The 55,276-nt window shown below is 74.0% G+C and carries 16 protein-coding genes and 1 pseudogene; 2 read left to right on the top strand and 15 right to left on the bottom strand.

Going from position 1 to position 55,276, the window contains the following annotated elements; all coding sequences use genetic code 11:
• The 7 genes from ACZ7DL_RS36920 to ACZ7DL_RS36950 all read right to left on the bottom strand — a co-directional run.
• A partial coding sequence (locus ACZ7DL_RS36920; protein ID WP_470781150.1) for a beta-ketoacyl synthase N-terminal-like domain-containing protein occupies positions 1–2,045 on the bottom strand: 2,045 nt, incomplete at its 3' end.
• 3 nt (positions 2,046–2,048) lie between these two features.
• A complete protein-coding gene (locus ACZ7DL_RS36925) occupies positions 2,049–7,877 on the bottom strand; it encodes an SDR family NAD(P)-dependent oxidoreductase (RefSeq protein WP_470781151.1) in 5,829 nt (1,942 codons plus the stop codon).
• 21 nt (positions 7,878–7,898) lie between these two features.
• Positions 7,899–8,723 carry a class I SAM-dependent methyltransferase gene (locus ACZ7DL_RS36930; RefSeq protein WP_470781153.1) on the bottom strand — a complete coding sequence of 275 codons (825 nt, stop codon included), beginning with the start codon at positions 8,721–8,723 and terminating at the stop codon, positions 7,899–7,901.
• A complete protein-coding gene (locus tag ACZ7DL_RS36935) occupies positions 8,720–9,517 on the bottom strand; it encodes an alpha/beta hydrolase (RefSeq protein WP_470781155.1) in 798 nt (265 codons plus the stop codon). Before ACZ7DL_RS36935 ends, ACZ7DL_RS36930 begins: the two co-directional genes overlap by 4 nt.
• A gap of 62 nt (positions 9,518–9,579) precedes the next feature.
• On the bottom strand, positions 9,580–13,080 hold the full coding sequence (gene fabD / locus ACZ7DL_RS36940) for an ACP S-malonyltransferase (protein ID WP_470781156.1): 3,501 nt from the start codon (positions 13,078–13,080) through the stop codon (positions 9,580–9,582).
• The gene (locus ACZ7DL_RS36945) at positions 13,077–16,682 is read right to left on the bottom strand and encodes a type I polyketide synthase (protein ID WP_470781158.1); all 3,606 of its coding nucleotides are present in this window, start codon (positions 16,680–16,682) and stop codon (positions 13,077–13,079) included. The genes fabD and ACZ7DL_RS36945 overlap by 4 nt, the downstream gene beginning before the upstream one ends.
• A gap of 52 nt (positions 16,683–16,734) precedes the next feature.
• Positions 16,735–21,063: a type I polyketide synthase gene (locus tag ACZ7DL_RS36950; RefSeq protein ID WP_470781174.1), complete on the bottom strand. Its 4,329-nt coding sequence runs from the start codon at positions 21,061–21,063 to the stop codon at positions 16,735–16,737.
• On the opposite strand from ACZ7DL_RS36950, the gene ACZ7DL_RS36955 reads away from it, so the two are divergent.
• Positions 21,017–21,277, top strand: coding sequence for a pentapeptide repeat-containing protein (locus ACZ7DL_RS36955; protein ID WP_470781176.1), 261 nt, complete (start codon positions 21,017–21,019; stop codon positions 21,275–21,277). The genes ACZ7DL_RS36950 and ACZ7DL_RS36955 overlap by 47 nt on opposite strands.
• Positions 21,278–21,387: 110 nt before the next feature.
• On the opposite strand, the pseudogene ACZ7DL_RS36960 reads toward ACZ7DL_RS36955, so the two are convergent.
• From ACZ7DL_RS36960 to ACZ7DL_RS36995, 8 genes and pseudogenes are all read right to left on the bottom strand, one after another.
• A pseudogene (locus tag ACZ7DL_RS36960) lies at positions 21,388–22,074 on the bottom strand (methyltransferase); the annotation flags it as partial.
• A gap of 380 nt (positions 22,075–22,454) precedes the next feature.
• Complete coding sequence (locus tag ACZ7DL_RS36965) at positions 22,455–22,850, bottom strand: VOC family protein (RefSeq protein WP_470781160.1); 396 nt, start codon at positions 22,848–22,850, stop codon at positions 22,455–22,457.
• 51 nt (positions 22,851–22,901) lie between these two features.
• Positions 22,902–23,744: an ABC transporter permease gene (locus ACZ7DL_RS36970; protein ID WP_470781162.1), complete on the bottom strand. Its 843-nt coding sequence runs from the start codon at positions 23,742–23,744 to the stop codon at positions 22,902–22,904.
• Positions 23,741–24,793: an ABC transporter ATP-binding protein gene (locus ACZ7DL_RS36975; RefSeq protein WP_470781164.1), complete on the bottom strand. Its 1,053-nt coding sequence runs from the start codon at positions 24,791–24,793 to the stop codon at positions 23,741–23,743. The genes ACZ7DL_RS36970 and ACZ7DL_RS36975 overlap by 4 nt, the downstream gene beginning before the upstream one ends.
• A gap of 79 nt (positions 24,794–24,872) precedes the next feature.
• Entirely contained in the window at positions 24,873–25,457 is a 585-nt protein-coding gene (locus ACZ7DL_RS36980) for a hypothetical protein (RefSeq protein ID WP_470781166.1), read from the bottom strand.
• An 83-nt stretch (positions 25,458–25,540) separates the two neighbouring features.
• Complete coding sequence (locus ACZ7DL_RS36985; RefSeq protein ID WP_470781167.1) at positions 25,541–33,862, bottom strand: SDR family NAD(P)-dependent oxidoreductase; 8,322 nt, start codon at positions 33,860–33,862, stop codon at positions 25,541–25,543.
• A gap of 41 nt (positions 33,863–33,903) precedes the next feature.
• Entirely contained in the window at positions 33,904–42,849 is an 8,946-nt protein-coding gene (locus ACZ7DL_RS36990; protein ID WP_470781169.1) for an SDR family NAD(P)-dependent oxidoreductase, read from the bottom strand.
• Complete coding sequence (locus ACZ7DL_RS36995; RefSeq protein WP_470781171.1) at positions 42,836–55,063, bottom strand: SDR family NAD(P)-dependent oxidoreductase; 12,228 nt, start codon at positions 55,061–55,063, stop codon at positions 42,836–42,838. Before ACZ7DL_RS36995 ends, ACZ7DL_RS36990 begins: the two co-directional genes overlap by 14 nt.
• 33 nt (positions 55,064–55,096) lie before the next feature.
• Here ACZ7DL_RS36995 and ACZ7DL_RS37000 point away from each other — a divergent pair.
• On the top strand, positions 55,097–55,276 hold a 180-nt coding region (locus ACZ7DL_RS37000), incomplete at its 3' end, for a hypothetical protein (protein ID WP_470781173.1).

Consider the following 55,276-nt stretch of genomic DNA (forward strand, 5'->3'; position numbering starts at 1 on the left):
GCCACCAACGAACTCGAACACGCCGTGTCCACCGTCACCGCCGGACCCCGCAGATCCAGCAGATACGCAATCCGCGCCGACAGAATCGAACCGGCCTGCCCCATCATCGCCTGGGGGAAGGACTCCTCCGTCCGGTACAGCGTGTGGTAGTCGCCGCCGGTGAAGCCCGCGTAGACGCCGCAGCGGCTGCCGCGGATTCCTGTCCCCGCGTAACCGGCGTTCTCCAGAGCGCTCCAGCTCTCCTCCAGGAAGACCCGCTGCTGCGGGTCCATGAACTCCGCCTCCAGCCCCGACACACCGAAGAACAACGGATCGAACTCGTCGTGTCCGTCGAGGAAGGCGCCGCGGGTGCAGAAGTCCGGGTTCCGGCGCTTGAGGCGGGAGAGGTCCCAGCGGGTCACGTCACCGACGAGGTCGGTGCCCGCGACCAGGTGCTCCCACAGCTCGTCCACGTTCCGGGAACCGGCGAACCGGCCGCTCAGACCGACGATCGCAATGGCCTCCAAGTCGCCGTCCGTGCCGTCGGCCGGGCCCACGGGGGCCGAGGCGACGGAGGTCGAGGCAACAGGGGTCGAGGCCGCGGGGGCCACGACCACCGGCGCCGGAGCGGCGGGTTCGGCCGGCACGGGAGCAGTGGGTTCGGCCGCTGTCGTGAGGACCGACGACGTGAGGACGGACGACGTGAGGACCGACGAGTCGATGAACGCCGTCAGTCGGTCGAGCGTGCCGTGCTCGAACAGCACCGTCGTCTCCAGCTCGGTGCCCAGCACGGTGTTCACCCGCTGCACGAACTGGATGCCCAGGATCGAGTCCAGGCCGTAGTCACGGAACGCACGGTCGCCGGCTATGCCCGTCTCCGGCATCTGGAGCGCCGCGGCCAACTCGGCGAGCAGCGCCGCCCGGTGGCTCGCGGGAGGCTCGGCGGCGGCGGAGGCCGGCTCGGCGGCGGAGGCCGGGGAGGTGGTCGCGGCCGGACGCGGTGCGGTGGCGTCCGGCAGGATGCCGTCGCTCTCCGCGATCACGATCTGGCCCTCCACCCCGGGGACCTCGGCCACCGGGAAGAACACCGACCGGAACCCGGCCTCGGTGAGCACCATTTCCCAGGAGGCCGAGGGCAGTGCCGGGCTGGCGGGCATGCGCAGCTCCGGGTCCTCGTGCAGCCACCAGCCCTCGAGCAGGCCGAAGGCGATGTGCGAGAGCATCGAGCTGTCGTTCATCTCGTTGAGCACGAGCAGGCCGCCGGGCCTGAGCAGCGACTTGGCGTGTGCCACGGCGTCGCGTATCCGCCGGGTGGCGTGCAGCACGTTGGTCGCGAGCACGATGTCGTACGCGGCGGTGTCGACGCCCTGCTCGGCCGGCGGTCGCTCGATGTCGAGGATGCCGGTCACCAGGTACGGCGCGTCGGCGCGGAAGGCCGCCTCGGCCTGCTGGAGGAACGCGCGGGAGAGGTCGGTGAAGCGGTACTCCTCGATCGCGTCCCGGTCGCCGTCGAGTGCCCGGAAGACGTCCTGGCTGGTGGAGCCGGTGCCGGCGCCGATCTCCAGGAGGCGCAGCCGGGCGGAGGGGTTCTCGGCGCGGTGGTGCCGGACGTAACCGACGACGGTCTCGGCGACGATCTCGTTGAGGAAGTCGGCCATGGGGTTGCCCCGGTAGACGGGACGCACCAGGTCGGACGAGCCGCCGGGGAAGAGCACGTCGGTGACCGGCTTGTCACCGGCCAGCAGTCGCGGCAGGGCGTGCAGCATCGCCTCGGCGATGACCAGCCGCGGCCGGATGTTCGCGTCGGCGAGCAGCTCGGCCTTGCGGCGTTCCCACTCCGCCCAGGCCTCGGCCGGGGGTTCGGCGTCCAGGGCGAGCCACAGGTCGCCCACGCGGCGCACCAGGCCCTGCTCCCGCAGCCGGTCCATGCTCGCCGCGAACCAACGGGCCACGTGCTGGGGCGCGCCGTGGCGGGCCGTCACCTCGGGCACGTCGGTCACGTCGTCGCCGCACCAGCCGGCGGCACGCAACTGCGCCCAGAGCAGCCTGCCCAGAAGCTCGTCCATTGCTCAACGCTCCGTTTCGTTCGTTCCGGCGAGCGGTGCGAAGGACCGCTGCCGCACCACTCCCCGCAGGTGCCGCTGTACCGCAGGCAGGGCGGAGGGCCCGGCCACCGGTTCGGCGGCCGCGACGGGCTGGTGCCGTGATGCGTGTTCCGGCTGTGCCGGAGTGTGATCGGGCCGTGCCGGGGGCTGGTCCGGCAGTGCCGGTGCCCGGTCCGGCCGGGGCAGGGTGCTGCCGGGCCGCCAGTGGCGTTCCCGGGCGAAGGGGTAGGTCGGCAGACTGAGCCGCTGCGGGGTGCCCCGCGGATGGAGCAGCCGCCAGTCGACGTCCAGTCCCTTGACCCACCACTGGAGCAGCGACGCGAACCGGTCCCGCTCCACCCAGCTCCGGGCGGTGTCCCGCAGGTCGTCGTCCTCGGCGAAGAGGGCCACGACGTCGCGGTGCTCGTCGGTGCGCGCGTGGTGCCAGTCGCCGGGCCGGCCGTCGAGGAACCGTTCCAGCTGGTCGCCGAGTTCGGCCACCGTCCGGACCGCGACGGCGAGCCGGCTCTCCATCGCGTCGCGTCCCGCCTGGAGCGTGTACGCGAGTGCGGCGAGGTCCTGCTCCGGGACGTGTCCGGACCGGACGAACCGCAGCAGGTTGCGGGCCTGCTCGTGCAGGCGGTCGTCGGTCCTGGCGGACAGGACGACCAGGGCCGGCCGGTCGGCCGGCTCGGTCTCACGGCGGGCCGGCCGGTACTCCTCCAGGACCACGTGCGCGTTCGAGCCGCCGATGCTGAACGAGCTCACTCCGGCCCGCCGCGGCAGTGGTTCGCCGGCCGGGCCGGTCGGGGCGGGCCACGGCTCCGCCTTCTCGACCACGCGGAACGGGCTGCCCGTCAGGTCGATGTAGGGGTTGGCGGGAGTGGCGTACAGGCTGGGGGCGAGGGTCTCGTGCCGCAGTTGGAGCAGCACCTTGATGACGCCGGCGATGCCCGCGGCCAGTTCGAGGTGGCCGATGTTGGTCTTCACCGATCCGAGGGCGATGCTTGCGGTGGGTGCCTCGCGGTCGTCGCCCTCGGCGTACAGCTCCGCGAAAGCGGTCTTGAGCCCGTTGATCTCGATCGGGTCGCCGAGCCTGGTGCCGGTGCCGTGGGTCTCGATGTAGCCGACCGTCCGCGGATCGAGTCCCGCCTGCCGGTAGACCTTCACCAGCAGGTCCGCCTGGGCACGGGGGTTGGGCGCGGTCAGCGACTGGGCACGGCCGCCGTGGTTCTCCCCGGTCGCGCGGATCAGCCCGTAGATGTGGTCGCCGTCCCGCTCGGCCCGGGACAGCGGCTTGAGGAAGACCATGCCGGCGCCCTCGCCGCGGACGAAGCCGTCGGCGTCCGCGGAGAAGGTGCGGCACCGCCCGCTCGGGGACAGCGCGCCCGACTTGCCGAGGCTGGTGTGCAGGCTGGGCTCGATCAGCAGGTTGACGCCGCCGGCGACGGCCGCCGAACACTCGCCGGAGCGGATGGCGCCGACCGCCCGGTGCAGGGCGACCAGGGAGCTGGAGCAGGCGGTCTCGATCGGCTGGCTCGGACCGCGCAGGTCCAGCAGATAGCTCAGCCGGTTCGGGCCGAGGGAGGGGATGCGTCCGACGGCGGTGTGCCCCTCGACATCGGCGTCCGGGTCCCCGAGCAGGCCGTAGCCGCTGTCGAGGGTGCCGATGAACACGCCGGTGTCGCTGCCGGCCAGGGAGGTCGGCGCATGGCCGGAGTCCTCGATGGCCGCCCACACGGTCTGGAGGAGGAGCCGCTGCTGCGGGTCCATCCGGACGGCTTCGTGCGGCGAGATGCCGAAGAAGGCCGGGTCGAACTCCGCCACGCCGTCGATCAGTCCGGCCCAGGGGAATGCGGCGTCAGCTCGCTCGCCCCAGCGGTCGGGCAGCCCGGCCTCGATGCAGTCGCGGCCGGACAGCAGGTTCTCCCAGAGCGCCCGGACGTCGTGGGCCTTGGGGAAGACACCGCTGATCCCCACGATGGCCACCGGGTCGGGCGCGGTGTCCGGCACCGGCCGTGCGGCGCTCCGCTCGGCAGCGGCCACGGCCGGGAGGCCGGCCGGCACCTGGGGAGCCGGCGCTGCGGGCGGCCCGGCGGGCGCCTGGGGCTCCTTCGCGGACTCGGGGTAGGCCGCGCCGAGGTACTCCGCCAGCCGCCCGAGCGTGCTGTGTTCGAAGAGGACCGGCGGGGTGAGGTCGATGTCGTACCGGGCGTTGATCCGGTTGGCGAACTCGGTCAGGGTGATCGAATCGAAGCCGTAGTCGTGCAGTTCGGTGTCTGCGTCGAGCTCCGCCGGCCGGACCCGGAGCAGGGCGGCGGCGAGGTCCGCCAAGTCCGCCCGCAGCTCCGGCCGGGGGGCGGTGGCCCGCGGTGCGCGCGGACGCTGCGGTGTGGCGTCGGCGGGGGCCGTCAGCAGTGCGCGCAGCCGGCCGGGCTCGCCGGCCACCACGAGCACCTGGCTGTGGCCGGTGCTCAGCGCGCTGTGCAGGGCGCGCAGTCCGGCCCGGGTGCTCATCGGTTCGAGGCCGTGGGAGCGGTTCAGGGCGGCCAGGGTGGCCGCGTCGACGCCCATGCCGCCGTCGGCCCACAGCGGCCAGTCGATCGCGACGGTACGTCCGCTGCGCTCGCCCCGGGCGACCTGCTCGGCCCGCCGGTCGGCGAACCGGGCCAGGAAGCCGTTCGCGGCGGCGTAGTCCGCCTGGCCGACGTTGCCGAGCGCGCCGGTGACCGAGGAGAACAGGACGAAGAAGTCGAGCGGGAGGTCCCGGGTGGCCTCGTCGAGGTTGCGGCTGCCGGCGACCTTGGGCGCCAGGACCGCGGCGGTGTCGGTGGCGGTCCTGGTGGCCAGATAGCCGTCCCGCAGCACGCCCGCCGCGTGCACCAGGCCGTCGATCCGGCCGTGCCGTGCGCGTACCTCGGCCACCAGCCGCGCGGTGGCGTCCCGGTCGGTGACGTCGGCCTGCCGGTACTCCACGTGCACGCCGTCGGCGGCGGGGACGGGCGCCGCGGGCGACCGCCCGGTGAGCACGACCGTGGCCCCGTCCGTGTGTCGCGCGATGTCGGCGACCAGCAGGCGGCCGAGGCCGCCGGCCCCGCCGGTGATCAGGTAGACCCCGCCGGTGCGCCACGGCACCGCCGGCTCCGGCACGGCCTGCTCGGCCCAGCGGGCACCCCGCAGGCCGGTCCGGTCCGCCCGGACCCGGGTGGCGCCGCTCAGCGCCCTCGCCTGGTCGAGGAGTCGGCGGACCTCATGGGCACCGGCGTCGGCCGGGAGCACGACCTCCTGGCCTCGGATGCCCGGATACTCACGGCCGGCCGTGAGCAGCAGGCCGAGCAGACCGGCCGTCAGGGAACCCTCGACGACCGCGAGTTGGACGAACAGCGGGCCGGGGGCGCGCGAGCGGAGCTCGTCCAGCAGCCGGACGGCGTCCTCCTCGTAGACGCCGGTGAGCCGCAGGCACGGCAGGTCCGGTACGGCGGGGACTCGCTCGTCCAGGACCACCAGCCGCTCCGTGTCGTCCGGCGCGGCGTCCTGCGGCCAGTCCTGCCAGGTGGGGGCGAGCAGCAGGACGGAGTCGGAGCCGCCACCGGCGTGTCCGCTCCCTCCCGGTGCGTCGGGGTCGGAGCCGGTCGCCTCGGCATGCCAGTACCGCTCGCCGTGGAACGGGTAGGTGGGCAGGGGCACCCGGCGGTGCGGCTTGCCCTGCCACCAGGACGCCCAGTCGACGTTCTCACCGCTGCGGTAGGCCCGCGCGAGTGTGCCGGCGTCGCCCGCGGTGGTGCCCTCGGCCGGCTCGGCTCCGGCTTCCAGGGCCCTGAGCGCGCTCACGAGTTCGTCCATGCTGCCCGCGACCACGGCGTGCCGGTGCGGCAGGTGGGCCCGGCCGAGGGCCAGCGTCGCGGCGACGTCCTGGAGCCGCAGCTCCCCGGCGTCGCGGGTGAGCCGGTCGGCGAGCCGGGCCACCTGACGGCGCAGCGCCACGGGGGTCTTGGCCGACAGCGGCACCGGGTAGGCGGTTTCCGGCTCGCCGGTCGCCACGGCCCGGGCGGGCGCCTCCGCGACCACGACGTGGCAGTTGGTGCCGCTGAAGCCGAAGGAGCTGACCCCGGCGCGGCGCGGCCGGCCCGTGGGCTCTTCCCAGGCGCGCAGCTCGGTGTTGACGTAGAACGGGCTGTCCGCCAGGTCGAGGTGCCGGTTGAGGCGGCGCACATGCAGCGTGGGCGGGATCTCCCGGTGGCGCAGGGCCAACAGCACCTTGAGGAGTCCGGCCACACCCGCGCTCATGATCGAGTGGCCGAGGTTGCCCTTGTGCGAGCCGAGCGCGCAGTAGCCGGTCCGGTCGGTGTGCTCGCGGAACGCCTCGGTCAGCGCCCGGACCTCGATCGGGTCGCCGAGCTTGGTGCCGGTGCCGTGCGCCTCGACGTAGCCGACGGTGTCCGGGTCCACGCCGGCCGCGGCGTACGCCTCGCGCAGCAGCGCCCGCTGGGAGCGGCTGCTCGGCGCGGTGATGCCCTTGGTGCGGCCGTCCTGGTTCATGGCCGAGCCCTTGATCACACCGTGGATGTGGTCGCCGTCGGCCAGCGCCGCGGCGAGGCTCTTGAGGACCACGACCCCGACGCCTTCGCCGATCACGATGCCGTCGGCGTCGTCGTCGAAGGTCTTGCAGCGGCCGTCCGGCGACAGCATGTTGGTCTTCGAGGACAGGACCTGGAACTCGGGCGAGGTGAGTACGAACACCCCGCCGGCCAGCGCGAGTTCGCTTTCGCCGCGACGGATGCTCTCGCAGGCGAGGTGGACGGCGACGAGCGAGGCGGAGCAGGCGGTGTCGACGGTCAGGCTGGGGCCGGTCAGGTTGAGGGCGTAGGAGATCCGGGCGGCGAGGATGGCCATGTCCGTGCCGAGGAAGACCTGTGCGTTGGCCCCGTCGGCGCGCACCGAGCGGTCCAGGTAGTCCGAGGCGCGGGCGCCCACGTAGACCCCGACGCGGCGCCCGGCCAGGGCGTCGACGGCGATGCCGCCGTCCTCGAACGCGCGGTAGGACTCCTCGAGGAACAACCGCTGCTGCGGGTCCATGTGCTCGGCTTCGGCGGGCGAGATGCCGAAGAAGCGCGGGTCGAACCGGTCGTGGTCGTCGAGCAGTCCGGCCCACTTGCTGATGGAGCGGTCGGGGCGCTGCGGGTCGGGGTCGTAGAAGGAGTCCAGCGGCCAGCCCGGCCGGTCGATCTCGCGGACGGCGGTACGGCCCTCGCGCAGCAGTTCCCACAGCTCGTCGAGGTCGCGGGCGCCGGGGAACCGTCCGGACATGCCGATGACCGCGATGTCGCCGGCGGAGACGTTCTCGGCGCAGACGCCGGCGGCGGAGGGGGCTTCGGCCGCCGGGCCGACGTCCTTCGCTGCGGGATCCGACGATTCGGCGGGTGCCGGAGCGGCGTCCTCGGCGTCGGTGGCGTCCTCGGCGTTCCGGGTGCTCCGGGTGCCGGCGGTGTCCCCGGTGTGCTGCGTGTCCTCGGCGGAGCCGGCGTCGGCGCCGTCCCGGCCGAGCAGGTCACCGAGCCCGTCGCCGTACTCCTCCACGACGAACCGGGCCAGCTCGCGCACGTCCTGGTGGTCGAACATCACCTCGACGCCGAGGTCCAGGCCGAGATCGGCGTTGGCGCGGTCGACCACCTCGACCGACATCACCGAGTTGACACCCAGGTCGACGAAGGCGCCGTTCAGCTGCTCGGCGGTCGCTTCCTCGCCGTCCTCGGCGAGTACGGCGGCGAGGACGGCCTTGAGCCGCCGCTCGACGGCATCGAGGGCACGGTTCATCCCTGCGGGTCCCTTTCGTACTTACTTCTGGCCGGCCGACAGATACATCTGGCGCAGGATCGAGTGCTTCTCGTTCTTCATCAGATCCCGCCAGGCCCGGGCGATCTCGCCCAGCGCCTTGCTGCTCAGGTAGCCGTCCCGGACCAACTTGGTGGGGATGCCGACACCCTCGGAACCGAGGAAGCTCTTGCTGCCCACGATGTCGCTGTGGGCGCTGACCACCGTGAAGGTGACCGCCGAGAGCCCGCCGCCCCGCAGGATGCCGGGCAGTTCGCGGCCGATCGTCGGGTTGCCGCCCTCGTCGGCCCGCGAGCGGCAGTAGGCGCCGTAGAGCTCCGACAGGGCCGGAATGTGCGGGGACGTCATCAGGTGCATCTCGAAGTCGTTGTCGACGAACACCGCCCGGCCGCCCGGCTTGAGGATCCGGGCCACCTCGCGCACCGCCGCCACCGGATCGGGCAGATGCTCCAGGACCAGCCGGGTGAGGGCGAAGTCGTAGGTGTCGGACGGCAGTCCGGTGTCCATGATCGACGCTTCGACGATGTCGAGGCGGTCGCCGAAGGCGCCCGACAGCCGGTCACCGGCGACCTCGACCAGCAGGGGGTCGATCTCGACGGCGGTGACCCGGATCTCCGGGAACAGCGTCAGGATCTTCTCGGTGGTGAAACCCGGGCCGCTGCCCAGCTCGACCATCGAGATGCCGTCGCGCAGCCCGTTCTCGCGGTAGTGCCGGCACTCGTCCGGCCAGAACAGCTCGACCTGGGCGCTCAGCCGCTCGATCTCGCGGTCGGTGCTGCCGGCGATGCTGGTCACGCGGTAGGAGCGCTGCTCCGTCTCATCGGTCACGGACGGGCCCCCTCCGCGCCGGCCACGGTCTTGAGGAACGCGTCGGTACGGTCCGCGACCCGGCGCCACTGCGGGTCGAGCATCGAGACATGGCCGACGCCGTCCAGCAGCACCGGCTCGGTTCCGTAGGTCTTGGCGGTGGCCTGCACCGATCGGGCCGAGACCACCCGGTCGGCGGTGGAGCCCAGCACCAGGACCGGCACCGGCAGGGCCGACGCGCCGCTCAGCACGCGCTTGTTCACCGCGTAGTTGACCTTGTCCGACTCGGGCTGGAGCCGGGCGGCGAGGGTGGTCCGCTCCGCCTCCGGGAGCGCGTCGGAGTAGAACAGTCGGGTCGGGAACTCGCCCGCGCCTCGGTTGAAGGCCCGCAGCGCCCGCAGTTCACGGAAGTGGCGGAACATCAGGCGCAGCGATTCGGGGCCGAGCCCGGCCGGCGGGACGGAGTTCAGCAGCACCAGGCCCGCGATCGACTCCGGGTGGGCGCGGGCCACGAGCTGCGCCACGGCGCCGCCCATGGAGTGGCCGACCAGCACCGGAGTGCCCTCGATCTGCCCGGCCGCCTCGACGACGTCGGCCACGTAGTCGGCCAGGGTCAGTTCGTGCAGCCGGTCACGGCCGGGGCTGTCGCCGTGGCCGCGCAGGCTCACGGCGTGGCAGTCGTGGCCGCGCTCCGCGAAGTACGGCATGAAGTGCTCGTCCCAGCACCACGCACCGTGGTAGGAGCCGTGCACGAAGAGCAGCGGCACCTCGGTGGCCTCGGTGGCGGACGGACGGTGGATGACTTCCAGGGACACGGGTCTTGCTCACAATCTCTTCGGCGGGCGGACGGTCCGGGGCGGCGCGCTGTCCGGGGTGGTCAGCGGACGGCGGGCTCCCGGTCCTGCGGGACGAGGCGATCGGAGTCGAATTCGTCGCTGCGGCCGAACAGATCTGCGAAGCGGCCGTTGATGAGCTCTGCGGTGGCGGACATCAGCCGCAGGCCGATCTCGTCCGCGTGCCGGTTGCGCCAGTTCTCCAGGTCGGTGCCCCTGACCCACTGGTTGAAGCTGCCGAGGGCGGGCCCGCAGTGGATCTGGTAGTCGACCCGGCGGTCCGGGTCGCCCTCCAGGGCGGCCCGCGTCGAGTGCGCGAAGTACCACTTGAACAGCAGCGCCATGCGGTACTTGGGGTTGCGCTCGGCCTTCTGGATCTCGGTGGCCGACTGGTAGGCGCGGACCTCCTCCCAGAGCTGGTCGAAGTCCCGGCGGAAGTACTTGTCCTGGAGCATGCGGAGCGTCTTGTCGTCGATGGCGTCGAGCGACTCGAAATGCTTGTAGAGCTGATACAGGCGGTTGGCCCGGCCGGGGAAGAAGGTGCCCCGCTGGAGCACCTGGACCTGCGCCCCGATCTCGAACATGTCGCCCGCCGGGGCGTAGGCGGTGTCCTGCACACCGGCGTTCTGGAGCATGTCCTTGACCGCCTCGCTGGTCCCGGCCTCCACGGTGCACTGGTTCACGGAGCCGGTGAGCACGAAGGCAGCGCCGAGGACGAAGGCGGCGGCCGCGGCGGCCGGACTGCCGATGCCGCCCGCGGCGCCGACCCGGACCCGCTGCGGGTAGCCGTGGGCCACGGCCAGCTCGTCGCGGAGGGCGATGATGGCCGGGAGCAGTGCGACGAGGACGCCGCGGTCGGTGTGGCCGCCCGAGTCCGCTTCGACGCACAGGTCATCGGCGACCGGGACCTCGCGCAGCAGCTCCGCCTCGTGCGGGGTGAGGGCGCCTGCGGTGACCATGCGGGCGACCAGGTCCTCGGGTGCCGGGGCGAGGAACACCCGCGCGACCTCGGGGCGGGACAACTTGGCGATGATCCGGTTGGCGGCCGTCACCCGGCCGTCCGGGCTGCGGCGCAGCCCCTTGGCGCGGTAGCGGACGAGGGCCGGGGTGATGCCCATGTAGGCCGACGCCTCGACGACGCGCACGCCGTGGCGCAGGAATAGGTCGACCGCCGCCTCTTCCGCCTCCGGGTGGGCGGGGCTGTGAATGAGGTTCATCCCGTACGGCTCGCCGTTGGGCAGCTCGCGCTGGATCCGGCGGATCGCGTCCTCGATGTCGTCCGGGCGGACCATGGCGGTGCCGAAGAAGCCGAGCATGCCCGCCCGGCCCATCCGGACGACGAGGTCCACGGAGGCGATGCCGCGGTACATGGCGCCGGCCAGGTAGGCGTGGGTGAGGCCGTAGTCGCGGCGGAAGTCGGGATCGCCGAGCGAGGCCGCGGTGACGGCCATCGGCCACAGGGGCAGCTCGGCCTCCGGCGGCCGGACCGTCTCGGGCGCCGGCGCGGTCACGGCGGAGGGAACGGCGGCGCCGGCGGCCGGGACGGACGCGGCCCGGGTGGCGGCAGCCGGGGTCGCGGGGGCCTGAGCGGGGGCGGCGGGGGCCGGGATGACGGTGGCCCGGGCGGCCGGGGCCACAGGGGCGGCCGCCGGGGTGACGGGAGCCGGGCTGGCGGGAGCCGGGATGGCGGCGGCCGGCTTCTCCGGTGCCGACGGGCCCGCCTCCTCGCGGATCTTGCCGACCAGCTTGGTGAGCACCGTGCCGGGGCCGACCTCGACGAGGTCGACCTCGCCCAGGCCCAGCAGGTAGCGGATCGAGTCGTTCCACTCGACCACGTGGGTGATCTGCTCGGCGAGGCTGTCGGCGATCTCGCCGTCGCGGTGCGGGCGGGCCGTGACGTTCGACAGGACCGGGATCTCCGGGGTCCGGAAGACGGCCTCGCGCAGCATCGGCGCGAACGCCTCCCGGGTGCCGGCCATCAGCTGGGAGTGGAAGGCTCCGCTCACGTTGAGCGGGACGTAGTGCTGGGCGCCGCCCCGGAGGAAGGCCTCGCGGGCCGCCGGTATGTCGGCCTTGGGGCCGGCGACCACCACTTGGCGGGGCGAGTTGTGGTTGGCGACGTCGATGGCCGTCAGCCCCTCGCGGCGCAGCAGATCGCGCACCTCTTCGACGGTCAGGCCGATCACCGCGGCCATCCCGCCGTCCGCGGCCTCGCTCATCAGCTCGCCGCGCCGCTTGACCAGCCGCAGGCCCGTCTCGAAGTCGAGCGCACCGGCGGCGAACAGCGCGCTGTACTCACCGAGGCTGTGGCCGGCGACGACGTCGGGACGCACCCCGGTGTCGGCGACCCGCTTGAGGTGGCTGAGGGCGTTCACCACGTACAGCGCGGGCTGGGTGAAGCGGGTCTTGCCCAGTTCGCGGCGCGGGTCCTCGACGCAGAGCTCCCGGATCGAGTAGCCGAGGACCCGGTCGGCCGTGGCGGTGAGATCGGGGTACTCCTCGAAGAGCCCGGCGCCCATGCCCTTGAACTGGGAGCCCTGCCCGGGGAACAGAAATACGGTCATGCTGCCTTCTTCGGTCGTCGGGCGGGCTGAGCCGCGCTGCGCAAGGGCGGCGGCGGTGGCGTCGGCGAGCCGCTGCCGGTCCTGCATGAAGGGCGTCAGGACCGAGTGACTCGCCGCCTCGGGGCGGTTGCGGCCCAGGAAGGTGGCGAGGGTGCCCCCGGGGCTGAGGTCGAGGTGGAGCGGGTCGCCCGCGGCCGCGAGGCTGCGGACCGCGGCGGGGAAGTCGATCGGCCGGCGGACGACGTTCCAGAAGTAGCCGGCGTCCGGCCGCTCCGGCCGGCTGCCGTCGACGCCGGAGATCAAGGGGATCCGGGGTGCGGCGGGTCGGAGGCCGCGGAAGAGGTCGCGGAACTCGCCGGCGAACGTGTCGATGTGGGAGGAGTGGAAGGCGTGCGGCACCGGAAGGACCTCGGCGGGGATGTCCCGTGCGGTGAGTTCCGCCCTGAGCTCGGCGATCCGGGTCACGGTGCCGGACACCACGAAGTGCTCGGGGTAGTTGACCGACGCGAGTTCGGTGCCCGCGAAGACCGGGTCGCGGTCGAACGAGGTGACGTCGTTCAGGACGGCGAGCATCCGGCCGGGCGGGCCCGACCGCTCGCAGAGCTGCGCCTGCCGGACGACGGCGGTCAGCACGTCCTCGATCGGCAGCACGCCGGCGACGGCTGCCGCCGCGAACTCGCCGAGGCTGCTTCCCGCCACGTAGTCCGGCTCGACACCGCGTGAGCGCAGCAGCCGGGCCAGCGCGTACTCGACCATGACGATCGCCGGGTGGGTGAGCAGCAGCCGGTCGAACGGCTCCCCGACGCTGCGATCGGCGGCGTAGAGCTGCTCGACGACCGAGAGGCCGGCCGTCTTCCGTACCACGTCGTCCAGTTCGCGCATGGAGTCACGGAAGACCGGCTCGTGGTCGAACAGCGGGCGCCCCATGCCGTGGTACTGGGAGCCCTGGCCGCCGAACAGGAAGGCGATGGGCCGTCTCATCGTGCGCCCTCGATGTACTCGGCCAGCTGCGCCACGGTCGACATCCCGTACAGGTAGTAGAGGTCCAACTCGACCCCGTGCGCCTTGCGTACCTCGGCGGCGAGCTCGACCCCGAGCAGCGAGTGGCCGCCCAGCTCGAAGAAGCTGTCGTCGGCACCGACCTTCTCGACCCCGAGGACTCGGGAGAACAGTTCGGCCAGGGCCAGCTGGGTCGCGCCGCTCGGGGCCGCGTAGGCGGTGTCCAGCTCGGGGCGCGGGTGCGTGCCGGAGATCCGGTGGGTGCTCCGGTCGCTGCGGCCGGTGGAGCCGATCCACTTGCGGTAGCGGGCGGTGAAGTCGGTCGCCGAGATGTCGATCTCGACGGCACCGGTGACCGCGAAGGCCAGCTCGAAGCAGGCAAGGCCCTCCTCCGTGGTGAGCACGGAGGGCTTGACCCGGTCGAACAGGGCGACCGGCAGGTACTGGCTGATGCCGACCCACTCGACGGTCCAGGAGTCCCAGGCCTGCACGGTCCACGCCTGCTCGGTCTGCCGGGCGCGCAGGGTGGCGTACGCCTTGGCGTAGTTGCCGACGGTCGCGATGTGGAAGAAGCCGTCGCCGCCGAGGACCGACCCGAGGGAGTTGGTCATGATCCGGAAGTCCAGCTCGTGGTCGGCGAACATCCGGTCGAGCAGGACGAGGCTCGCGCCGACCGCGGCGAAGTGCCGGCCCCAGTCCTCGACCGTGGCCGCGCGGATGGTGTCGACCCGCTTGGCGTTGGACGAGCCGGGGGCGTGGATCAGGCCGTGCACCGGGCCGTGGCGCTGCTCGACGTCGGCGCGCAGGGCGTCGTTCTCCGCCGGGTCCTCCGCCAGGTTGCCGAGCCAGTGTGCGCCGAGGCCGATCAGCTCGCGTGCCTTGCGCACCCGGGCGGCGATCGGGTCGTCCTCGGGGTGCTCGGCCAGCCAGGCGTCCCACTGGTCCTCGGTGGGGAAGTCGGACTCCTCCAGGAGCAGCAGCCGGCCGCCGCGGTCGCGCACGATGTGCTCGGCGATCAGCGAGCCGATGCCCTCCAGGCCGCCGAAGACCAGGTAGGTGCGGCCCGCGCGCAGCCCGGTCGGCCGGGGGGCGTCCGGTTCGACCCTGACCGGCTCGTAGCCGCGCACGTACCGCTTGCCCGACCGGTGGGCGCTGAACAGGTCGCCGGTGTCGTGGCGGACCTCGGCGAGCAGCTCGGCGATCCGGCGGTCGGTGTCCGTGGCGCCGGACAGGTCGACCACCCGGGAGACGATGTGGCCGTAGGTCTGCTGGAGGACCAGACAGGCGCCGCCGATGGTGGCGGCGTGCACGTCGAGGTCCTCCGTGCCGGTGACGTCGAAGACGTCCTCGGTCACCGCCGTGAAGGTGAGCGGCCGCTCGTGGGAGAGCGCGTCGAGGGCCTGGGCGAACCGCAGGATCGGGAAGAGGATGGACTCCTGCTCGGCGAGCAGCGCCTTGCGGTCGAGCCGGTGCGGCTGCTCGGCGCGGCGGCGCAGCGGCCAGCAGTAGAGGACGCCGTCGGGCAGCTTCTCCTGGGTGCGCAGCTCGGACAGCAGGGCCGTGTAACCCTCCTGGTCGGCGGGGTCCAGCACGAACGAGCCGTCCTCGCGCCGCTCGTAGCGGCTGCCCGCCGTCACCGTCACGACCTCGTGGTCCGCGGCCAGGGCCGCGGCCGCGCCGACTGCGACCCCCTGGTCGTCCGCGAAGACCAGCCATGTGCGGCGCCCGGACGCGGGCACGGTGAAGGGCAGCGGACGCTGCTTGAACACCGGGAGGGAGAACCAGTCGCCCATGTCGGGCAGCTTGGTGAAGTAGGCCTCGTCGTCGAGTCCTGCGGCCTCGGGGACGATCTCCGGCTCGTGCCAGTAGCTGCGGTGCTCGAAGGGGTAGGTGGGCAGCGGCACGCGGAGTGCGGAGCCGGCGGGCCACCGCGACTGCCAGTCCACGTCCTCACCGGCCAGCCATGCGGCCAGCCCGTCCGGCCCGGCGGTGTCGCCCGGGCCGAGCAGGGCCTCCGGGTCGGCCTCGGCGAGGGCGCGGGCGGCGCTGCCGACGGACCGGGCGAGCAGCGCCCGCCGGACCCGGAAGTGCCGGCGCCCGCACTGCAGTGTGTAGGCCACATCCGCCAGGGACAGCTCCGGGTGGGCCGCCAGGTGGCGGGCCAGCGCACCGGTGGCCCGCTCCAGGGCGGCCTCGGAGCGTGCCGAGAGCAGCAGGACCTGCTCGCCGTCGGAAGCGGCGACCGGTGTGGCGGCCGGCGCCTCCTCCAGGACGACATGGCAGTTGGTGCCGCCGATGCCCATCGAACTGACGCCGGCGCGGCGTGGTGCCGGCCCCTCCGGCCAGGGGGTGAGCCGGGTCTGCACGTAGAACGGGCTGGTGGCGAAGTCGATTTCGGGGTTGGGCTCGGTGAAGTTGAGGCTCGGCGGTACCTCGCGGTGGTGCAGGGCGAGCACGGACTTGATGAATCCGGCGATGCCCGCCGCGGCGTTGAGGTGGCCGATGTTGGTCTTCACCGAGCCGATCGGGCAGTAGCCGACCCGGTCGGTCCCGGTACGGAAGGCGTTGGTGAGTGCGGCGAGCTCGATCGGGTCGCCGAGCGCGGTGCCGGTGCCGTGCGCCTCGACGTAGCCGATCTCCTCCGGCAGGACGCCCGCCTCGGCCAGCGCCTCCACGATGACCCGGCTCTGCCCCTCGACGCTGGGCGCGGTGTAACCGACCTTCAGGGAGCCGTCGTTGTTGACGGCCGTGCCCTTGACGACGGCGTAGACGTGGTCGCCGTCGGCGATGGCGGCCGACAGCCGCTTGAGGACGACGACGCCGCAGCCGTCGCCCCACACCGTGCCCTGGGCCTGGGCGTCGAAGGCCCGGCAGTGGCCGTCCGGCGACTGGATGCCGTCCTTGACGTACCGGTAGCCGCGGTCGTTGGGCACCACGATCGACACGCCGCCGACCAGGGCCATGTCGCTCTCGCCGAGCAGCAGGCTCTGCCGGGCCAGGTGGATGGCGACCAGCGAGGTCGAGCAGGCGGTGTTGACGTTGATGCTGGGGCCGGTCAGGTTCAGCTTGTAGGAGACCCGTGAGGGCAGGAAGTCCTTGTCGTTGCCGATCAGCATCTGCTCGAGGCTGGTGGACCGCCAGAACGAGGCGTTGCGGCCCAGCACCTCCAGCACGTACGAGTTCATGCCGAGCCCGGCGAAGACGCCGATGTCGCCGTCGTAGCCGCCGGGGTCGTACCCCGCGTCCTCCAGCGCCGCCCAGGCGCACTCCAGGAACAGGCGGTGCTGCGGGTCGGTGGCCCGGGCCTCGTTCGGGTTGATGCCGAAGAAGTCGGCGTCGAAGCCCGCGATGTCGTCCAGGGTGGACGCGGCCTTGACGTAGTCCGGGTCCCGAAGGTCGGCCGCGGGCACGCCGCGGGCGAGCAACTCCTCGTCGGTGAAGAACTGCACCGAGCAGACGCCGTCGCGCAGGTTGCGCCAGAACTCGGTGACGTTCGCCGCGCCCGGGAAGGCGCCGGACATCCCGATGACGGCGATGTCCAGATCGATCGGGGCGTGCTCTGATGCCGTCGGCTGCACGGTCACGGATGGAGCTCCTGTCGGTCCTGGCGGTCGTGAAGGTGGTGGGCGGGGCAGCTCACGCGGGTGCCGCCAGCCGGGCGATGGCTGCCCGCCGTGCCCGGCCCTTGCGCCGGCTGCGCTCGTACGACGGGCCGGTGGCGGCCGCGGCGAGGTGCCGGGTGAGGGAGTGCACGGTCGGGTGCTGGAAGAGGGCGACGCTCGGCACCTCTCGGCCCAGGGCCTCGCGCAGGCGCAGCGAGAGCTGGACCAGCAGGACGGAGTGGCCCCCCAGGTCGAAGAAGTTGTCGTGCGGGTCGAGGTCCGCGACACCGAGCAGCTCCCGGTAGGCGCTCTCGACCACGTCCCGGACCGCGGCCTCGGCGAGCGGGGCCCCGCCCGCGGCAGGCACCGGCTCCACGGCCACCGGCTCGACGGCCGACGGCTCCACGGCCACCGGCTCGGCTGCTGACGGCTCCCCCACCGGCTCGACGACCGACGGCTCGGCCACTGGCGGCTCCGCGGCCGACTGCTCGGCGGCCGCACCGGCTCGGCCCACCGGCAGGCCGGGGTCCTCGCAGACGGCGGCGAGCAGGCGTGCGTAGCGGTCCGCGACGGACGCGATCGTGTCCTCGTCGAACAGCGCCGGGTTGTGGAGCAGCAGCAGCGTGTAGACACCGTCGGTCTGTACGACCTCCAGCGTCAGGTCGAACATGCCGGCCTGGTGCACGCCGAGCATCGGTTCCAGGGCGAGCGCGGCAGCGTCCGGTGCCGCTGCGGCGGGCAGCTTGAGCCAGTTCTGGAAGACGAACGAGGACTGCACCGTGCCGCCGTCGCGGCCGAGTTCGGAGACCGGGTAGTCGCCGTGCTCGAAGGCCTCGTACACCTCCGTCCGGACCCGGGCCACCAGCTCGGAGAAGGGGTCCGTCCCCGCGACCGAGGTGCGGATCGGCACCTGGTTCACGAAGTATCCGATGGTGTCCTGGAAGCGGGGCTCGGGCCGGCCGTGCAGCGGGGTGCCGACCAGCAGGTCCGGGCGCCCGGTCCACTGGTGCAGCAGGGCGGTGTAGGCGCTGAACATCACCACGAACGGGGAGGCGCCCAGGTCGGCGCCGAGGTCGCGGACCCGGTCGGTGAGCTCGGCGGGCAGGCGCCGTTCGAGGACCGCGCCCTGGAAGCGCGCCGCCTCGGTGCGCGGCCGGTCGAGCGGCAGCCCGAGTTCGGCGGGTGCGCCGGCCAGCCGGTCGCGCCAGTACGTGCGGGCGGCGACGCCCCGGTCGTCCGCCAGGAAGCGGCGCTGCCAGTCCACGAACTGTGCGTAGGAGCCGTCCGGTTGCGGCAGCGCCACAGGTTCGCCGCGGACCTCGCCGGCGTAGAGCGCGGCCAGTTCGCGCAGCAGGACCAGCAGCGACGTGCCGTCGAAGACGATGTGGTGCAGGGTGACCACGAGGACGTGGTCGTCCGGTGCGAGCGAGAGCAGGTGGACCCGCAGCAGCGGCCCCTCGGCGAGGTCGAAGGGTACCCGGCCCCGCTCGGTCACCAGGCTCAGCAGCTCGTCGTCGGTGCGCGGCCCGATCTGCTCGACGGTGCACGACACCGGGGCGGTGGGACGAACGGTCTGGACCGGTGTGTGGCCCGCCACGTCGACCGTGGTGCGCAGCGCGGGATGCCGCTGGACGAGCCGGTGCAGCGCCGCCTCCAGGGCGTCCGGCCGGACCTCGCCGCGGACCCGGAAGGCGTGCGGCAGGTGGTAGGCGGAGTTCCCCGGTGCCAGCCGCTCCAGGGACCAGAGCACCTGCTGCGCCGCGGACAGCGGAAACACGGCCGCGTCGTCCGGCGCGTCCGGCGCGGCCGGCGGTTCGGGCTGTGCGGGCCGCTCGGAGGCGGCGCGGTGTTCCGCGACGACGAGTGCGGCCAGGTCCTCGACCGACCCGCTCTCGAAGACGGCCCGGCTCGCCAGGTCCACGCCGTAGTTCTGGAGGATCGCCGTGCGCAGGGCGACGGCGTTGATGGAGTCGAAGCCGTACCGGATCAGCGACTCACCGGTCTCGATGCGCTCGGCGGGCACCGCGAGGATGCCGGAGAGCCAGGTCACGACCGATTCGGCGACGGCGGCCTCGGTCACCTCCGCCCGGGCCGGCGCCGGGGGCACCGCCATCGGCTCGGGGCGGGCGGGCAGCGCGGGGCCGGCCACCGGGGCGCCCTCACGGGGCTCGGGGACCCAATAGCGCTCGCGCGCGAACGGGTAGGTGGGCAGGGGGACCCGGCGGTAGCCGCCCCCGCGGAACAGCACCTCGTAGTCCAGGTCGTAGCCCTGGGCGTACAGGTCGGCGACCACCTGGAGGTGCTCGGTGACCTCGGCCGCCTCGGCGCCCGTCGCCGCCGTGCGCAGGCTCTGCTCGCCGACCCGGCGCAGCGCGGGCCGCTGGTCGCGGCGGTCCCGCGGAGTGGCGTCGGATACGTGGGCGGCCGGGTGCCGGCCCTGGTCGAGCCATGCGCGCAGCACCTCGGCGAGCTCGGCGGCGTCCCGGACGACACAGGCGAGCCGGTGCCGGTGGTGGCGCCGGCCGGTCAGCAGGGTGAACGCGATGTCGGCGAGCTCCAGGCCGGGGCGGGTGGTGCACGCGGCGAGCAGCCGCTCGGCCTGGAGGCGGACCTGCACGGCGCTCTGCGCGGAGAGCACCACGAGGTGCACCGGGCGGGCCGGCCGCGCCCGGGTCGTGGGGGAAGCCTCCTCGATGACCAGGTGCGCGTTGGTGCCGCTCAGCCCGAACGAGCTGACCGCGGCGGTGCGCGGACCCTGCTCGGGCGCCGTCCACGGCACGGGCCGGGTGTTGAGGTAGAAGGGGCTGTCGTCGAGGTCGATCGCCTGGTTGGCGCGCTCGAAGTTCACCGAGGGCGGGATCGTTTCGTGCCGCAGGGCCAGCAGCACACGGAGCACACCGGCCACACCGGCGGCGGAGGTGGTGTGCCCGATGTTGCTCTTGATCGAGCCGATCGCGCAGTACGACGTGCGGTCGGTGTAGGCGCCGAACGCCCGGGTGAGCGCCTGGAATTCGATGGGGTCGCCGAGCGGCGTGGCGCTGCCGTGCGCCTCCACCATCCCGATGCGCGCCGGGTCGATGCCGAACCGGTCGTAGACCTGGCGTTCCAGTTGTTCCTGCGAGCGGGCGCTGGGGGCGGTGATGCCGTTGGTGGCGCCGTCCTGGTTGGTGCCCCAGCCGCGGATCACGCCGTAGACATGGTCACCGTCGGCGAGGGCGTCCTCGTACCGCTTGAGCACCACGACGCCGACGCCCTCGCCCGGGGCGAAGCCGTTGGCACGGTGGTCGAAGGAGTAGCAGCGTCCGTCCGGGGACAGCATGCCCGCCTGGCTGGCACCGAGCAGGAACCCGGGCGTGGAGGTGACGTACACGCCGCCGGCGAGGGCCATGTCGGTCTCGCCGGTGCTGAGGCTCTGGCAGGCCAGCTGGATGGCGACCAGCGAACTGGAGCAGGCGGTGTCGACGGTCAGCGCCGGCCCTTGCAGGTCGAGCAGGTACGAGATGCGGGCGGAGAGCGCCGACGGCGCGTTTCCCCACATGGCCTGGGCGGGCGGGTTGACACCGCACAGCATCTGGTAGTCGCCGCCGTTGAAGCCCGCGTAGACGCCGCAGGCCCGGCCTTCGACACCCCGCCCGGCGTGACCCGCGTCCTCCAGGGCCGTCCAGCACTCCTCCAGGAACAGCCGCTGCTGCGGATCCATGTACGTGGCCTCGAGGCCGGAGATGCCGAAGAAATGGGGGTCGAAGAGGTCGATGTCGTCGAGCAGGCCGGCGCGGGTCGTGTAGCCGTGCGGGGACTCGGGGAAGCGGGAGTAGAAGTCGGTGAGGTCCCAGCGGGTCACCTCGTCGACGAGGCACTCGCCCGCGAGGAGGTGCTCCCACAGAGCGTCCACATCTGCGGAGCGGGGGAAGCGCCCGCTGATGCCGATCACGGCGATCCCTCCGGCCGGGGCGGCAGTGGGCACGCCGGGCGGCCGGGGCGCCTCGTCGCGTACGGCCGCGGCGGCGGCTGCCGGGGGCGCGGACGGGGCTGCGGCCGCCGGGGCCGCGGGGGCCGTCGAGGGCTCGGCCGGGGCGGGCCGGGGCGGGGCCGGTGTCGCGGTGACCGTCTCGGCCGCGTCGGCCACGATGTGCGCCGTCAGCTTCTCGACGGAGCTGTGGTCGAAGAGCACGGTCGAGTCGAGCGTGGTGCCGAGCTGCTGGTTGATCCGGTGCAGAAGTTCCACGCCGGTCAGGGAGTTGATACCGAAGTCGGCGAACGGCATGTCCAGCTCGACGTGTTCGGGGCGCAGACCGAGCGCGCTGCCGAGGGCGGCGATGACGGTGTCCCGCACGTGCGGTTCGAGCGCGGACGCGGAGTCCACGCGAGGAGCGGCGAGCGTCGCCGCCGGGGCGGACTTGGCCGGGACGGACTTGGCCGGAGCGGACTTGGCCGGAGCGGACTTGGCCGGGGTGGACTTGGCCGGGGTGGAGTCTGTCGGACGGCCTTCCGGCCGGGTGGCGCGGCGGACCAGGCCGTCGCTCTCGGCCACGATGACGTGCCGGTCGGTGTCCGTCGCCGGGCCGGTGGGCAGGTAGACGCCCGGGAAGCCCTCGGTGGCCAGCAGGGCGCGCCACCGGGCCAGGTCCGGGCGCGGACGGCCGGGCGGCAGCCCGTGGACCAGGTGCTCGAACACGGCAGGACGGGCCGGTTCGTCGAGGACCAGCAGGCCGTGCCGCTTCAGGGCGCTCTTGACCGCACGCAGGGCCTCCCGTACGTCGGGCACGGCGCCGAGCACCCCGCGGGCCACGACGACGTCGTAGCCACCGGGCTGCTGCGCGGTGAGGCGGTCCGGCTCCGCTACGACGTACTCGACCGTGTGACGGTGCCGCGCGAGCCGGTCACGCAGTTCGGGCGTGCCGGGCGCCGGCGCGAGCTCCAGGACGCGGACGCCCTGCGGCCCGGGCAGCTCGGCCCGCGCGTCAACATAAGCCTCGACCATGTCGGCCACCACGGCGGCGGTGTGCGGCGACGGGGTGACCGTCGGGCGCGCGGTGTACTCGGGGAGTACGTCGGCGACGGTGAGCCGGCCGGTCAGGAGGTCCGGCAGGGCGCGGAGTACGGCAACGGCCGCGGACAGCCGGGGCAGCTCGGCCGCGTAGCGGTCGTCGGCCGTTGTCCGGGCCAAGATCCGCTCGAAATCGTCGACTTGATCCGACGTCAGGCCGGCGTCGGCGACCAACTGCCGGCTTCCGGCCAGCCAGTCGCGGACGGCCGTCGGGTCGACCGCACCGGTCTCGTCCTCGGGGAGGCGCAGTGTGGACAGGCGCGCGGCCAGCAGCCGCACAAGCGGCCGGTCCGCCTCGTCCGGCAACGATTTCGGAAAAACGGACATCCTGCCAACACCCCCAAGTCAGCTGGTGACGCCCCGCCGTCCATGCCCCGTCCCGGACGGAACATCTCTGAGAATTCGGCGACGCTGAAGCAAAAGAAGGGTGTGACGAACGCCCGTCATCCCCCGTGACGTTGTATGAGCGCGACGCCCCCCAAGGCGTCGCCGACCTGAACCCCCGTCAAAATCCCCCGGTGAAAGGCCGTTGAACGACCCGCCACTCAGCATATACGTAGTCCAGCAGGGGAGCCACTTCCGGCCACTTCGCATTTCAGGCGTGAACGCGTCGGTCACTGAACGCGCTCGGGAAATTGCGCAAGGTGAGGACGGCCGGGCCGCCGCGGGCTCAATCCGCCCGGGAGCCACGGCCGTCCCCGCTCCGGTCAGGCGGCCTCGGGGTCCATCTGCCGGAGTTCGATGAAGTTGTCCTCGGTGTCACGGCAGTAGGCGACCCAGCCCACACCCGGGATCGTGACCTTGGGCGACACCAGGGAGCCGCCGTTGGCGACCACGGCGGCCATGTCGTCGTCGATGGCGCTGGACTCGATACCGCACATGAAGGCGTTCAGCAGCTGGCTGTCGACCTTGGCAGGGCGCTTCATCAGCGTGCCGGGCAGGGCGGGTTCGTCTTCCGTGCCGGTCTCGATGAGGTAGAACTCGTCGCTGCCACCCCACTCACCGCCCCACTTCTCGATGTGCCAGCCGAAAACGTTCCGGTAGAAGTCGGCGGCCCGGAGGACGTCATCCGCCTGAATAGTGAAATAGACGATGCGTGCCATTGCTTGTGTCTCCCTGAATAGCTGTCAGCTGTCGTGGTGTTCCCGGCCGCGTCAGCGGATCGCGCGGCTCTTGAAGGTGCGCAGGCCGAGCGTGAAAAAGAGCCCGGCAAAGCCGATCAGACCGACCAGCACCCATCCGATGGCGAGCGACGGCGTGTGGGCGCCGTTCTCGCCGAGCGGCACCATCGCGTAGCGCAGCCCCTCGGCCGAGTACGTCAGCGGGTTGAACAACGTGACGACCCGGAAGACCGGCAGGGAGTCCAGGGACGCCCAGGGGTACTGGAGGCACCCGGTGAAGAGCATCGGCGTGAACAGCGCGGCGAAGGCCAGGGCGATGTGCTCCGACGGCACGACCGTGCCGAAGACCAGACCCACAGCGGCACCGAGGATCGCGGTGAGCACGATGAGGCCGATCATCAGCGGGATCGATCCCGACTGCACCAGATACTCGTCGCCGAGGATCCAGTACGCCAGCGGGAAAAGGATCGCCGCGCTGATCAGCCCGCGCAGCGTGGCAAAGATGACCTTCTCCAGCACGATCGCGCCGACCGGGGTCGGGGCGAGGAGCCGGTCGTCGATCTCGCGCGTGAAGCCGAGGTCGAGCGAGAGCGGGAGCATGATGCCCTGGACCGCGGCGAGGAACACCGTCAGCGTGACGATGCCCGGCAGCAGCAGGCCGCCGTAACCCGGGGTCGCGATGCCGATCTCGGGCAGCACGACGCCGAAGACGTAGAGGTACAGCAGCGGTTGCATGAACGCCTGGATGAGGAACGCGACGAAGCCGCGTGCCGTGACCAGGATGTCCCGGCGCAGGATCGCCCAGAACGCGGTCATCGCGAGCTTGGTTGTGCCCGCCTGCGGCGGGCGGTTCGTCGTGGTGACGGCGGCGGTCACGGGCGGAGGTTCCTTCCGGTCAGGTGGATGAAGACGTCTTCGAGGCTCGGGGACGACAGCCGCAGGTCGCGGACCTGGGCGCCCTCCTCGGCGACGGCCTGGATGACGGCGGGGACGAGCGCGCCGGCGTCGTCGGAGAACAGCCGGAACCGGGCGATGCCCGAGTCGCCGTCGCCGTCCGCCGCGAGCGGCTCGACCTGCTTGGCGCCGAGGGTGCGCAGGCTGCTCAGCAGGTCGGCGGCCGGCCCCTCGGCCAGGGCACCGTCACCGGCGTCTTCCGCGGCATCGGTGGCGGCGGGAGCGGCGCCTTCGGGCAGGGCCGCGTGCAGCTCCAGCAGACCGCCACCCGGGATGATCTTCTTCAGCTCGTCCGGGGTGTCCAGGACCAGGACCTTGCCGTGGTCGACCACGGCGACGCGGTCACAGAGCTGCTCGGCCTCGTTCATGTCGTGGGTGGTGAGGACGATCGTCACGCCGCGCTCGTTGAGCTCGCGGATGCGGTCCCACAGGAAGTGTCGCGACTGCGGGTCGAGGTTGTTGGTGGGCTCGTCGAGGAAGAGCACCTCCGGGTCGTGCATCAGGGCCCGGGCCAGCATCAGGCGCTGGGCCATACCGCCGGAGTACCGCGGCACCTTCTCCTGCGCCCGGTCGGCCAGCCCCAGTTCGGTGAGCAGCCGGTCGGCGCGCGCCTCGCGCTCGGCCTTCGGCACGCCGTGGTAGGCCGCGTGATAGGTCAGCACCTCACGGGCCTTCAGGCTGCGGTCGAGGTTGTTGATCTGCGGCAGCACCGCGATCCGCGGCTTGACCCGCAGCGAGTCGGCGATGTCGACACCGGCGATCCGGACCGTACCCGAGGACGGCTGCACGGCGGTGGTGAGGACACCGACGATGGTCGTCTTGCCCGCGCCGTTGGGCCCGAGCAGACCGAATATCTCACCCCGCCTGATGGTGAAGGAGACCCCGTCGACGGCGTTGCCCTCCGCCTTGGGATAGGACTTCACCAGGTCTGTCACTTCTACGGCGGAATCGCCTTGCACTACTGCCTCCACGTGCCCTCCTTGAGCCGACGGCGTTGTGAGCGGCGGCCGGCATGCGTCACATGCCCGGCCGTCGCCCGGGATCGGTGCGTCACTTGACGACGGTGAACACGGCTTCGGCGTGCTCACGGATGTAACCGGAGACCCGGTCCAGCGAGGCGGGTTCGATCGCGCGGTACCGCGCGTCCAGGCCGCGCATGGTCTCCTCGTCGAGCAGGGCGAGCAGACGGCCCGTCCGCTCCCAGTCCCAACCCTGCGCCGCCTTCCCCTGCTCCCCCTCCTGCTGTTCCAGCAGCGCGGTGGCACGGGCGAGTTCGCTCTGCCAGTCGCGGACCAACGCGAGCAGGTCGTCGTCGCCGAGCCGTTCCAGACTCTGGTTCAGCAGCGCGAAGAAATCCGCGTCCACGACTCGATGCGGCATCTCCTGGCAGAAGCCGGTGATCGCGTTCGAGCCATGGTAGTGCAGCACCCAGAAGCCGAACAGGGCGGCCCGGACGTCGTCGAGACCACGCACCACCTCGTGCCTCTCGGTCAGCGGAGACATCCCGATCTGGCGGATGATCAGGGTCATGGAGTGGGCGAGCAGCCGTCCGGTGGGCAGGGCGGCCAGGTCGGCCTCGGTGATCACGGGCAACGGAACGTTGCCGACGGTGGGGGAGCCGTTGGGCGTCGTCATGGGGTCCTTCAACTCGATTCTGTGCGGGGACGGTTCGGGACGCCGGCTGCCGGCGTCCACGCCAGGGGCGTCGTGGGGGTCGCTCATCTGCCGGGCACCGCCTCCAGCAGGCGGTCCGCGATCTGGCTGAGCGTGCCTGCCTCGCCGAAGAGGGCCGGGGACACGGTGATCCCGTGGTCCTGCCCGAGCCGGTCCGCGAGCTGCGTGAACGCGACCTGGTCGAAGCCCCATTCGCCGAGGTCGGTGTCGCCGTCCACGGCGCCCGGCTCGACTCCGAGGATGGCCGAGGCGAGCTCGCGGAGGATGTGGCTGACCTGGTCCCGCCGCGGGCCCGCGGGACGGCTCCCGGGCCGGACGGACGCGGCCAGCCGCCCGAGCAGCGGCACGGCTCCGCCGGCCGGCTGCACGGCGACGGTGTCGCCCATCGGCCACTCGAAGGTGGTCTTCAGCAGCGTCACATGGTCCAACGGCCCGGCGAGCAGGCGTTCCAGGGCGTCCATGGCCTCGGTCGCGCGGATCGGGCTCTGCCCCATCCGCTCCATGACCGCGCGGGTGCTGTCGTTGTCGCCCAGGCCGACGGCTCCCCAGTAGCCCCAGTCGATCACCTTGACGGGGGCCTTGGCGCGTGCGGCGAGCCACTGTGCGGCGGCGTCCTCGAAGACGCTGGCCGCGCTGTACCCGCCGTCGCCGGCCAGCCGTGCCGTGGTGGCGAAGGACGAGAAGTACAGCAGGAAGTCCAGCTCGTCCGCGCCGAAGACCTGCCCGATCCGCACGCTGACCGCGACCTTGGCGGCCAGCGTGGCCCGCATCCGCTCCTCGGTCATCCGCGCCAGGGTCAGATCCCGGCTCACGCCGGCGGCGTGCACCACGCCGTCCAGCCTGCCGTGCCGGCGCAGGACTTCGGCCCGGACCTCGCGCAGCTCCGCGAGCTCGCAGGCGTCGGCGCGGAGGTACTCCGGCCGGGGCCCGAGGGCGCCGAGCCGGTCCAGCCTGGCCCGGATGCCGGCGTCCGGCTCACGCCGGCCGACCCAGACCACCCGGGCGCCGTAGCCGCGCAGCAGGTACTCGGTCCACACCTCGCCGATGCCGCCGGCACCGCCGACGACGACGTAGACCCCGCCGTCGCGGTACGCCCGCGGCCGCTCGGGCAGCCCGGTGACCGGCAGCAGCACCGGCCGGAACCAGCCGTCGCCGCGGTGGGCGACGCTTGCGCCGTTCGGGTCGGCGGGCAGCGCGAGCAGCTGCCGGGCCGGCGGCCGGGAGTCCGCGGCGACGTCCACCAGCCGGATACGCCAGGCGGGTTGCTCCTTCGCCAGCACACCGAGGAGACCGTGGACGCCCGCGTGGGTGGGGCTGACCGGATCCCCGGCACCCACGCCGAGGGCGCCTGTCGTCACCGCCGTCCAGGTGAGCGCCCGGCCGCCGTGGCCGGTGTCGAGCAGCGCCCGGATCAGGCGCAGCCCGGTCAGTACGCCGGCGTCCTGGGCGGTGATGACGTCGTCGTCGAGCGGCGTGTCCGCGGGCACCTCGGGCAGGTACCAGTAGAGGCGGTCGACGGGGCCGTGGGTGCGCAGCAGCGTCGCCAGGTCGTCGGCGGTGTCGGCCGGGCCCGCGTCGAGGGCGATCAGGTCACCGTGCAGCGCCCGCAACTCCTCGCGCCGGCGCGGCGATCCGCCGATCACGACGGCCCGGCCGTCGGTCTCCGGCCGGCCGGCCGGTGCCGGCATCGGCTCCCAGACGGTCCGCAGCAGGACCGGTCGTCCCCGGTCCGCGGTGGGCGCGTCCTGCACCTGGTTCCGGTTCTGGCCCTGAGAGGTGCTCCGGTCCTGAGAGGTGCTCTGGTCCTGGTCCTGAGAGGCGTTCCGCTCCTGAGAGGCGCGGGGCGCGGTCGGCTCCTGCGGCTCGGGGGAGCGCGCCGCGAGGGGCGCCTGCGGCGCGGGCGCGGCCACGGACCCTGCCTCGACCGCTGGTTCGGCCGGGGTGACCCAGTGACGGTCCCGGGCGAACGGGTAGGCCGGCAGGCTCAGCCGGCGGCGGCGCGCGCCCTCCTGCGCGGACGTCCAGTCCACCGGGAGGCCCTTGGTCCACAGGTCCAGCACGACGTCGTAGCGCCGCTGCCGCAGCCACTGCGTGACGCGTTCGCGGTGCCCCTCCTGCGCGGTGATCCGGCTGATCTCCGCCCGGTGCGGCCGGGTCCGCGCGCTGTGCACGCGGGGACCGTCGGCGCCGCCGTCGAGCCAGCCGCGCAGCAGGGCGGTCAGCTCGGCGAGGTCGTCCGCCTCGAACGCGAGCCGGTGTTCCATCGCGTCCCGGCCGGTCTGGAGCGTGTGGGCGAGGTCGGCCAGCTCCACGTCCGGGGTGCGGTCGAGGTGGGCGAGCAGGTCGCGGGCCCGGGCCGTGAGTTGCTCGGCGGTCCGTGCCGACAGGACGACCGCATGGGTCGTTCCGGACGGCTCGGGGGTGTCGGAGGCGGGTCCGCTCGGGACGTACTCCTCGATCACCACATGGGCGTTGACGCCCCCGATGCCGAACGAGCTGACCCCGGCCAGGCGCGGGAGCGGGCGGCCCTGGTCGTCCCGTGGCGCCGGCCACTCCTCGTTCTCCCGGATCAGCCGGAACGGGCTGCCGTCCAGCCGGATGTACGGGTTGACCTCCTCGGCGTGCAGACCGCGGACGAGCGTACGGTGCCGCAGCTGGAGCAGGACCTTGATGACCCCGGCGACGCCGGCCGCGAACTCCAGGTGGCCGATGTTGCTCTTCACCGAGGCCACACCGATGTGCGGCCGCTCGGCGGGCGGCGCGCCGACCCGGTCGTAGAGCCTGCCGAAGGCCGCCTTGAGCGCGTTGATCTCGATCGGGTCACCGAGGGCGGTGCCGGTGCCGTGCGCCTCGACGTAGCCGACCGACCGGGGGTCGACCCCGGCCCGTTCGTAGGCGGTGACCAGCAACTCCGCCTGGGCGTTGGGATTGGGCGCGGTGAGCGCCTGGGCGCGGCCGCCGTGGTTCTCGGCGGTGGCCCGGACCACTCCGTGGATGTGGTCGCCGTCCCGCTCGGCGTCGCGCAGCCGCTTGAGCAGCAGCATGCCGACACCCTCGCCGCGCACGTACCCGTTGGCGGAGGCTGCGAAGGTCTTGCAGCGGCCGTCCGGACTGAGCATGCCCTCCTTGGCGAAGCCGACGTGCATGCCGGGATCAGTGAGGGTGTTGATGCCGCCGGCGACCGCCATCGAGCAGTGGCCGAGGGAGAGCGCGGTGACGGCGTGATGGAGCGCGACGAGCGCGCTGGAGCAGGTGGTCTCCACCGGCTCGCTGGGCCCGTGGACGTCCAGGAAGTAGCTCATCCGGTTGGGCCCCATCGAGGCGGCGAGGCCCGCCGAGGAGTACCCCTCGGCCGCCCGGCCGGCCTGCGCGATCAGCTGCCCGTAGGTGCTGACCGTGCCGACGAAGAGGCCGAGATCCGAGCCGGCCAGCGCGCGGGCCGAGTAGCCGGCCTCCTCCAGCACCTGCCAGACGTGCGTCATGAGCAGCCGCTGCTGCGGGTCCATCAGCTCCGCCTCGCGCGGGGAGACGCCGAAGAACAGCGGGTCGAAGGCCGCGATTCCGTCGATGGTGCCCGCCCAGCGCGCTCCGGCGGCGGTCGGGTCGGCGTCGAGCTGCTCCCGCCAGTCCCAGCGCTCCAGCGGGATCTCGGTGATGCAGTCACGGCCCCGCACCAGGTTGTCCCAGAATTCGTCCGTGCTGCGGGCCATCGGGAACTCGCAGCTCATCCCGATGATCGCCACCGGCTCCGGTCCGTCCGGCGCGGCGGGGCCGGGCGCCGGCTCGGGGCGGCGGACCCGTTGCTTCGGAAGCAGGGCGGCCGGCCGGGCCGCCTCCGGTCCGGGGGCCGGGGCCGCAGGCTCCGCAGGGGCGTCGGCCGGGGCCACAGGCACCGGAGCGGCGTCGGCCGGGGCCGGGTAGGCGGCTGCCAGGGCCGGCGCGTGGTGGTCGACCAGATGATCCGTCAGCCGGTCGAGCGTCGGGTACTCGAAGAAGACCGGCGGGGTCAGGTCGAGCCCGAGCGCGCTGTTCACCCGGGCGGCGAAGGTGGTGAAGATGATCGAGTCGAAGCCGTAGTCGTTGAGCGGGACGTCGCTCTCGATCTCGTCCACGTCGACCTTGAGCAGCTCGGACACCTTGTGGGTGAGGTCCGTGAGCGTGCGCGCCCGCAGTTCGGCCGCGGTTCGCTCGGCAGCTGCCGGGGTGGCCGCCGGAGCCTCGGCCACCGGAGCCGGTGTGGCGGCGGCCGGAGCCGCGGTGGCCGCCGCGGGCGCTTCGGCGCCCGCGACCGGGGCGGAGGTCCGCGCCCGCTCGCTGCGCGGCTCCGCGTCCTTGGCCACCACCAGCACCTGCGGCTCGCCCGAGGCCAGCGCCCGGTACAGCGCGCTCATCCCGGCCTCGGTGGGCAGTGGCCGCAGTCCCATCCGCCGGTGGAGCGCCTCCAGGACCTGGTCGTCGAGCTGCATGCCGCCCTCGGCCCACAGCGGCCAGTCCACCGTCACCGTACGGCCCTGCCGCAGTCCTTCGGCGACCAGCTGTGTGCGGTGGGCGGCGAACCGGTCGAGGAACCCGTTGGCCGCCGCGTAGTCCGCCTGACCGATGTTTCCGGCGACGGCGGCCAGCGAGGAGAACAGCACGAAGTGGTCGAGCGGCAGGCCGCTGGTGGCCGCGTCCAGGTTGACCGCGCCGGACACCTTGGCGGCGAACACCTCGGCGAGCTGCTCGGCGGTCTTGGCCCGGACCAGGGCGTCCCGGTGGACGCCCGCGGCGTGGATGACGCCGTCGAGCCGGCCGTGCACGGCGAGCACCTCGTCCACCAGGCGGTGTACGGCGGCCGCGTCGCCGACGTCGGCGGAGCGGTACTCCACCGTGACCCCGGCCTCGCGCAGCGAGCGCAGGACGTCGTCGGCGGCCGCGGGGGCGGACCGGCCGACCAGGACGATCCGTGCTCCGGGCGCCCGGGCTCCGATCTCGGCGGCGAGCAGCGCGCCGAGCCCGCCCGCTCCCCCGGTGATCAGGTAGACCCCGTCCGTCCACGGGGCGGGGGTCTGGCTGCGGTCGGGTACCGGCTGCCAGTCCATGACCTCCCGGCGGCCGGCGTGGTAGCGCAGCTGCTCGTCGGAGGTGCGGGCGTCCGCGGCGAGCCGCTCCGCCAGGCCGGCGGTGTCCGGGGCGGTCTCGATCACCTGGACGCGCACCGCTGGGTGTTCGAGCCGTACCGTGCGCAGCAGGCCGCCGAGCCCGCCGAGCAGGCCCGGCTCTCCGCTCGGTACCACCAGCTGGAGCAGGCTGCGCCCGGAGGGCCGCTCATCGAGCAGCTTCTGTACGTGCGTCAGCATGCGCTCGCCCGCGGCGCGGAACCGCTCGTCGAGCGTCCCCCCGTCGCCGACGAGGGCCACCACCCGGCCACCGAGCCCGGCGGTGGCCGCCGGGTCCAGCGCGCTGAACACCAGCGTGGTCTCCGGTTCGGCGGCGCCCGGCGCCGCCGCGGCGGCCGTCCAGACCGGGGCGAGCACCTGTACGTCCACCGGGGCCGCCGCGGGTTGCGCGACGGCTCGCAGGCTCAGCCCGCGCAGCCGGACCCGGACCGTGCCGTCGGGATCGCACACGTCGATGTCGAAGGTGCGGAACCGGGTTCCGCCGTCGCGGCGGCGCACGGCCGCCCAGGCGTGCTCGGACAGCGGGCCGAGGATCTCGACCTCCTCCACCGCGAACGGCAGGGCGGCGCCGCCGCGACCGCCGTCGTCGGCGATGCCGATGCAGGCCTGAAGGGCGGCGTCGAGCAGGCCGGGGTGGGCCGTGTACGGCGCGGCGGAGCCGCCCTCGGCCAGGTCGAGCCGGGCGAGCGCGACGCCGTCACCGATCCACAGGGTGGACACGCCACGCATGGCCGGGCCGTAGACGATGCCGAGGGCGTCGTACGCCGCGTAGCAGTCCGCACCGGGCAGGCCGGCCGGATCGCAGGCGGCGCGCAGGGCGTCGAGGTCGAGCCGGGGGGCGTCCTCGCCGCCGTGCTCGCGCACCCGGGCGACGCCCTGGCCGTAGACGATGTCCGGATCCTCGGGGTCGCACAGGGTGACGTCGAGGCGCTGGTCCTCACGGGGTGTCAGCTCGATGCGGATCCGGAGCCGTCCGGCGCCCGCCTGGGCCGGCCGCAGCCACACCACCTGGGTGAGGTGGACGGCGTGTCCGGTGTGGTCGACCCGGCCCACGACCGACTCCAGCGCGGCGGCCTGGGCCAGCTCCACGGTGGCCACCGCGGGAAGCGTCGGCTCGCCCTGGATCCGGTGGCCGGCGAGGAAGAACTCGTCGCCGGTGAACTCCGCCTCGAACCGCTGCGCCCAGAGCGTGGACACATTGCGCCCGCGCAGCAGCCGGCCGTCCGGGCCGGCGGTGGCCAACTCCGGGGCGGACGGCGTGAACCAGCAGCGCACCCGGTCGAACGGGTAGGTCGGGGCGTCCGTGCGGCGCACCGGTGCCGTGCGGTGCAGCAGCCGCCAGTCGACGCCCGCACCGGCGACCCAGACCTGCGCCAGCCGGTCGAGCTTGCCCTTGCGGCCCCAGGTCGCGATCAGCTCGCGGGCGTCGTCGTCCGCGTCCAGGATGCCGAGTTCACTCGTCCCGGCCTTGACGTCGGCGGTGTGCACGCCGGGCGTCGCCGACCCCGCCAGGAAGCCCTCCAGCCGCTCGGCCAGTCGCGCGGTCGAGTCGGCGACGACCGCCAGCCTGCTCGCCATGGCGGCGCGGCCGGTCTGGAGCGTGTACGCCAGATCGCCGAGGTCGGTCTCCGGCCGTTCCCGTACCCGGGCGAGCAGGTCGCGCGCGTAGGCGGTCAGCCGCTCGCGGTTGCGCGCCGACAGCACGACCAGCGCGGGCTGCCCTTCGGCCGGCCGCTCGCCGGCAGGCCGTCCGGTCCGCGGCACGTACTCCTCGACGACCAGGTGCGCGTTGGTGCCGCTGATGCCGAAGGAGCTGACGGCCGCCCGGCGCGGCCGGCCCTCGGCGGCGCGCCACGGCTCGTTGCCGGTGACGACGCGGAACGGCGAACGCGCGAAGTCGAAGTGCTCGTTGGGCCGCTCGAAGTGCAGCGAGGGCACCAGCTCGCCGTGCCGCATGCCCAGCAGGACCTTGGTCAGGCTCGCCACACCGGCCGCGGCCGAGGCGTGCCCGATGTTGGACTTGACCGAACCGATCGCGCAGAACCCGGCGTCGTCGGTCCACTCGCGGAAGACGGTGGTCAGCGCCTCCAGTTCGATGGGGTCGCCGAGCTTGGTGCCGGTGCCGTGCGCCTCCACGTAGTCGATCGTGCGGGGGTCGATGCCGGCCCGGCGGTAGACCGCTCGCTCCAGGTCGATCTGGCTGCGCACGCTGGGCGCGGTGATGCCGTTGGTCGCGCCGTCCTGGTTGATGCCGGAGGCGACGATCAGGCCGTGGATGCGGTCGCCGTCCCGCTCGGCGTCGGAGAGCCGCTTGAGCACGAGCGCGCCGACGCCCTCGCCCGGGACGAAGCCGTCGGCGCCGTTGTCGAACGCCCGGCTGCGGCCGGACCGGGAGAGCATCCCGGCCGAGCACATGCCGGCGTAGGTCTCCTCGATCAGGTACAGGCTGACCCCGCCGACCAGTGCCATGTCGATCTCGCCGGCGGCCAGCGCCTGGCCGGCCAGATGGGCGGCGACCAGGGACGACGAGCAGGCGGTGTCGACCGGGACGGCCGGCCCCTTGAGGTTCAGCAGGTAGGCCAGCCGGGCCGCCGCGACGGCCGCGCTGTTGCCGAGGATGCCCACGGTCGGCACCCGGTGGCGTTGGAGCAGCAGGCTGTACTCGTTGCCCATGAGGCCGAGGTAGACGCCGCACCGGGTGCCGCTGAGCGCTTCGGGGCTGTAGCCGGCGTCCTCGAAGGCCCGGTAGCCCTCCTGGAGGAAGAGGCGGTGCTGCGGATCCATGCCCTCGGCCTCGGCCGGGGAGATCCCGAAGAAGAGCGGGTCGAAGGACTCGATGTCGTCGAGCGCGCCGAGCGCCTTGGTGTAGGTACCGCCGGAGCCGGGTGCCGGATCGTAGTTCCGGTCGGCGTCCCAGCGCGAGGCCGGTACGTCGCCGACGCTGTCCCGGCCTTCGCGCAGGTTGGCCCAGTAGCCGTCCAGGTCGCCCGCGCCGGGGTAACGCCCGGCCATGCCGACGACGGCGATCGGCTCCGCCTCGCCGCGCCGGGCGGGCCGGTCCACGGCACCGTCCGCCGGGGCGGGCGGTGCGCTCACCGGGGCGGCGCCGGCCACGGTACCGGCGTCCGGGGACAGCGCGCTGCGCGCCGCCTCGACGCTCAACTCGCCCGAGCGGAGGGCGGACAGGATGTCCCGATGGGTCGTCATATGGTGCTCCGGCGTTGCGGCATGGTTCTCTCCTCGGCGGCTCATCGGCCCTGTCCCGTCAGCCGGCTCAGCAACCGCTCAGCCGTGTCGATGTCCAGGGTTCCTTCCTCGACCCGCCGCAGGACGTCGTCCAGGGTCAGGTGCTCGTCCACCGCCGGGGGCGCGGGCGGCGTCAGCTCCTCTTCGAGGTAGCCGGCCAGCAGGCGGACGGTCGGGTAGTCGTACACGCGGGCGGCGGTGAGCTCCACGCCGAGACGTTCCTCGATGAGCTTCGCCCACTGCACCGCGAAGATCGAGTCCAGGCCCAGCTCGGCGAACGGCCGGTCCGGATCGATGGAGCCCACGGGCATCTCCAGCACCTCCGCCAGAGACCCGGCCAGCTCCTCGACCGCCGCCCCCGCCGCGCGTCGCGGCGCGGGGGCGGCGACCGCGGGCACGGGGACCGCCGCGGGCTCGCGGTCCCGGGGCAGGGCCGGGGCGGCGGCGCCGGCCGGCCTGCCGGCGGCGTGCTCACCGCCGACGGCGCCGTCGGCGGTCGCCACCACGGTGTGCTGGTCCACGTCGGCGGTCATGCCGAACGGGAAACGGACGGTCGAAAAGCCGACGGCGGTCAGCGCGTCGCGCCAGCCCTCCGGGGCGAGGACCGGGCTGCCCTGCACCCGCAGCTCCGGGTCCTCGGTCCGCCACCAGCCCTCCAGGAGACCGAAGGTGAGATGGAGCCAGAGGCGGTTGCGTGTGAGCTCGTTGAGCAGCAGCACGCCGCCGGGCCGCAGCACCTGCCGGACGTGCCCGAGCGTGTCGGCGATCCGCCGGGTGGCGTGCAGCACGTTGGTGGCCACCACGACGTCGTACGTCCCGGTTTCGATGCCCTGCTCGCCCGGCGCCCGTTCGATGTCGAGCACCTGGCACTCCAGGTACGGCGCCGCCGGGCCGAACTGCTGCCGGGCGTGCCGCAGGAAGCTCGCGGAGACGTCGGTGTAGCGGTACTCGGCGACCGCGTCCCCGTACGGGCGCAGCCGGTCGAACAGGACCGCGCTGGTCCCGCCGGTGCCCGCGCCGACCTCCAGGATGCGCAGCCGCGCCCCCGGGTCGGCCGCGAGTCGCTGTTCGACGTGGCCTGTCAGCGCGTCGGCGAGTGCGCTGTTGGCCTCCTCGTTGCCCTGGTAGAGGGCTTGGAGCAGGTCCATCGAGGAGTCCGGGAAGAGGATCTCGTGGGCCAGGCGCCGGCCGGCGAGCAGGTCCGGCAGCCCGCGCAGGGCGGCCTCGACGAGTTCGACCTGCGCGGCGACCGCGGGCCGGTCGCCCCAGGCGTCCTTCGCCGCGTTCCAGGCGGACCAGGCGGAGGGATTGCCCTCCTGCCCGGACGGGACGGCGTACCGGCCGCCGTCACGGGTCAGCCGGCCTCGCTCGGCGAGGATCCGCAGGCTCTCCGCGAGCCAGCGGCGCAGGTGCCGGGGCAGGTGCGCGGCCCGGTCCGGCCCGTCCGGGTCGATGTGCGGCCCGCTGAAGCCGTCGGCCGCGCGCAGCTGCTCCCACAGCAGGTCCGCGGCGAGCGAGTCGAGGTCGGGGGCGTCCCGTGGGGCCGGTTCGGGCGCCGGGAGCGGGCGGACCGTCAGCCGGTGCAGCCGGACGCAGAGGCGACCCTGCTCGTCGAGGACGTCGATGTCGACCGAGGCGGCCGTGCCCGGGTGCGGCCGGACGTGCGCCCATGCCTGAGCCGGGACGGGCCGGAGCAGCTCGGCCCGGTCGACGGCGAACGGCAGCCCGATGCCGTCCGGTTCGCCGCCGGGCGCGCCGAGAGAGGCGATCGCCTGGAGTGCCGCGTCCACCATGGACGGGTGGGCCAGGAAGCCGCCTCGGCCGGCCTTGAGATGGGCGGGCAGCCGCAGCCGGGCCAGCACCTCGCCCGTCCCGGTCCACACCTGGTCCAAGGCCTGCATGCCGGGGCCGTACACGATGTCCGCGGTGGCGAAGAGGGCCCGGCAGTCCGCCCCCGAGACCGGTCCTCGCGGGCACCGGGCGCGGATGGCCGTCAGGTCGAGCACCGGTTCGCCGCCGGTGGCCGGCCGGGCCCGGCCGGTGCAGTAGACGACCGGCGTCGCGTCGGTGGAGCGCACCTCGAAGGAGACGGTTCCCCGGTCCGCGTCGGGGGTGAGGGCCACCCGCACCGGCTCCGGGCGCTCGGCCGCGGCGAACGGCCGGACCCAGACCACGTCGGACAGGGCGACCCCGGCCTCGGGCGTTCCGGCGGCGTGCGCGACGGCCGCGCGGACCAGTTCGAGGTGGGCGGCGGCGGGCAGCACCCGCGCACCGCGGACCCGGTGGTCGGCGAGGAAGAACTCCTCGCCGGTCCACGCGGACTCGTAGAGCGGCCCCCACAGCGTCGAGACGCTGCGGTCGAGCAGCGGGTGCGGCCGGCTGTCCGCGTCGGCGGCGATCCAGTACCGGTCGCGGGCGAACGGGTACGTCGGCAGGCTCATCCGGCGGGGCGCCGGGCCGTTCCGCAGCGCGGTCCAGTCGATCCGCATGCCCTGCACCCACGCCTCCAGGAGACGCTCCGGGGACCAGCTGCGCTGTTCGGCGACGGGGACGTCGGCCGGCCGCTCGCCGTGCGGGTCGATCCGGCCGCGCAGCCACCGGCCGGTCAGGCCGTCCACGAAGCGGCTCAACTGCGCGCGCAGGTCGTCCGGTCCTGCCGCGCGGAGCGCCAGCCGCTCCGCCATCTCCTCCCGCCCGGTCTGAAGCGTGTGGGCGAGGTCGGCGAACCGGCCCGGCGGGCAGTGGCCCGCGGTGGCGAAGGCGAGCAGCCGGCGGGCGCGTTCGTGCAGCCCGGCCTCGTCGCGCGCGGACAGCACGATGAGCTGCGGGCCGGGCGCACCGGCCGTCGTCGGCGGCTCGGGCGCCTCCTCGACGACCAGGTGCGCGTTCGCGCCGCCCGCGCCGAAGGACGAGACGCCCGCGCGCAGCGGATGGCGGACCGGCCGGCCGTCGACGTCGAGCACCGGCCGCTCCCAGGGAGCCGCCGTCCGCTGCACCGTGAACGGTGTCGTGGCGAAGTCGATGTGCGGGTTGGTGGTCTCGGCGTTGAGAGACGGTACGAGGGTGCGGTGCCGCAGCTGGAGCAGCACCTTGGTGAGCCCGGCGATCCCGGACGCGCTCTCGGTGTGGCCGATGTTCGACTTCACCGAACCGATCGCGCAGAAGCCGGTGTCCGCGGTGTGCCGGCGGAACGCCCGGGTGAGCCCGCCGATCTCGATGGGGTCCCCGAGCGCGGTGCCCGTCCCGTGCGCCTCGACGTAGGAGACGGAGCGGGCCGGCACGTCGGCCCGGCGCAGCGCCTCGGCGACGGCCGTGCTCTGACCGGCCGGACCGGGCACGGTGTAACCGCTGGTGCGGCCGTTGGCGTTGACGTGCGTTCCCTTGATCACGCCGTGGATGTGGTCGCCGTCGGCGAGCGCGGCGGCCAACGGCTTGAGGACGACGACGCCGACGCCCTCACCGTCGACGAAGCCGTCCGCGCCCGCCCCGAACGGGGCGCTGCGCTCGCCCGGGGAGAGCATGGTCATCTCGCTGAGGCGGATGTAGTGGTCGGGGTGGACGATCAGGTTGACTCCGCCGGCGACGGCGCAGTCGCTGGTGCCGGAGCGCAGGCTCTCCACCGCGAGGTGGATCGCGGTCAGCGAGGAGGAGCAGGCGCTGTCCACGGCCAGGCTCGGGCCGCGCAGGTCGAACAGGAACGAGACCCGGTTGGCGATCGACCAGAACCGCACACCGCTCGGGTAGTTGCCGTTCATCGCGCCTACGAACACGCCGACCCGGCGGTCCGGGCTCAGGGTGGCCGTGGTGTGGCCCGCGTCCTCGATCGCGGCGTGCACCGCCTCCAGGAACACGCGCTCCTGCGGGTCGAGGTGCCGGGCCTCGGCGGGCGAGATGCCGAAGAAGCCCGCGTCGAAGGCGTCCGCGTCGGCGAGGAAGCCACCCCAGCGGCTGTACGTCCGCCCACGGGTGCCCCGGGCCGGGTCGTAGTACGTGCGCCAGTCCCAGCGCTCGGCCGGGATCTCCCCGATGGCCGCGCGGCCGGCGAGCAGGTTCTCCCAGAACGCGTCGACGTCGGCGGCCCCGGGGTAACGGCCGAAGAGGCCGATCACCGCGATGTCGTCCCCGGCGGCGGTTCCGCCCTCGGGGCCGGCCGCGGGCCGCTGCGCCGGCGCCGGTGGCAGGGCGGGCGCCGCGGGCCGGGCCTCCTCGGGGGCCGGGGCGGGCGCGCCCTGCCCGGGTTCGCCCACCAGCCGGGCCAGGCCCTCGGGGTGGGTGCCCAGCAGGTGGTCGACGACCTCGTCGACGCTGGTGTACTCGAAGAAGAAGGTGCTGCCGATGTCCGGGACGGCGGTGCGCAGCTGCTCGGCGAGTTCGACGGACATCACCGAGTCCAGGCCGTAGTCGCGCAGCGATCGGGCGGCGTCGATGCGTTCGGGCGCGAGCTTGACCGTGGCGCCGAACAACCGCTTGAGGTGGGCCACGGCCCGGGACCGCAGGGTGGTTCCGGATCCGGTGGCCGGGGCCGGCGCCGTGGCGGCCGGGGCGGCGTCCGGGGCGGTGGCGGTCTTCATGAACCCGATGTGGTCCTCCGGCCCGGCCAGGAGGCGCTCCACGACGTCCATCGCCTCCGGCGGCTCGATGGAGCCCTGCCCGAAGCTCGCCATGCGGGCGCGGTGGGCGTCGTCGGCGACCACGCCGACGCTGCCCCAGTAGCCCCAGTCGACGACCTTGACCGGCCAGTCGTGCCGCTGGCGGAGCCACTCGGCGTACGCGTCCTCGAAGGTGCTGCCGGCGGCGTAGTTGCCCTGGCCCGGCGGGCGGGCGTGGGCGACCAGCGAGGAGAAGAACAGGAGGAAGTCGAGGCGCTGTGCGGCGAACGCGGCCGACACGGCCTCGGTGAGCGCGATCTTGGCGGACAGCACGGCCCGCAGATCCGACTCGGGCATGGAGAACAGCATCCGGTCGCGCAGCACGATGGCGGACACCACGACACCGTCCACCCGGCCGAACCGGGCGACGACGTCGCGGCGGACCCGGTCCATCGCGGCGGCATCGGCGCCGTCCGCCGAGAGGTACAGGGGCCGCGGGCCGAGGTGGCCGAGCCGGTCAAGGCGCTCCTCGATGGCCGCGTCCAGCGGCCGCCTGCCGATCCACACGACCTGTGCGGCGTACCGGCTCACCAGGTGCTCGGTCCAGGCCTCGCCGATGCCGCCGGCCCCTCCGACGACCACGTAGACCCCGCCGTGCCGGTAGGGCGGCCGGGCCGGCGCGGGCAGCGTGAGCGGGCGGAGCTCCTGCCGGTACCAGCGGCCGTCACGGAAGGCCAGGGTGGCGCCGTGCGGATCCGCCGGCAGGGTGCGCAGCGCTGCCACCGGCCACGGCTCGCCCAGGGCGAGGTCGACCAGCCGCACCGACCACCGCGGGTGTTCCTTGGCGAGCGAACCGGTCAGTCCGTGCACCCCGGCCGCGGTGGGGTGGACGCCGTCGGACGCGGCGACCTTCTGGGTCTGGTGGGTGATCACGGTCCAGCCGAGCGGTGTGTCCGCATAGCCGGCCTGGAGGAACGCCTTCACCCAGCGGAAGCAGTGCAGGACGGGCTCGGTGCCGTCGGCGGCGTCGACGGGCGCGATCCAGTACACCTGGTCGACGCCCGGTTCGGCCCGCACGTCGGTCAGGTCCTGGACGCGCACGTCCGCCCGCGGGTGGGCGGCTCGCAGCCACTGCCGCTGCTCCTCGGTCCCACCGGCGATCAGGACGACGGCGGGCTCCGGCGCTTCGGCCGCGGCGGGGGTGTGCTCCTCCCAGACGGGGCGCAGCAGGTGCCGGTCGGCCGGGGTGGTCCGGGCGGGGCCCGGAACGCCCACCGCGAGGCCGCGCAGCCGGACGCAGATCCGGCCGTCGTCGTCGCAGACGTCGATGTCCAGCGTGCCGGGGCGGTCGGCGCCCGGGCGGATGTGGGCGTGGGCCGAGGCCGGCGTCGGTGCGAGGATCTCCACCTCGGCGACCGCGAAGGGCACGCCCGCAGGGGCGGTGTCGCCGTCGGCGGCGAGACCGATGGCGGCGTGCAGGGCGCCGTCCAGGATCGCCGGGTGCAGGCCGCCGGGTGCCGGGGCGGGGCCGGTGGCCCGCAGGCGAGCGAGCACCTGCCCCGGGCCGACGGCCAGTTCCTCGACCGCGCGCATCGACGGCCCGTACTCGATGCCGGCCGAGGCGTGCATGTCGTAGCAGCGGTCGGCCGGGATACGCCGGTCGCCGGCGGCGCGCAGGGCGTCCAGGTCGAGGACGGGGCGCTCGGCGGGCGCCGTGGTGACGTGGGCGGTACCCAGCGAGACCACCGATCCGTCGGCGGTGACCCGCAGGCCGATCGTCTCGCCGGTGCGCGGGGTGAGCGCGACGGCCAGCTCCACGGGCGCGGCACCCGCCGTGACCGGGCGCGGCCAGGCGACGTCGGTCAGCCGGATCGCCCGCTCCCCCGGTCCCGCGGCCTCCGCCACCGCGGCGCGGACGAGTTCGAGCTGGACGGCGGCGGGCAGCACGCGGTCGCCGCCGACCAGGTGGTCGGTGAGGAAGTACTCCGCACCGGTGAGCGTCGTGGCGAACCGCAGGCCGTGGACGCCGGATTCGTTGCGCAGCGCGAGCGTGCCCCCGGCCACCGCGCCCGGTGCGGCGATGCTGCCGTCCGCCGTGGCCGTGCCCGGTGACGGGGCCGCGCCCCGTGCGCTCGGGTCCGCAGCCGCGGCCGCGTCCTGCGCCGTCGGAACCGGTGCCCAAGCCGCGTTCGACGCGCTCACCGTGCCCTGTGCCGTGGGCGGGGCGTCGAGCGGGCCGGGGGCCCAGTGCCGCTCCCGCGCGAAGGGGTAGGTCGGCAGCGCCACCCGCCGCCGGGGCGCCCCGGTGTGCAGGGCGGCCCAGTCGACGGGCTCCCCGGCGAGCCACCGGTCGAGCGGCCCGGCGCCGGCCTGGTCGGCGGGGGCCTGCGCGCCGCGGAGGTGTCCGGTCAGCCGCTCGCGCACCTCGTCGAGGGTTCGCGCGGCGAAGCCGAGCCGCTCCTCCAGGGCCTCCCGGCCCGTCTGGAGGGTGTACGCGATGTCGGCGAGGTCCGCGTCGGTGTACCGGTCGAGCGCGGAGTGCAGCCGGCGGGCCTGCTCGGCGAGCCGGTCGCGGTCCCGGGCGGAGAGCACGATCAGCGCGGGCTCCGGGGAGGGCGAGGCACTGCGCGGCGGAGCCGGGTGGTCCTCGACGATGACGTGGGCGTTGGCCCCGCCGGCGCCGAAGGAGGAGATTCCGGCCCGGCGCGGCCGTCCGCCGGCCGGCCACGGGGCCCGCTCGCGCTGCACCCGGAACGGTGTGGCGTCGAAGTCGATGTGCGGATTCGGTTCGGCGGAGTGCAGGGACGGCACCAGTTCGCCGTGCCGGAACTGGAGCAGGACCTTGGTGAGCGCGGCGATGCCCGAGGCGCTCTCGGCATGCCCGATGGCGGACTTCACCGAGCCGAGCGCGATCGGGGCCGCCGCGGCCGTCCGGTCGGCGAACGCCCGGGTGAGGCCGGCCAGTTCGATCGGGTCGCCGAGTTCGGTGCCGGTGCCGTGGGCCTCGACGTAGCCGATGGACGACGGGTCGGCGCCGGCCTGGTGCAGCGCGCGGGTGATGACGTCGGCCTGCGCCTGCGGGTTGGGCACGGTGTAGCCCGTGGCCCGGCCACCGTGGTTGACGGCGGTGCCCTTGATGACGCCGAGAATCCGGTCGCCGGCGGCCAGGGCCTGCTCCAGCGGCCTGATCAGGACGGCTCCCACGCCCTCGGCGGGCACATAACCGTCGCCGCCCGCGCCGAAGCTGGCGCAGCGTCCGGTGCTGGACGCGAACCGGCCCTGCGCGAGCATCAGGTACTTGTTCGGGTGGATCGTCACGTTGACGCCGCCGACCAGCGCGGCATCGCACTCGCCGGCGCGGATCGCGCGGCAGGCCAGGTGGAGCGCGGTCAGCGAGGACGAGCACATGGTGTCCAGCGCGACGCTGGGGCCACGCAGGTCGAGCGTGTACGAGACCCGGTTGGCGACCGACGAGGCGTTGCCGCCCACGGCGTAGCGCCGGCCGCGCAGTTGGTCCTGCGCGGCGTGCAGCTGGTACTCCTCGTACATCACCCCGACGAACACGCCCACCGTGGGCGGCAGGGTGGCCCGGGTGTAGCCGGCGTCCTCGACGGTTTCGTAGGCGCACTGGAGGAAGAGCCGCTCCTGCGGGTCGAGCAGTTCGGCCTCGCGGGGCGAGATGGCGAAGAACAGCGGGTCGAACTCGTCGACGCCGTCGATGAACCCGCCCCACTTGCTGTAGGTGCGGCCCGGCTCGCCCTTGCGCGGGTCGTAGTAGGCGTCGTGGTCCCAGCGGTCCGCGGGGACCTCGGTGACGCAGTCCCGGCCCGCGCGCAGGTTCTGCCAGAACTCCTCGGGGTCGCGGGCGCCGGGGTAGCGCCCGGCGACGCCGACGATCGCGATGTCGAGCGGCCCGTCTCCCGGCGCCGCCGGGGTGTCCTGGGCCGCCGTCGGCACCGGTGGCGCGGGCGTGAGGCGGTGTCCGGTCAGGCTGATGCGGCCGGTGGGCGACACCCGCCGGTCCGCCGCCGACGGCCGGTCCGGGGTGTCCGCCACCGGTTCCGGGGCCTGCGCGGTGTCGTGGCCGATCACGGCGGTCAGCCGGGCACGGGCGGTGGAGAGCAGATGGTCGGCCAGCTCGCCGACCGTCGGGTACTCGAACAGCAGGGTCCGCGGCAGCGGCCCGAGGTCCCGCTCCATCAGCAGCGTCACCTCCACCGCCTTGACGGAGTCGGTGCCGTACTCGCTGATCGGCACGGCGGCGTCGAGGCGTTCCGGAGCCAGTTTGAGCACGGCGGCGAGCCGGCCCGCGACGTACTGGCGCGCTTTCTCCCTCAGGTCGTCGTCAGGCGCTGGCATCGTTCATCTCCTTGGCTCCGCCGGCCCGGCCGACGAGGTGGGGATACGTCTCGCAAAGGTGGTGGGCGAGCCGCCCGAGGGTGGTGTGCTCCAGCAGCTCGGCGGTGCCGACGTCCAGCCGGAAGGCCAGGCTGATCCGCCGGGCCAGCTCGGCCAGGGTGACCGGTTCGAAGCCGTAGTCGTTCAGCTCCGTGTCGGGGTCGAGGTCGGCCGGGTCGACGCGCAGGATGTGCGACACCAGGGCAGCGAGTTCGGTCTGGATCCCAGCGACGGGTGCCGGGTCGGCGGGGCCGGTGACGAACCGGTCCCGCAGCCGGGCCAGGTCGCCGGTGAGTGCCACCAGGTGGCTGCGGCCCGAGGCCAGCGCACGGTAGAGGGCATGCATGGCGTCGGCCGTGGCCAGCGGGGCCAGGCCGAGCCCGCGCAGGGCCGCCACCGTCGTGTCGTCCACCGTCATGCCGCCTTCGGCCCACAGCGGCCAGCCGACCGAGACGGTGGTGCCGTGCCGTTCGCCGCGGGCGACCAGGGCGGCCCGGTGGTCGGCGAACCGGTCGAGGAAGCCGTTGCCGGCGGCGTAGTCGCCCTGGCCCACGTTGCCGAAGGCTCCGGTGGCCGAGGAGAACAACGCGAAGAGCTCCAGCGGAAGGTCCCGGGTCGCCTCGTCCAGGTTGCGGACCCCGGCGCTCTTCGGCGCCAGGACGGCGGCGAGGTCCTCGGGCGTCTTGTGCGCGAGCAGACCGTCCCGCAGCACACCGGCGGCGTGCAGGACGCCGTCCAGCCTGCCGTGCTCGGCGAGCACGTCGGCGACCAGCCGGCGTACGGCCGCGATGTCGGCGACGTCGGCCTGCCGGTAGCGCACGCGTGCGTCGCCGGCCTCGCCGGGCAGGTCGTGCGCGGGCGAGCGGCCGACCAGGACGACGGTCGCGCCGGGCGCCTGCCGGACGATGTCGGCGGCCAGCAGCCGCCCGATGCCGCCACGCCCTCCGGTGACCAGATAGACGCGGCCGTCACGCCACGGCACCGGCGCGTCCCCGTCGGGCAGTTCCGCCCAGCCGGCCACCCGGCCGCCCCGGGTCCGGGCCGCCGAAGGCAGCCGCAGTGCCCGGTCGAGGTGCGCGGTCACCGTCGCCGCATCGGCGTCGGCGGGCACCTCCACCGTCTGGACCTCCAGCCCCGGGTACTCCTGGGCGGCCGACAGCAGCAGGCCGCTCAGCCCGGCGGCCGGGAGCGCCTCCTCGGGTACGACGAGCTGGCACCGGGTCGGTTTCGGAGCACCGTCCGCGGTCAGCCGCTGTACTTCCCGCAGCACCAGAGCGGCGTCGTCCTCGTAGGTCTCGGTACGGCCGTCCAGCAGGACGAGGCCCGCGCCGGGCACCGGGACGTCGGCGTGCCGCCGGGTCAGGAGCACCACGCGCTCGGTCGGCTCGGGCTCCCGCTCGGGCGCCTCGTGCCACACCGGGGCCAGCAGCAGAGTGCCCTCGGCCGGGCCGGCCGGGCCGGCGGGGGGTACGGCGGGTACGGCGGCGGCCCGCAGGCGCAGCCCGCGCAGGGCCACCCGGACCCGGCCGTCGTCGTCGCAGAGGTCGAGGTCGAGGACCTGGTCGCCGGCGCCGCGCTCCTCGCGTCGGCGCACCCACACCCACGCCGGGCCGTCCAGCGGTGCGTACACGGTGAGTTCGTCGAGTGCGAACGGCAGTGCGGCTCCGCCCGCCCGGGCCGCGCCGGGCAGCGGGGGCAGGCCGGCGGCCGCCTGGAGTGCCGCGTCGAGCAGGTCCGGGTGCAGGGTGTACGGGGTACGGCCCGCCGGGCCGGCCGGCGCCACTCGGGCCAGGACCTGCCCGGAGCCGGCCCGCACTTCCCGCAGTGCGCGCATCCGCGGGCCGTAGGCGATGCCGGACCGGGCGCACCGGTCGTACACCTCGTCGGCGGACGTGGTCCGGTTGCAGTCGGCGAGCAGCGCCGCCAGGTCGAGCGCCGGAGCCGGCTCGGGCGTGCGCAGGTACGCCCCGCCCTGGACGAAGCGCCGTTCCTCGTCTCCCGCCTGGGCGACGGTGAAGCCGAGCGTGTCCTCGGTGGCGGCCGCCAGGTCGATGGCCACGGTGACGGTGCCGCCGGCCTCGGCCGGGTCCACCGGGCGCTGCCACACCACGTCGGTGAGGTTCAGCTGTGCGTCGGACGGCGAACCCAGCGTCAGGTGCGCCGCGGTGTACGCCATCTCCAGTGCGGCGGCCGCGGGCAGGATGCGCCGGCCGCCCACCCGGTGGTCGGCGAGGAAGAACTCGGCTCCGGTCAGGGTGGTTTCGAAGCGCTGCTGCCACAGGGTGGAGACGTTGCGCTGGACCAGGGGGTGGAGGGCCGCCGGGACGGTGGACCGGCCGACCGGCTCGATCCAGTGGCGCTCGCGGGCGAACGGGTAGCCGGGCAGCCCGATCCGGCGCGGGGTGCGGCCGCGGTGCAGCAGCTCCCAGTCGACGGTCAGCCCGTTGACCCAGGCCGCCAGCAGGCGGTCGTGCTTGCCCTTGGCGATCCAGGCGGCCACGGCCTCGCGGGCATCGTCGTCGCCGGCGAACAGCGCGGCGAGCTCCCCGCCCCGGCCGGCCCGGCCGCGGTGCCAGTCACCCGGCCGGCCCTCGACGAAGTCGGCCAGCCGGTCGCGCAGTTCGCCGGTGTTCCGGACGGAGAAGGCCAGGCGCTCGGTCATCTCCTCCCGGCCGACCTGGAGGGTGTACGCCAGGTCGGCCAGGCGGGGCGAGCCGGTCCGCAGGTGGTGCAGCAGTCCGCGCGCGACCTCGGTGAGGCGTTCCGCGTCCGTCGCGGAGAGCACGATCAGGCCCGGCGCGCCCTCCTCCGGCGGCTGCCCCGGTGCCAGGTACTCCTCGATCACCAGATGGGCGTTGGATCCCCCGGCACCGAACGAGGACAGCCCCGCCCGGCGCGGCGCACCCTCCGGCGACGGCCAGGGCGCCGCCTCCCGCTGCACCCGGAACGGCGTCGCATCGAAGTCGATGTGCGGGTTCAGCTCCTCCGCGTGCAGCGACGGCACCAACTCCCCGTGCCGCAGCTGAAGCAGGATCTTCGTCAGCCCCGCGATGCCGGAGGCGCTCTCGGCGTGGCCGATGTTGGACTTCACCGAACCGATCGCCACCGGATGCTCGGAGCCGGTCCCGAAGGCACCGGCGAGCCCCGCGATCTCGATCGGGTCACCCAGCGACGTCCCCGTCCCGTGCGCCTCGATGTAGCCGACGGTGGCCGGATCGACCTCCGCGACGTCGAGGGCGCGGCGCACCACTTCGGCCTGGGCGGCGGGGTCGGGCACGGTGTACCCGCCGGTGCGGCCGCCGTGGTTGACGGCACTGCCCTTGATCACACCGAGGATCCGGTCGCCGTCGGCAACCGCCCGCGACAGCGGCTTCAGCAGCACCGCGCCGACACCCTCACCCGGCACATAACCGTCCCCGCCGGCACCGAACGCCGCACACCGGCCGCTCTCGCCCACGAACCCGCCCTGGTCCAGGAGCAGGAACTTGTTCGGGTGCACGGACACGTTCACCCCACCGGCCAGCGCGAGATCCGACTCCCCGCGCAGCAGGCTCTGGCACGCCAGATGGATCGCCGTCAGCGACGACGAGCACATCGTGTCCACCGCCACGCTCGGACCGTGGAAGTCACAGACGTACGACACCCGGTTGGCGATCGAGGCCGGCACCCCGCCGGCGGCCAGCGCCCGGCCGTGCGCCTGCGCCTGGGCGCCGAAGAGCTGGTACTCCTCGTACATCACGCCGACGAACACACCGACGTGGCCGTGGGCCGCGGCGCGCGCCCGGGTGTAACCGGCGTCCTGGAGCGTCGCGTAGGCGCACTCCAGGAACAACCGCTCCTGCGGGTCGGTCAGCTCGGCGTCGGCGGGTGACATGTGGAAGAACAACGCGTCGAACTTGTCGACGTCGGTGAGGAAACCGCCCCACCGGCCACCGCCGGTGACCTGCGGATCCCACCGCTCGGCCGGAACCTCGGTGACGCTGTCCACGCCCGCCCGCAGGTTCGCCCAGAACTCCTCCAGGGACGCCGCCCCCGGATAGCGCCCGGCCACACCGATGATCGCGACGTCGTCGGGGCGTATCCCCTCTGCGGGTGTCCCGTCCCGGCGGTCCCCCGCCGGACGCGCCGCGGCCGCCAGGGCGTGTCCGCGCCGGTGTCCCGCCGCGATGCCCGTCGGCACGCCGGACTGCGGCTGTGCGGCGGCGGGCGGGGTGGCAGGGCGGTCCTCGCCGAGGAGGGCGGCGAGCCGCTCCGCGTGCTCGGTGCGGAAGTACTCGGCGAGCGCGTCGACGGTGCGCCGCTCGAACAACAGGGTCTTGGCCAGCGGCCCGAAGCTCCGCTCGAGCTCACGGATGATCTGGAGCGCCATGACGGACTCGATCCCGTGCTCGGAGAGCGGCACGTCGGCGGCCAGCTCGTGCGCCGGGAGCTTCACCTGGGCGGCCAGGACGGACGTCAGGTAGCGAACCACCCGGGCGTGTTCCGGTGCCTGCGGGCTGACCGCTTCGGTGTCCTCCTCGTCACGAGGGCCGGCGGCGCCGGTCGCGGTACGGGGCGCTTGTGCGGTGGCCGGCGCCGCCTGGTCCGGGTCGTCCTCCAGCGACCGGACGGACACCCCGGTCAGCCGGACACAGACGCGTCCCTCGTCGTCGAAGAGGTCGACGTCGAACAGGGAGGCACCGGGGCGGCGGCGCAGCCAGGCCCAGGGCTCGGCCGGGCAGACGGCGAGCAGTTCGACGCGGTCGACGGCGAACGGCACGGCCGTCCGGCCCGCGGTGAGGTCGAGCGCGATGCCGGCGTGCAGAGCCGCGTCGAGCAGAGCCGGGTGAAGGGTGAAGCCGTCCGCGTCCGCGTCGGGCCTGCGCAGCCGGGCGAGTACCGTGCCGTCGCCGGCGTGTACCTCGGTGAGGGCGCGCATCGCGGGCCCATAGGCGATGCCGCACGCGGCGAGCGCCTCGTAGCAGCGTGCCACGGGTACGGCGGCGAGCCCGGCGAGCAGGGCCTGCCGGTCGTGGACGGGCCGCGGTGCCTCGGTCTCGCCGGTGGCGACCTCGCCGGTGGCGTGCACGTCATCGGACCGGACCTCGAAGGCGATCCGCTCGTCACCCGGGACGAGCACGACACTCAGCTCTTGCCCGGGCGCGGGCACGAAGGGCCGCAGCCACACGACGTCGGTCAGCGCGGTCACCCGGTCGGGCACGGTGAACTCGACCGCGGCGCGGGCCAGTTCCAGGACGGCGACGCCGGGCAGCATCGGCCGTCCCTGGACGACGTGGTCGGCCAGGAAGAACTCGCCGCCGGTGAAGCGGGCGCTGTAGCGCTGGGCGCCGAAGTCCGAGGTGTTGCGCTGGGCCAGCGGATGCAGCAGGGCCGCGGGCGGTCCGGCCACGGCCGCCGGGACCGGGTCGATCCAGTGCCGATCGCGCGCGAACGGGTACGTCGGCAGGGCCACGCGGCGAGGCGTGCCGGACTCGTACAGCGCGGCCCAGTCGACGTCGAGGCCCTGCGTCCACATGTCCAGGACGAGACCGTGCTTGCCGCGCCGCAGCCAGCGGCGCAGCGTCTCGGCATCCTCCTCGTCGGCGAACGCCGCGGCGACGGGGCGCGCACGGTCGGCCCGGCCCTGGTGCAGCCCCTCGGTGTGGCCGGCGAGGAAGGCCGCGAGCCGGGCCCGCACCTCGTCGACGTCGGTGGCGTGGAAGGCCAGCCGGCAGCGCATGGCCTCGCGTCCGATCTGGAGGGTGTACGCCAACTCGGAGAGGGCCATCGGGTGTTCGCCCAGGTGGGCGAGGAGGTTCGCGGCCGACTCGCGCAGCCGGGTCTCGTCCCTGGCGGAGAGCACGATCAGGCCCGGCGCGGCCACCGCCGGCCGCTCCGGTGCCAGGTACTCCTCGATCACCAGATGGGCGTTGGATCCCCCGGCACCGAACGAGGACAGCCCCGCCCGGCGCGGCGCACCCTCCGGCGACGGCCAGGGCGCCGCCTCCCGCTGCACCCGGAACGGCGTCGCATCGAAGTCGATGTGCGGGTTCAGCTCCTCCGCGTGCAACGACGGCACCAACTCCCCGTGCCGCAGCTGAAGCAGAATCTTCGTCAGCCCCGCGACACCCGCCGCACTCTCCGCATGACCGATGTTCGACTTCACCGAACCGATCGCCACCGGACGCTCGGAGCCGGTCCCGAAGGCACCGGCGAGCCCCGCGATCTCGATCGGGTCACCCAGCGACGTCCCCGTCCCGTGCGCCTCGACATAGCCGACCGTCCGGGGGTCCACCCCGGAGCGGTCCAGCGCCCGGCGGACCACCCGGCGCTGCGCGGCCGGGTCGGGCACGGTGTACCCGCCCGTGCGGCCGCCGTGGTTGACGGCACTGCCCTTGATCACACCGAGGATCCGGTCACCGTCGGCAACCGCCCGCGACAGCGGCTTCAGCAGCACCGCGCCGACACCCTCACCCGGCACATAACCGTCCCCGCCGGCACCGAAGGCCGCACACCGGCCGCTCTCGCCCACGAACCCGCCCTGGTCCAGGAGCAGGAACTTGTTCGGGTGCACGGACACGTTCACCCCACCGGCCAGCGCGAGATCCGACTCCCCGCGCAGCAGGCTCTGACACGCCAGATGGATCGCCGTCAGCGACGACGAGCACATCGTGTCCACCGCCACGCTCGGACCGTGGAAGTCACAGACGTACGACACCCGGTTGGCGATCGACGAGGGACTGCCGGCCAGCGCCAGAGCACCGCCGCGGGCCTGGGCGGCGGCGGCGTGCAGCTGATACTCCTCGTACATCACGCCGACGAACACACCGACCTCGCCCTGTGCGGCCGCCTCGGCCCGGGTGTAGCCGGCGTCCTGGAGCGTCGCGTAGGCGCACTCCAGGAACAATCGTTCCTGCGGGTCGAGGAGTTCGGCCTCACGAGGGGTGATGCCGAAGAACCGGGCGTCGAACTTGTCGACGTCGGTGAGGAAACCGCCCCACCGGCCACCGCCGGTGACCTGCGGATCCCACCGCTCGGCCGGAACCTCGGTGACGCTGTCCACGCCCGCCCGCAGGTTCGCCCAGAACTCCTCCAGGGACGCCGCCCCCGGATAGCGCCCGGCCACACCGATGATCGCGACGTCGCCCGGTGTCGCGGCGTCCGCCGCCCCGGCTTGGGTCGCCCTCGCATCGGCCGCCGTGGACCGGGCGGGCAGTCGCGAGGCCGTCGTCGGCTCGGTCGGCGCCGGATCGGCCGGTGCCGCCCGTTCCGTGGACCGGCCCAGGAGGTGACCGGCGAGCGCGTCCACGGTACGGAACTCGAAGAGCAGCGTCTTGTCGAGCGGGCCGAACGTCAGCTCCAACGCGCGGACGATCTCGAGTCCGGTGATGGAGTCCATGCCGTAGTCGATCAGCTCCACGTCACGGTCGATCCGTGGCGCGGGCAGCTTGATGACCGACGCGACGACGTCGGTCAGCCGGCGGACCAGCTCCTCGCGGTCCGCGGAGGCCACGGCCGTGGGCTCGGTCCGGGCGGTGGCGGGGGCCGGGCCGGCGAGCCGCTCGGCCGAGATGCGCTCCCGGTCGCCGTACAGCACCATCACCCGGCTCTGCCCGCCTGCCAGCGCGCGGTACAGGGCGCGCAGCGCGGCGCCGGTGGGCAGCGGCCGCAGGCCGACGCCGTCATGGGCCGCACGGACCTCGGAGGCGTCCATGGCCATGCCGCCCTCGGCCCACAACGGCCAGTTCACGGCCACGGTCCGGCCGTGCCGCTCGCCACGTGCGACCAGGGCGGCCCGGTGCTCGGCGAACGCGTCGAGGAAGCCGTTGGCCGCCGCGTAGTCCGCCTGGCCCACGTTGCCGAAGACCCCGGCGAGGGAGGAACACAGAACGAAGAAGTCGAGCGGCAGGTCCTTGGTGGCCGCGTCCAGGTTGCGGGTGCCGGCCACCTTGGGCGCCAGCACCGCGGCGACGTCGGCGTCCCGCTTGCGGGTGAGCAGGCCGTCCCGCAGCACGCCCGCCGCCTGGACGACCCCGTCGAGGCGGCCGTACTCGGCCACCAGGTCCGCGACCAGGCCGCGGACGGCCTCGCCGTCGGTCACGTCGGTGCGGCGGTAGACCACTCCGTCCGGCACGGCGGCGGTCGCCGCACGACCGGCCACCACGACGGTGGCTGTGGGCGCCTGCCGGCGGATGTCGGCGGCCAGCAGCGCGCCGATCCCTCCCGCACCGCCGGCCAGCAGGTAGACGCCGTCCGGCCGCCAGGGCGTGTCGGCGTCCGGCGCCGCGAGTTCGCTCCAGTCGGCGGTTTCCAGCCCCTCGTCACCGGCTCGGACCCGGGCCGCGTCGACGCCGGCCGCTCGGGCCAGCAGCCGGGCCGCCTCGGCGGGGGCGGTGCCCGTCGGCAGCTCGACGATCTGGCCGCGCAGGGCCGGGTGTTCGCGTCGCGCCGTCATCAGGGCCCCGGACACCCCCCAGGTGCCCGCGGTCCCTTCCGGCAGGGCGAGCTGGATCAGCGCCGCCGCGGAGGAGTTGCGCCGGACGGCCCGCAGCACGAGGTCCGTGTCGGCCTCGTAGCCGTGGATCCCGCCCGTCAGGCGGACCAGCTCGTCGGCGCCGTGGCCGGCGCCGAGCGAGTCCGCGAACGGTCCGGCGGCGAGGATGATCCGGCGCTGCGGGGCCGTGGCGGGGTCCGGCTGCACCGCGCGCCAGGACGGAGCGAGCAGCAGCGTGTCACCGTCCGCCGCGGGGCGCACCGCCAGGGCGGAGAATCGTACGCACACCCGGCCCTCGTCGTCGCACAGGTCGACGTCGAAGGCGTCGCCCTCGGGGCGCAGCCGCAGCCACGCCCAGGCTTCGGCCGGGCAGGCGGCGACGAGTGCCACCTCGTCCACCGCGAACGGCACCGCGGGCCGCTCGTTGCCCAGGTCGACCGCGACCCCGGCGTGCAGGGCCGCGTCCAGCAGGCCCGGGTGCAGCACCAGGGCGTCGTCCGGCTCGGTCACCCGGACCTTGGCGAGGACCTGGCCGTCGCCCGCCCACACGGCGGTCAGACCGCGCATGGCCGGACCGTAGTGGACGCCCCGCTCGGTGAGCGCGGTGTAGCAGGCGTCGACGGACACCTCGGTGACCGCGGTGCGGACGGCGTCCAGGTCGATGCGGGCCACCGGCTCGGCGGACGCTCCCGGCCGGGCGTCGCCGCGTGCGAACACCGTCCGCCCGCCGGCCGGCGCGGGGCCGGTGATCTCGAAGGAGACCCGCTCGTCCGGGTCGCCCGCGCAGGTCAGCTCGATGGCCAACGGCACTCCCGCGGTGACGGGCCGGGTCCAGACCACGTCGGTCAGCCGCAGCGGCCGTGCCGCCGAGGGGTCCTGCTCCCAGCCGAGGGCCGCCGCGGCGCGGGCCATCTCCAGTGACGCCACGGCGGGCAGTACGGGCTCGCCCGCCACGACGTGGTCCGCGACGAAGAACTCGGCACCGGTGAGCGTGGTCTCGAAGCGCTGGGCCCGCAGCGAGGAGGTGTTGCGGTGGACCAGCGGGTGCGGCGCCGCCGTGGTGCCCGGCACGCCGACGGTCGGGCGGCCCACGGGCAGCCAGTGGCGCTCGCGGGCGAAGGGGTAGGACGGCAGGGCGATCCGGACCGGGGTCCCCGTGTACAGCGGGGACCAGTCGACCGTGGCACCGGTGACCCACTCGGCGAGCAGCCGGTCGTGGTCCGCGGGGGTGGCCTGCGCTGCCCGGCCCGTCCCGCCGGTGGCCGTGCCGCGGTGCCAGTCGCCGCCTCGCCCCGCCGCGAAGTCCCGCAGCCGGTCACGGACTTCGGTGACCGCCGCGGCCTGGAAGGCCAGTCGCTCCGCCATGCCCTCGCGGCCGGACTGGAGGGTGTGGGCGAGGTCGGCGAGGCGGATGTCGGGGTGGGTGTCCAGGTGGGCGGCCAGGCGGTCGGCGCTCTCGCGCAGCCGGGTCTCGTCCCTGGCGGAGAGCACGATCAGGCCCGGCGCGGCCACCGCCGGCCGCTCCGGTGCCAGGTACTCCTCGATCACCAGATGGGCGTTGGATCCCCCGGCACCGAACGAGGACAGCCCCGCCCGGCGCGGCGCACCCTCCGGCGACGGCCAGGGCGCCGCCTCCCGCTGCACCCGGAACGGCGTCGCATCGAAGTCGATGTGCGGGTTCAGCTCCTCCGCGTGCAACGACGGCACCAACTCCCCGTGCCGCAGCTGAAGCAGGATCTTCGTCAGCCCCGCGACACCCGCCGCACTCTCCGCATGACCGATGTTCGACTTCACCGAACCGATCGCCACCGGACGCTCGGAGCCGGTCCCGAAGGCACCGGCGAGCCCCGCGATCTCGATCGGGTCACCCAGCGACGTCCCCGTCCCGTGCGCCTCGACATAGCCGACGGTGGCCGGATCGACCCCCGCGTCGGCGAGCGCACGGGTGATGACGTCCCGGTGCGCCCTGGGGTTGGGCACGGTGTACCCGTTGGTGCGGCCGCCGTGGTTGACGGCACTGCCCTTGATCACGCCGAGGATCCGGTCGCCGTCGGCAACCGCCCGCGACAGCGGCTTCAGCAGCACCGCGCCGACACCCTCGGCGGGGACGAACCCGTCGCCCCCGGCCCCGAACGCGGCACAGCGGCCGCCGGTGGGCACCAGGCCGCTCTGGGTGAGGATCAGGTACTTGTTCGGGTGGATCGAGACGTTGACGCCTCCCGCCAGCGCGAGGTCCGACTCCCCGCGCAGCAGGCTCTGGCACGCCAGGTGGATCGCCGTCAGCGACGACGAGCACATCGTGTCCACCGCCACGCTCGGACCATGGAAGTCACAGACGTACGACACCCGGTTGGCGATCGACGACGGGTTGCCGGGGATGCCGACAGGCCGGCCGAGGGTCTGCTCCTGGGCTGCGTGGAGCTGGTACTCCTGATACATCACGCCGACGAAGACCCCGACCCGGCCATGGGCCGCGGCGGCCTCCCGGGTGTAGCCGGCGTCCTGGAGCGTCGCGTAGGCGCACTCGGCGAACAGACGCTCCTGGGGGTCGAGGTGCTCGGCCTCACGCGGGGAGATGCCGAAGAACTGAGGGTCGAACTTGTCGACGTCGCTGAGGAAACCGCCCCACCGCGGCTGTGCGCCGGTCGCACTGGCGGGGAAGGCACGGTGGTCCCAGCGGTCGGCGGGCAGTTCGGTGACGCTGTCGCGGCCGGCGCGGAGGTTCGACCAGAACGCGTCCAGGGTGTCGGCCCCGGGATAGCGTCCGGCGACACCGATGATCGCGATCTCCTCCTGCGCCGGGGCTGCGGGCCGCGTGACCGCCAGGGCCGCGGGGGCGGGCTCGGCCGCCGCGGGGCCAGGCACGCCCACCGCGGTGGCGGGCTCGGCCACAGCGGGACGGGTGTCGGCGTACGTGCCGGCCGCGGCCGCCGCCTCGGGTGCCGGAGGTGTGGGTCCCACCTCAACGGCCGTAGGTGCGGCTCCCGCCTCAACGGCCGGAGGTGTGGAGTCCGCCCCGATGCCCGCCAGCACCGCCAGCTCTTGCGGACAGGTGTCGAGCAGGTGGTCGGCCAGCTCGTCGACGGTCCGGTACTCGAACAGCAACGTGCTGGGTATGTCGGTGAACTCCTTGCGCAGGCGGGAGGTCAGCTGGACCACCACGATCGAGTCGACGCCCAGCGCCTCGAACGGCGTGGCGGCGTCGAAGTCCTCGGTACGCAGTCGCAGCACCTCGGCGAAGAGGGCCCGCAGCGCGTCGACGCCCTTCTCGCGCAGCTCGGCGGGCCGGGGCTGCCGCGCCGGCACGGTGTCCTGCGGCGCGGCGCTGCGCGGCACGGACGCCGGTTGCACGGCCGTCTGTTGCACGGCGGTCTGCGCCACGGCTGCACGCGGCGCGGGGGGCTGCTGCCGGGCCGGGAGCGTGGAGACCGGCCGCGGGCCCTCGGTGGCCGTGGTGAGGTCCACGGCGATCACGCCGTCGCTCTGCGCCGTGATCACGTGATGGTCGAGGTCGCGCTCCGCGCCGAGGGGGAATCCCACGGCGGCGAAGCCCGTCCCGGACAGCGCACCGCGCCAGGCGGGGACGGTGAGCACCGGACTGCCCGGGATGCGCAGGGCCTGGTCCTCCGTCCGCCACCAGCCCTCGAGCAGCCCGAAGATCAGGTGCACCCACAGCTGGTTCCTGGTGAGCTCGTTGAGCAACAGGAGCCCGTTCGGGCGCAGCAGACTCTTGATGTGACCGAGGGTCCGGTGAATGCGGCTGGTCGCGTGGACGACGTTGGCCGCGATGACGACGTCGTAGGCGCCGAGTTCGACGCCTTGGTCGGCCGGGGAGCGCTCGATGTCGAGCAGCCCGTAGCCGAGGAAGGGGTTGTCGGGGCCGTAGGTGTCCTCGGCGTGCTGGAGGAACGCGGG

It is taken from the genome of Streptomyces sp. NPDC036984 (genome assembly GCF_055607665.1).

What these genes read in the sequence shown, in the direction of transcription:
- ACZ7DL_RS36925 (WP_470781151.1), bottom strand. Translation starts at nt 7,877, where the DNA reads ATGAACCGTGCCCTCGATGCCGTCGAGCGGCGGCTCAAGGCCGTCCTC.
- ACZ7DL_RS36990 (WP_470781169.1), bottom strand. Translation starts at nt 42,849, where the DNA reads ATGCCAGCGCCTGACGACGACCTGAGGGAGAAAGCGCGCCAGTACGTC.
- ACZ7DL_RS36985 (WP_470781167.1), bottom strand. Translation starts at nt 33,862, where the DNA reads ATGACGACCCATCGGGACATCCTGTCCGCCCTCCGCTCGGGCGAGTTG.
- ACZ7DL_RS36980 (WP_470781166.1), bottom strand. Translation starts at nt 25,457, where the DNA reads ATGACGACGCCCAACGGCTCCCCCACCGTCGGCAACGTTCCGTTGCCC.
- fabD (WP_470781156.1), bottom strand. Translation starts at nt 13,080, where the DNA reads ATGAGACGGCCCATCGCCTTCCTGTTCGGCGGCCAGGGCTCCCAGTAC.
- ACZ7DL_RS36955 (WP_470781176.1), top strand. Translation starts at nt 21,017, where the DNA reads ATGACGGTGTCCCGCACGTGCGGTTCGAGCGCGGACGCGGAGTCCACG.
- ACZ7DL_RS36965 (WP_470781160.1), bottom strand. Translation starts at nt 22,850, where the DNA reads ATGGCACGCATCGTCTATTTCACTATTCAGGCGGATGACGTCCTCCGG.